This is a genomic window from Caulobacter sp. (assembly GCF_017744445.1).
In the GTDB taxonomy this organism is placed as follows: Bacteria; Pseudomonadota; Alphaproteobacteria; order Caulobacterales; family Caulobacteraceae; genus Caulobacter.
Map to the genome: position 1 here is coordinate 17,751 of NZ_JAGIBH010000020.1, position 43,010 is coordinate 60,760.

40 protein-coding genes and 2 pseudogenes (1 of these 42 only partly in view) are annotated in these 43,010 nt (G+C 67.6%); 35 read left to right on the plus strand and 7 right to left on the minus strand.

Annotation, left to right across the window (positions count from 1 at the left end; genetic code table 11):
• Nucleotides 1–1,592, plus strand: a pseudogene (dnaK, locus tag J7528_RS21695) (molecular chaperone DnaK) (it extends 375 nt beyond the left edge of the window).
• Nucleotides 1,593–1,752: 160 nt separating this feature from the next.
• Nucleotides 1,753–2,913 (plus strand): molecular chaperone DnaJ, encoded by a 1,161-nt coding sequence (gene dnaJ, locus J7528_RS21700; RefSeq protein ID WP_291878864.1) that lies wholly within the window; start codon nucleotides 1,753–1,755, stop codon nucleotides 2,911–2,913.
• A gap of 70 nt (nucleotides 2,914–2,983) precedes the next feature.
• On the opposite strand, the gene J7528_RS21705 is transcribed toward dnaJ, so the two are convergent.
• Both J7528_RS21705 and J7528_RS21710 read right to left on the minus strand, forming a co-directional pair.
• A complete protein-coding gene (locus J7528_RS21705; protein ID WP_291878867.1) occupies nucleotides 2,984–3,436 on the minus strand; it encodes a hypothetical protein in 453 nt (150 codons plus the stop codon).
• Nucleotides 3,414–3,848 (minus strand): hypothetical protein, encoded by a 435-nt coding sequence (locus tag J7528_RS21710; protein WP_291878868.1) that lies wholly within the window; start codon nucleotides 3,846–3,848, stop codon nucleotides 3,414–3,416. Before J7528_RS21710 ends, J7528_RS21705 begins: the two co-directional genes overlap by 23 nt.
• Nucleotides 3,849–4,104: 256 nt before the next feature.
• On the opposite strand from J7528_RS21710, the gene mutS reads away from it, so the two are divergent.
• Together mutS and J7528_RS21720 are read left to right on the plus strand one after the other, a co-directional pair.
• A complete protein-coding gene (gene mutS, locus J7528_RS21715) occupies nucleotides 4,105–6,816 on the plus strand; it encodes a DNA mismatch repair protein MutS (RefSeq protein WP_291878871.1) in 2,712 nt (903 codons plus the stop codon).
• Between the two features lie 20 nt (nucleotides 6,817–6,836).
• Entirely contained in the window at nucleotides 6,837–9,659 is a 2,823-nt protein-coding gene (locus J7528_RS21720; RefSeq protein WP_291878874.1) for a [protein-PII] uridylyltransferase, read from the plus strand.
• Between the two features lie 299 nt (nucleotides 9,660–9,958).
• Here the strand turns inward: J7528_RS21720 and J7528_RS21725 are convergent, their stop codons facing one another.
• A complete protein-coding gene (locus J7528_RS21725; protein WP_291878877.1) occupies nucleotides 9,959–12,388 on the minus strand; it encodes a glycoside hydrolase family 9 protein in 2,430 nt (809 codons plus the stop codon).
• A 150-nt stretch (nucleotides 12,389–12,538) separates the two neighbouring features.
• Here J7528_RS21725 and murJ point away from each other — a divergent pair, with 150 nt between their 5' ends.
• The 3 genes from murJ to J7528_RS21740 all read left to right on the plus strand — a co-directional run bounded on the left by murJ (nucleotide 12,539) and on the right by J7528_RS21740 (nucleotide 15,888).
• Complete coding sequence (gene murJ, locus J7528_RS21730; RefSeq protein WP_291878880.1) at nucleotides 12,539–14,173, plus strand: murein biosynthesis integral membrane protein MurJ; 1,635 nt, start codon at nucleotides 12,539–12,541, stop codon at nucleotides 14,171–14,173.
• Nucleotides 14,174–14,333: 160 nt separating this feature from the next.
• Nucleotides 14,334–15,368 carry a tryptophan--tRNA ligase gene (gene trpS, locus J7528_RS21735; protein ID WP_291878882.1) on the plus strand — a complete coding sequence of 345 codons (1,035 nt, stop codon included), beginning with the start codon at nucleotides 14,334–14,336 and terminating at the stop codon, nucleotides 15,366–15,368.
• Between the two features lie 31 nt (nucleotides 15,369–15,399).
• Nucleotides 15,400–15,888: a universal stress protein gene (locus J7528_RS21740; protein ID WP_291878884.1), complete on the plus strand. Its 489-nt coding sequence runs from the start codon at nucleotides 15,400–15,402 to the stop codon at nucleotides 15,886–15,888.
• A gap of 121 nt (nucleotides 15,889–16,009) precedes the next feature.
• Here J7528_RS21740 and J7528_RS21745 read toward each other — a convergent pair whose 3' ends face one another.
• A complete protein-coding gene (locus tag J7528_RS21745) occupies nucleotides 16,010–17,278 on the minus strand; it encodes a cytochrome P450 (RefSeq protein ID WP_291878887.1) in 1,269 nt (422 codons plus the stop codon).
• A gap of 124 nt (nucleotides 17,279–17,402) precedes the next feature.
• Between J7528_RS21745 and J7528_RS21750 the strand changes: the two genes are divergently transcribed.
• Both J7528_RS21750 and J7528_RS21755 read left to right on the plus strand, forming a co-directional pair.
• Entirely contained in the window at nucleotides 17,403–17,978 is a 576-nt protein-coding gene (locus J7528_RS21750; RefSeq protein WP_291878889.1) for a NifU family protein, read from the plus strand.
• 82 nt (nucleotides 17,979–18,060) lie between these two features.
• Entirely contained in the window at nucleotides 18,061–18,648 is a 588-nt protein-coding gene (locus J7528_RS21755) for a malonic semialdehyde reductase (RefSeq protein ID WP_291878892.1), read from the plus strand.
• A 39-nt stretch (nucleotides 18,649–18,687) separates the two neighbouring features.
• Here J7528_RS21755 and J7528_RS21760 read toward each other — a convergent pair.
• A pseudogene (locus J7528_RS21760) lies at nucleotides 18,688–18,786 on the minus strand (hypothetical protein); the annotation flags it as partial.
• A 19-nt stretch (nucleotides 18,787–18,805) separates the two neighbouring features.
• On the opposite strand from J7528_RS21760, the gene J7528_RS21765 reads away from it, so the two are divergent.
• The 13 genes from J7528_RS21765 to J7528_RS21825 all read left to right on the plus strand — a co-directional run bounded on the left by J7528_RS21765 (nucleotide 18,806) and on the right by J7528_RS21825 (nucleotide 30,018).
• Complete coding sequence (locus J7528_RS21765) at nucleotides 18,806–19,444, plus strand: DUF1131 family protein (RefSeq protein ID WP_291878894.1); 639 nt, start codon at nucleotides 18,806–18,808, stop codon at nucleotides 19,442–19,444.
• Between the two features lie 3 nt (nucleotides 19,445–19,447).
• The gene (gene tsaB / locus J7528_RS21770) at nucleotides 19,448–20,083 is read left to right on the plus strand and encodes a tRNA (adenosine(37)-N6)-threonylcarbamoyltransferase complex dimerization subunit type 1 TsaB (RefSeq protein WP_291878897.1); all 636 of its coding nucleotides are present in this window, start codon (nucleotides 19,448–19,450) and stop codon (nucleotides 20,081–20,083) included.
• The gene (gene rimI / locus J7528_RS21775) at nucleotides 20,080–20,532 is read left to right on the plus strand and encodes a ribosomal protein S18-alanine N-acetyltransferase (RefSeq protein WP_291878899.1); all 453 of its coding nucleotides are present in this window, start codon (nucleotides 20,080–20,082) and stop codon (nucleotides 20,530–20,532) included. The genes tsaB and rimI overlap by 4 nt, the downstream gene beginning before the upstream one ends.
• A gap of 45 nt (nucleotides 20,533–20,577) precedes the next feature.
• The gene (locus J7528_RS21780) at nucleotides 20,578–20,985 is read left to right on the plus strand and encodes a Fur family transcriptional regulator (protein ID WP_184714897.1); all 408 of its coding nucleotides are present in this window, start codon (nucleotides 20,578–20,580) and stop codon (nucleotides 20,983–20,985) included.
• A gap of 176 nt (nucleotides 20,986–21,161) precedes the next feature.
• Nucleotides 21,162–22,532, plus strand: a complete 1,371-nt coding sequence (miaB, locus tag J7528_RS21785; protein WP_291878904.1) for a tRNA (N6-isopentenyl adenosine(37)-C2)-methylthiotransferase MiaB — start codon at nucleotides 21,162–21,164, stop codon at nucleotides 22,530–22,532.
• Nucleotides 22,529–23,473 carry a PhoH family protein gene (locus tag J7528_RS21790; protein ID WP_291878907.1) on the plus strand — a complete coding sequence of 315 codons (945 nt, stop codon included), beginning with the start codon at nucleotides 22,529–22,531 and terminating at the stop codon, nucleotides 23,471–23,473. Before miaB ends, J7528_RS21790 begins: the two co-directional genes overlap by 4 nt.
• Nucleotides 23,474–23,491: 18 nt before the next feature.
• On the plus strand, nucleotides 23,492–23,947 hold the full coding sequence (ybeY, locus tag J7528_RS21795; protein WP_291878961.1) for an rRNA maturation RNase YbeY: 456 nt from the start codon (nucleotides 23,492–23,494) through the stop codon (nucleotides 23,945–23,947).
• Nucleotides 23,948–23,955: 8 nt separating this feature from the next.
• Nucleotides 23,956–24,882, plus strand: coding sequence for a hemolysin family protein (locus J7528_RS21800; RefSeq protein WP_291878910.1), 927 nt, complete (start codon nucleotides 23,956–23,958; stop codon nucleotides 24,880–24,882).
• Complete coding sequence (lnt, locus tag J7528_RS21805; RefSeq protein WP_291878913.1) at nucleotides 24,879–26,471, plus strand: apolipoprotein N-acyltransferase; 1,593 nt, start codon at nucleotides 24,879–24,881, stop codon at nucleotides 26,469–26,471. Before J7528_RS21800 ends, lnt begins: the two co-directional genes overlap by 4 nt.
• Before the next feature lie 34 nt (nucleotides 26,472–26,505).
• Complete coding sequence (locus J7528_RS21810) at nucleotides 26,506–26,937, plus strand: helix-turn-helix transcriptional regulator (protein WP_291878915.1); 432 nt, start codon at nucleotides 26,506–26,508, stop codon at nucleotides 26,935–26,937.
• 132 nt (nucleotides 26,938–27,069) lie between these two features.
• Nucleotides 27,070–28,293 carry a methionine adenosyltransferase gene (metK, locus tag J7528_RS21815; protein ID WP_291878918.1) on the plus strand — a complete coding sequence of 408 codons (1,224 nt, stop codon included), beginning with the start codon at nucleotides 27,070–27,072 and terminating at the stop codon, nucleotides 28,291–28,293.
• Between the two features lie 203 nt (nucleotides 28,294–28,496).
• Nucleotides 28,497–29,177, plus strand: a complete 681-nt coding sequence (gene trmB, locus J7528_RS21820; protein ID WP_291878921.1) for a tRNA (guanosine(46)-N7)-methyltransferase TrmB — start codon at nucleotides 28,497–28,499, stop codon at nucleotides 29,175–29,177.
• A gap of 262 nt (nucleotides 29,178–29,439) precedes the next feature.
• Nucleotides 29,440–30,018, plus strand: a complete 579-nt coding sequence (locus J7528_RS21825; RefSeq protein WP_291878924.1) for a LytTR family DNA-binding domain-containing protein — start codon at nucleotides 29,440–29,442, stop codon at nucleotides 30,016–30,018.
• On the opposite strand, the gene J7528_RS21830 is transcribed toward J7528_RS21825, so the two are convergent.
• Nucleotides 30,005–30,418, minus strand: coding sequence for a DUF5990 family protein (locus J7528_RS21830; RefSeq protein ID WP_291878926.1), 414 nt, complete (start codon nucleotides 30,416–30,418; stop codon nucleotides 30,005–30,007). The genes J7528_RS21825 and J7528_RS21830 overlap by 14 nt on opposite strands.
• A 65-nt stretch (nucleotides 30,419–30,483) precedes the next feature.
• Nucleotides 30,484–31,017, minus strand: a complete 534-nt coding sequence (gene ppa / locus J7528_RS21835; protein WP_291878929.1) for an inorganic diphosphatase — start codon at nucleotides 31,015–31,017, stop codon at nucleotides 30,484–30,486.
• A gap of 258 nt (nucleotides 31,018–31,275) precedes the next feature.
• Between ppa and rimP the strand changes: the two genes are divergently transcribed.
• From rimP to J7528_RS21900, 13 genes are all read left to right on the plus strand, one after another.
• Entirely contained in the window at nucleotides 31,276–31,857 is a 582-nt protein-coding gene (rimP, locus tag J7528_RS21840) for a ribosome maturation factor RimP (protein ID WP_291878933.1), read from the plus strand.
• 2 nt (nucleotides 31,858–31,859) lie between these two features.
• Entirely contained in the window at nucleotides 31,860–33,524 is a 1,665-nt protein-coding gene (gene nusA / locus J7528_RS21845; RefSeq protein ID WP_291878935.1) for a transcription termination factor NusA, read from the plus strand.
• A 120-nt stretch (nucleotides 33,525–33,644) separates the two neighbouring features.
• Nucleotides 33,645–34,295, plus strand: coding sequence for an RNA-binding protein (locus J7528_RS21850; RefSeq protein WP_291878938.1), 651 nt, complete (start codon nucleotides 33,645–33,647; stop codon nucleotides 34,293–34,295).
• A gap of 289 nt (nucleotides 34,296–34,584) precedes the next feature.
• Nucleotides 34,585–37,623 (plus strand): translation initiation factor IF-2, encoded by a 3,039-nt coding sequence (gene infB / locus J7528_RS21855; RefSeq protein ID WP_291878940.1) that lies wholly within the window; start codon nucleotides 34,585–34,587, stop codon nucleotides 37,621–37,623.
• 131 nt (nucleotides 37,624–37,754) lie between these two features.
• On the plus strand, nucleotides 37,755–37,943 hold the full coding sequence (locus J7528_RS21860; RefSeq protein ID WP_291878941.1) for a hypothetical protein: 189 nt from the start codon (nucleotides 37,755–37,757) through the stop codon (nucleotides 37,941–37,943).
• Nucleotides 37,944–38,241: 298 nt separating this feature from the next.
• Nucleotides 38,242–38,757 carry a DUF2939 domain-containing protein gene (locus tag J7528_RS21865; RefSeq protein ID WP_291878944.1) on the plus strand — a complete coding sequence of 172 codons (516 nt, stop codon included), beginning with the start codon at nucleotides 38,242–38,244 and terminating at the stop codon, nucleotides 38,755–38,757.
• Entirely contained in the window at nucleotides 38,754–39,317 is a 564-nt protein-coding gene (locus J7528_RS21870; protein WP_291878947.1) for a hypothetical protein, read from the plus strand. Before J7528_RS21865 ends, J7528_RS21870 begins: the two co-directional genes overlap by 4 nt.
• Before the next feature lie 72 nt (nucleotides 39,318–39,389).
• On the plus strand, nucleotides 39,390–39,746 hold the full coding sequence (locus J7528_RS21875) for a YciI family protein (protein ID WP_291878950.1): 357 nt from the start codon (nucleotides 39,390–39,392) through the stop codon (nucleotides 39,744–39,746).
• A gap of 43 nt (nucleotides 39,747–39,789) precedes the next feature.
• Nucleotides 39,790–40,575 (plus strand): dienelactone hydrolase family protein, encoded by a 786-nt coding sequence (locus J7528_RS21880; protein WP_291878952.1) that lies wholly within the window; start codon nucleotides 39,790–39,792, stop codon nucleotides 40,573–40,575.
• A gap of 293 nt (nucleotides 40,576–40,868) precedes the next feature.
• On the plus strand, nucleotides 40,869–41,321 hold the full coding sequence (gene rbfA, locus J7528_RS21885; RefSeq protein ID WP_291878954.1) for a 30S ribosome-binding factor RbfA: 453 nt from the start codon (nucleotides 40,869–40,871) through the stop codon (nucleotides 41,319–41,321).
• A gap of 3 nt (nucleotides 41,322–41,324) precedes the next feature.
• Nucleotides 41,325–42,257 carry a tRNA pseudouridine(55) synthase TruB gene (gene truB, locus J7528_RS21890; protein WP_291878956.1) on the plus strand — a complete coding sequence of 311 codons (933 nt, stop codon included), beginning with the start codon at nucleotides 41,325–41,327 and terminating at the stop codon, nucleotides 42,255–42,257.
• Nucleotides 42,258–42,271: 14 nt separating this feature from the next.
• Nucleotides 42,272–42,541, plus strand: a complete 270-nt coding sequence (gene rpsO, locus J7528_RS21895) for a 30S ribosomal protein S15 (protein WP_291878957.1) — start codon at nucleotides 42,272–42,274, stop codon at nucleotides 42,539–42,541.
• Between the two features lie 263 nt (nucleotides 42,542–42,804).
• On the plus strand, nucleotides 42,805–43,010 hold a 206-nt coding region (locus J7528_RS21900), incomplete at its 3' end, for a hypothetical protein (protein WP_291878959.1).

Here is a 43,010-nt window from a genome sequence, read left to right on the forward strand (position 1 = left end):
GCGCCCACGGCAAGGACTACAGCCCGCAGGAAGTGTCGGCCTTCATTCTGCAGAAGATGAAGGAAGCCGCCGAAGCCCACCTGGGCGAGCCGGTGACCAAGGCGGTCATCACGGTTCCGGCCTACTTCAACGACGCCCAGCGTCAGGCGACCAAGGACGCCGGCAAGATCGCCGGCCTGGAAGTCCTGCGCATCATCAACGAGCCGACCGCCGCCGCGCTGGCCTACGGTCTGGACAAGGACAACAACAAGAAGATCGCCGTCTACGACCTGGGCGGCGGCACCTTCGACGTGTCGATCCTGGAAATCGGCGACGGCGTCTTCGAAGTGAAGTCGACCAACGGCGACACCTTCCTGGGCGGTGAGGACTTCGACCTGCGCGTCGTCGACTATCTGGCCGACGAGTTCAAGAAGGAGCAGGGCGTCGACCTGCGCAAGGACAAGCTGGCCCTCCAGCGCCTGCGTGAAGAGGCCGAAAAGGCCAAGAAAGAACTGAGCTCGGTCGCCCAGTACGAAGTGAACCTGCCGTTCATCAGCATGAACGCCTCGGGTCCGCTGCACCTGAACATCAAGCTGTCGCGCGCCAAGCTGGAAGCCCTGGTCGACGACCTGATCTCGCGCACCATCGGTCCGTGCGAACAGGCTCTGAAGGACGCCGGCCTGAAGAAGAGCGACATCGACGAAGTGATCCTGGTCGGCGGCATGAGCCGCATGCCCAAGGTCCAGCAGGCGGTGCAGGACTTCTTCGGCCGCGAGCCGCACAAGGGCGTGAACCCCGATGAAGTCGTGGCGCTGGGCGCGGCCGTCCAGGCCGGCGTGCTGCAAGGCGACGTCAAGGACGTGCTGCTGCTGGACGTGACCCCGCTGACCCTGGGTATCGAGACCCTGGGCGGTGTGTTCACCCCGCTGATCGAACGCAACACCACCATCCCGACCAAGCGCTCGCAGACCTTCTCGACCGCCGACGACAACCAGTCGGCCGTGACGATCCGCGTGTTCCAGGGCGAACGCCCGATGGCCGTGGACAACAAGATCCTGGGTCAGTTCGACCTGGTCGGCATCCCGCCGGCGCCGCGTGGCGTGCCGCAGATCGAGGTCACCTTCGACATCGACGCCAACGGCATCGTGCAGGTCCACGCCAAGGACAAGGCGACCAACAAGGAGCACTCGATCCGCATCCAGGCCAATGGCGGCCTCTCGGACAGCGACATCGAGCGCATGGTCAAGGAAGCCGAGGCCAACAAGGCCGCCGACGAGACCAAGAAGAAGCTGGTCGAGGCCAAGAACCAGGGCGAGGCGATCCTGCACTCGACCGAGAAGGCTCTGGCCGAGCACGGCGACAAGGTCGGCGCGGCTGAAAAGGGCGCGATCGAGACCGGGATCACCGAGCTGAAGACCGCCCTGGAAGGCGAGGACGTCGAGGCCATCCAGGCCAAGACCCAAGCCCTGATCCAGGCTTCGATGAAGCTGGGCGAGGCCATGTACCAGGCCCAGCAGGGCGCGGGCGAAGGCGCTGACGGCGCTGAAGCCGCGGACGATGGCGTCGTCGACGCCGAGTTCGAAGAAGTCGACGACAACAAGCCGGCGAACTAATCGCCATGCGCGCGCCGCGGAACATGCTCGATAGGTCTGTTCCGCGGCCGCGACCTCTTGCCGCTTTGTCCGTGAACGCCTTGCGCCGGACGGCGTGCTATCCCACCTCTTCCCTTATCAACGCCACTTTCGTGGGCCTTTTGGGCGCCAGACGCTGACGATGCGCGACTATTACGAAATCCTCGGCGTGACCCGGACCATCGACGAAGCTGGCCTGAAGTCCGCGTTCCGCAAACTGGCGATGGAGCACCACCCTGACCGCAATGGCGGCTGCGAGAACGCGGCCGGGCGGTTCAAGGAGATCAACGAGGCCTACAGCGTCCTCTCCGACCCGCAGAAGCGCGCGGCCTATGACCGCTTCGGCCATGCCGGCGTGAACGGTCCGCAAGGCGGCGGCGCGGGCGGCTTCGGCGGCCAGGGCTTCGACGCCAGCGATATCTTCAATGATGTCTTTGGCGACGTGTTCGGCGAAATGTTCGGCGGCGGTCGTCGCCAGCAGAACGGCCCGCAACGCGGCCAGGATCTGCGCTACGACCTGGAGATCTCCCTGGAGCAGGCCTATGCCGGCGCCGAGGTCGAGATCAAGGTGCCCGCCGCCATGACCTGCGAGGTCTGCGAGGGCTCGGGCGCCAAGCCGGGCACAAGCCCTACCGTCTGCGGCACCTGCGGCGGCGCCGGGCGCGTTCGGGCCACCCAAGGCTTCTTCGCGGTCGAGCGCGGCTGCCCGCGCTGCGGCGGCTCGGGCCGCATGGTCCTGGATCCCTGCACCAACTGCCACGGCCATGGCCAGGTGCGCCGCGAGCGCATCCTGTCGGTCCGCATCCCGGCCGGCGTCGACGACGGCGCCCGCATCCGCCTGGCGGGCGAGGGCGACGCGGGCGCGCGCGGCGGTCCGCGCGGCGACCTCTACATCTTCCTGTCGGTGACCCCGCACGAGCTGTTCGAGCGCGATGGTCTGGATCTGCTGTGCACCGTGCCGGTGCCGATGACCACGGCCGCCCTGGGCGGCGAGATCGAAGCCCCCTGCCTGCTGGGCGGCGAGACCTGCGACGGCCAGTGCAAGATCAGCGTCTCGGTGCCCGAAGGCGCCCAGACCGGCAAGACCGTCCGCCTCAAGGGCAAGGGCATGCCGTCCCTGCGTAGCCGCCAGCGCGGCGACCTGGTGGTCGAACTCTTCGTCGAAACCCCGACCCACCTGTCCGCCCGTCAGAAAGAACTGATGCGCGAACTGGCCGGCCTGTGCGGCGAGAAGCAAAACCCCAAGTCCTCCAGCTTCGCCGGCAAGGCCAAGCGGTTCTGGGAAGAGGTCACGGGGAACTAGGAGGCCTCAGATCGGGCCGGAGCTGGGTCCTTAAGCTTGGGCCTCGCCGGCCATCTAGTCCTGCGAAGAGCTAAAAGTACTGCGCATGCAGCTCAGCCTGTTGAGCTGCTTGGAGATCTTTGAGAGCGACTTCCTGTAGCTTGGTCTCGATGGCGTACATCGGTATCTGCCAGTAGCTGTAGACGGTCGCCACGTCCTCTTGGACCGCGTCTTGGCTGACCAATTTCGCTTCAATCAGATCGCCAATGGTCTGCTTGATCAGCGCATCAGATTCCATCGCATGCTCCGGCCCTGTGAACGGCTTTGCCGCCCAAGTGCGGTGGATAATCTCAAGGCCACTAGCGTCGAATGCTCCGAGTTTCTGCAAGGCTCTAACGACCTGCAGTACTGCGGGTTGGAGATTCCAGATCGGATCAATGGAGAACCGCTGCGCTGGGTCGTTCCATTCGAAGCTGCCGTCGTGGTTGCGTGTGAGGTCGGCATAAAGCCGCGCCTCGCGGTCATATAGGCGAGAATTCGGCATAGCCTTCGATGTAGTGAGAGGCGCGTTCGCGATCGACATACGTCCGGAGTTCATTGACATCGGTCGGGCGCCAGCCGCAGGCCGTTGCATAGATCAGCCGTGTTCCATGATCGTAGAACACTCGGAGCATGCGCTGGGCCGGGTCGGATAGGCCGAGTGGGCAACGCACGTAGTCAAGAAGGATGAGGATTTTTGCCGCTTCCTCTGCAGCGTGGCCTTGAAGGATTTCGCGCACCCGGGCGTTCTCGTCATTGACGCGCGAGGCGGCATAGAGAGCTTCGGCGCTGGTGAGGAGAATAGGAAGCCCTTCGGCGATCACGTTCCAACGTTGTTTGGGCGGCATATTCGCGAGCGCACGCAACTGACGCATGCCGATGTCGATGGATTTAGACGGGGCGGCTATCGGATCCATCGTTCCTCCACTGCCGCATGGCTCTGACTAGGTATGTGCTTGACCTCAATGGTTGAGCAACCTTGGTTGGCCAATCAGTTGTCAAGGCTCCCTTGACAACTGGGGCAGTTAGTAAGTGTCGCTTACCAACTGCTACCCAGAAGCTCGGGGCTGTGCGTCAGGGGATAACTTGCAAAAAATGCAATTAATTTTCTCCACAGGCCGCGCGACAAACACCCCTTAACGCCACCCGCGACGCTCTGTAGTTTCGGGCGTCATGAACGCGCACACGACGCCTACGCCTGCAGCCCAGCTTGACCCCACCGGCGCGACGCCGGTGATGCAGCAGTTCTTCGAGATGAAGGCGCGGCAGCCCGATGCGTTGATCTTCTTCCGCATGGGCGATTTCTACGAGCTGTTCTTCGAGGACGCGTACAAGGCCGCCGCCGCGCTGGGCATCAGCCAGACGTTCCGGGGCACGCATGCGGGCCAGCCGATCCCGATGGCGGGCGTGCCGCAGCACGCGGCCGAGGCGTACCTCTCCAAGCTGATCCGCATGGGCTTCAAGGTCGCCGTCTGCGAGCAGATGGAAGACCCGGCCGAGGCCAAGAAGCGCGGCTCCAAGTCGGTGGTCCGTCGCGACATCGTCCGCGTCGTGACGCCGGGCACCCTGACCGAGGACGGCCTGCTGGACGCGCGCGGCGCCAACCGCCTGGCCGCCGTCGCCATCCGTGCCGGCCAGGCCGCCGTGGCCTCGGTCGAGCTGTCGACCGGCGAGGTCGAGGTCTTCGCCCTGGCCAAGGAAGCCGTCGCGCCGATCCTGGCCGCCCTGGCCCCGTCCGAGACCCTGGTCGCCGACCGCCTGCTGTCCGATGACAGCCTCTCCCAGACCCTGAAGATCTGTGGCGGCCTGGTGCAGCCGATGCCTTCGGCCCTGTCCGAGCCGCAGGCTTCGGAAGCGCGGGTCAAGCGCCTCTACGGCGTCGACACCTTGGACGGCTTTGGCGGGCTCACCCCGGCTGAGATCGGCGCCCTGGGCCTGATCGCCGCCCACCTGGAAATGACCCAGGCCGGCAAGCTGCCGGCGCTGCGCGCGCCCCGTCGCGCGGCCGACGCCGACGTCATGGCCATCGATCCGGCCACGCGCGGCAGCCTGGAGATCGACCGCACCCAGACCGGCGACCGCAACGGCTCGCTGCTGGCCTGTATCGACCGCACGGTAACGGCCGGCGGCGCCCGGATGCTGGCCTCGCGCCTGGCCCGGCCGCTGCTGGACGTCGCCGCCATCGACCAGCGTCTGGACGCGGTGGAGTGGTTCGTCGAGCACCGCCAGCTGCGCCAGCGCCTGCGGGAAGTGCTGAAGGGCGCCGGCGACATGGCCCGCGCCCTGTCGCGCTTGGCCCTGGGTCGGGGCGGTCCGCGTGATCTGGGTTGCCTGCGCGACACCCTGAAGGTCGGCGAGCGCCTGGCCGGCATGGCCGGTGGTTCGCCCGATCCGCTGTCGCCGCCGCCGTTCGAGCTGGAGCACGCCTTCAAGGCCCTGACCCCGTCGTTGCACGAGGGCCTGTCGCAGTACCTCAACATCCTGGAGCAGGGTCTGGGCTCGGATCTCCCGGCCCTGGCCCGTGACGGCGGTTTCGTCGCCGCCGGCATCCGTCCGGAGCTGGACCAGGCGCGCGGCCTGCGCGACGATAGCCGAAAGGTCATCGTCGCCCTGGAAGCCCAGCTGACCGTCGAGAGCGGCGTGCCGCTGAAGATCCGCCACAACGGCGTGCTCGGCTATTTCGTCGAGGCCACGGCCGGCAAGGCCGACCCGCTGTTCCAGCCGCCACTGAACGCCACCTTCATCCACCGCCAGACCCTGGCCAACCAGGTGCGCTTCACCACGGTGGAGCTGGCCGATCTGGACGCTCGCATCGCCCAGGCCGCCGAGCGGGCCCTGGCCATGGAAGTCGCCGCTTTCGAGGATTGGCGCGAGCAGGCCCGCCTGCTGGCCGACGCCATCCAGATCGCCGCCGAGGCCCTGGCCCGCCTGGACGTCGCTTCGGCCCTGGCCGAGTGGGCCGAGGACGCTGGCGCGGTCCGTCCGCAGGTCGACGCCTCCTACGCCTTCGACGCCAAGGGCGCCCGTCACCCGGTGGTCGAGGCCGCCGTCAAGCGCGCCGGCGACCCCTACACGCCCAACGACTGCTGCCTGGACGCCTCGGGCGAGACCGGCGCGCGCCTGTCGATCGTCACCGGCCCGAACATGGCCGGTAAGTCGACCTTCCTGCGCCAGAACGCCCTGTTGGCGATCCTGGCCCAGTCGGGCTGCTACGTGCCCGCCGCCAGCTTCCGGCTCGGTGTCGTCGATCGCCTGTTCAGCCGCGTCGGCGCCGGCGACGACCTGGCCCGGGGCCGCTCGACCTTCATGATGGAGATGGTCGAAACCGCCGCCATCCTCACGCAAGCCGGCCCGCGCTCGCTGGTCATCCTGGACGAGATCGGTCGCGGCACCGCCACCTATGACGGCCTGGCCATCGCCTGGGCCTGCGCCGAGGCCCTGCACGACACCAACAAGAGCCGCGCACTGTTCGCCACGCACTATCACGAGCTGGCGACGCTGGAAGAGCGGATGAGCTTCGTCTCCAACCTGTCCTTGCGGGCCAAGGAGTGGAACGGCGACCTCGTGTTCCTGCACGAGGCCGCGCCGGGTCCGGCCGATCGCTCGTACGGCGTGCAGGTGGCCAAGTTGGCCGGTGTACCCGGCCCCGTGGTCGTCCGCGCTCGCGAGGTGCTGGATCGCCTGGAGAGCAAGGACCAGTCACCGGCCAAGCTGGACGACCTGCCGCTGTTCGCCGTCAGCCAGGCCGCCGCCGTCGCCCAGGCGCCCGCCAAAGCGGCGCCGAGCGTTGTCGAGGACACCTTGTCGGATCTGGACGTTGACGGCATGAGCCCGCGCGAGGCTCTGGAGGCCCTCTATCGTCTTAAGGGTCTGCTCAAGACCTAGCGCGTAACCATATAGATCACATGCCCCGTCGCCTCCGCCCCACCCGCCTGGAACACGTCGTCGACGGTCACGCCCTTCGGGCCCGCCTGTCGGCCGCCGCCCTGGATTCCATTGGCAACGAGGCCGAGCAGCGCTCACGGGCCATTGAGATCCTGAAGCAGGCGCTGTTTCGCGGCCGAATGATCGCCAAGGAGCGGCTGGAGAACGGCGCCAGCGGCGTCGAGACCGCTCGCCTGCTGTCGGGTGTCACCGACGAGGTGATCACCGCCCTCTACGACTTCACCACGGTCCACGTGTTCCGGGCCCGCAACCCTACCGAGGGCGAGCGCCTGTGTCTGCTGGCGGTGGGCGGCTACGGCCGGCGGACCCTGGCCCCGTTCAGCGACATCGATCTGCTGTTCCTGCGGCCCTACAAGCAGACGCCGCACGCCGAGAGCGTGATCGAGTACATGCTGTATGCGCTGTGGGACCTGGGCTTCAAGGTCGGCCACGCCTCGCGGACGATCGAGGAGTGCGTGCGCCTCTCGAAGGAAGACTTCACGATCCGCACCTCGATCCTGGAGGCCCGCCGCCTGACCGGCGACGAGCGCCTGGCCGAGGACCTGAAGAAGCGCTTCCGCGACGACGTCATGAAGGGCACTGGCGCCCAGTTCGTGGCCGCCAAGCTGAAGGAGCGCGACGATCGCCAGGCCCGCGCCGGGACCAGCCGCTACATGGTCGAGCCCAACGTCAAGGAAGGGAAGGGTGGCCTCCGCGACCTGCACACCCTGATGTGGATCGCCGAATATCTGCACCCGGTCGACAAGCCCGAGGACGTCTTCAAGATGGACGTCTTCTCCGGTCGCGAGACCAAGGCCTTCATCCGCGCCTTCGACTTCCTGCACGCTGTGCGCGCCCACCTGCACTTCACGACGGGTCGGCCCGAAGAGCGCCTGACCTTCGACCTGCAGCCCGAGATCGCCCGCCGCATGGGCTATGGCGACCGGGGTGACGCGCCGGCGGTCGAGCGCTTCATGCGCCGCTACTTCCTGATCGCCAAGGAGGTCGGGGCCCTGACCCGCGCCTTCTCGGCCAAGCTGGAAGCCGAGCACTTCAAGAACGAGCCCAAGGGGATTTCCCGGTTCCTGCCGGGCGCCCGGCCCAAGCGCAAAGCGCTGGAGATCGAGGGTTTCTTCGAGGACAACGGCCGCCTGAACATCGAGGGCCAGGAGGTCTTCGAGGCCGATCCGGTCAATCTGATCCGGCTGTTCAAGATCGCCGACGAGCGCGACCTGGATTTGCATCCGGACGCCTTCACGGCGGTGACCCGGTCGCTGAGCCTGATCACCTCGCGGGTGCGCCGCGATCCCGACGCCTGCCGGACGTTCCTGGACCTCTTGGCGCGCGGCAAGCGCAGCTATCGCACCCTGACCCTGATGAACGACGCCGGGGTGCTGGGCCGCTTCGTGCCGGAGTTCGGCCGGGTCGTGGCCCAGATGCAGTTCAACATGTACCACTCGTACACGGTGGACGAGCACACCCTGCGGGCCGTGGGCGTCATCGGTGACATGGCCGCGGGGCGCCTGGTCGAAGACCACCCGCTGGCGGTGTCGATCATGCCGCTGATCGAGGACCGCGAGGCCCTGTTCCTGGCCATGCTGCTGCACGACACCGGCAAGGGCGGGGTGGGCGGCCAGGAAAAGGCCGGGGCCCGCTCAGCCCGCAGCGCCTGTGAGCGCCTGGGCGTCGACCGCAGCAAGGTCGAGCTGGTCGCCTGGCTGGTCGAGAACCACCTCGTCATGAGCGACTTCGCCCAGAAGCGCGACGTCTCTGACCCAGGCACGGTCGCGGCCTTCGCGCGGATCGTCGAGAACCCCGAGCGTCTTCGCCTCTTGCTGGTCATCACCGTCGCCGACATCCGCGCCGTGGGGCCGGGCGTGTGGAACGGCTGGAAGGGCCAGCTGCTGCGCGAGCTCTACAATGCCACCGAGGCGGTGTTCCGAGGCGGACGCGGCAGCGACGCCGCCGCCAATGTCCAGCGCCACCAGGAGATCGCCGCCGAGACCGCGCGCGCCGCCCTGCTGGAGACCGATCCGGCCGCTATGGGCTGGGCGACGGCGATGGAGAACGCCTACTTCTCGGCCTTCAGCCAGGAGGACCTGTTCGAGCACGCCGCTCTGGCCCGCCGCGCGGCCATCCAGGGCGGAGCCGCCGCCGAGGGCCGGGTGCGCTCGGGCCAGAACGCCGCCGAGATCGTGGTCGCCGCCAAGGACCGTCGTGGCCTGTTCGCCGACCTGGCGCTGGCCATCTCGTCCCTGGGCGGCAATGTGGTCGGGGCGCGGGTCTTCACCTCCCGCCAGGGCCAGGCCCTGGACGTGTTCTATGTGCAGGACGTGACCGGCGCGCCGTTCGGCTGCGAGAACCCGCGGGCCCTGCGCCGCCTAGCCGACGCCCTTGAGGCCGCCGGTCGTGGCGAGCCGCTCTCCGTGGAACCGCGTCGGGGCGCCGAGCAGAGCCGCGCCGCCGCCTTCGCCATCGCGCCGGCCGTGGTGGTCGACAACGAAGCCTCCAACGACGCCACCGTGGTCGAGGCCTCGGGCCGCGACCGCCCGGGCCTGCTGCACGCTTTGGCCAAGACCCTGGCCGAGAGCGGCCTCTCGATCCAGTCGGCCCATATCGACGGCTATGGCGAGCGGGCGGTCGACGCCTTCTACGTCCAGACGGCCGAGGGCGGGAAGGTGACGGAGACCCGCAAGGTCAACGCCCTGAAGGCCGACCTGCTGGCGGCTTTGGAGCAGAACGAGGCGACGGCCCCGGCGGCCCGCGCCGGCTTGCGCAAGGCCCGGGCCAGCGTCGCGCGGTAGGGCCGGTCGACATTCAAGTCTGAGCCATCCCCCTACCCGCTCATCCCCGCGAAAGCGGGGACCCAAGCGGCCTTTGCCTGTCCGCCCCCACCCAACCTCCGTCATTCCCGCCCTTGTGGAGGGAACCCTTGGTTCAGCTGACACACGAAGGGCAAGCGGACTGCTCAGCAGCCCGTCCCCTACTGCACTTGCGTGCGGATAGAGGGGTTCCCGCCACAAGGGCGGGAATGACGGGATGTATTGTTGGGCTCGGCTTGGGTCCCCGCTTTCGCGGGGATGAGCGGCGTTCTGGGAAAGCCTCACTGCCCCTGGGCGATCGCGTCCGCCGTCAGGGCCAGCAGCATGTAACCGGACGCGACGTTTACGACATACTCGTTCTCGCCCCACAGGAAGGGCCAGTCTTCCTTGTTTTCGGGCAGGTCGGGCTTGATGATCAGCACGCCCGGCACGACGCCGCCGGCGATGAAGCTGAAGTCGGCGCGGTTGTTGCCGTAGGCCACTTCCTTGGACTGGGTCCCGACGCCGGAGACCAGCGACAGGTTCGAGCCCGGATGGGTCCCGAAGAGATAGTCGAGGGCGCGATAGACGCCGTCGGCGGGGACGATGGCGGGGAAGGCCTTGCGCAGGGCCGCGTGGGTCAGGCCCGCCTCGACCACCTGGCCGCTGCCGGCCCAGCCGGCGGTCCCGATGAAGACCCCGAACGGATTGGCCGTCGCCAGCTTGGCGTCCTCGGCCAGCCAGGCGCGCACGGCCGGCTCCATCCGGGTCTTGTAGGCGGCGGGCATGAACGGGATCGCCTGGACGGCGGTGCGGGCGTTGAACGCGAAGCGCCTTTCGACCTCGGGCCACATCGCGTCGATGCGGGCGGCGTATTTCGGGTCCTTGGTCGTGGCCAGCAGCTCGACCGTGGCGTCGAACTCCTCGTCGACCAGGTGGCCGCCGGTGGTGTTGCCATGGCGGAAGTCATTGGGGGCGTGGGTGTGCTCCTCGTCCCAGACGCGTTTGGCGATGGCCAGGCTTTCGTCGGCCAGGGCGTCGTCGGCGCCGCGCAGGGCCCGGCTGGCGGCGGCGAGGGCGGCGATCGAGCCGTAGTTCAGGGCCGTGGACTTGCTGGTGAAGGCCCAGCGGTCGTCCTTGTTGCCGGGGATGCCGTCGGTCTTGGTCACCGCGTCGCCCAGGTGGGTGTACTGCTCGACGTCGGGCTCGACGATGCCGTTGGTGGCGTGGCCGACGGCCTTGTGCTGGGCGACCAGCTGCAGGACGCCGTGGCGGATCTGCTGAACGAGGTCGGGCTTGCCGTCGGGGATGTGCATCTCGACCCGGCGCGCAGCGTCGTCGACGCTGGTCTGATCGCGGGTGGGACGGAAGGTCTCCCAGGTCTCGACCATGTTGCGCACGACCGCGTACTGGGTCTGGGTGCGGATGTCGAAGTCGCCGGCGTCGAACCAGCCGCCGATGTTCAGGCCGGGGATGTGCTCGCCCGGCTTGAACGCCGTGTCGGTGGTCGGGCCCTGGGCGTAGAGGTCCAGGTGCTCGTGGTTCACCGGCGCCTGCAGGGCGTCGTCCTTGTGCGCCTCGCCGTGCCAGACGCGGTAGGCCTCGTTGACGAACATGTGGTCCATGGCGACCGGGAAATAGACGTCCAGGGTCGGATGCCAGGCGTCGGCATAGACGTCCGGCCCGATGCGGAACGGCGCGCTGCGGGTCCCGCCGTACTCGACCACATAGGCGCCGGGCTGCTTGACGCTGGTGAAGTCGAAGCGGCCGTAGTTGTAGCGCAGGTAGCGGCCCCAGGGCTTGACCGGCGCCTCGAGAGCGGTGGTGAAGGCGCCGGCATCGGAGATCCGCAAGAGCCTCGCGGTGGCCTTGGCCTTGTCGGCCGCATCGAGCTCGATCACCGCCGTCTTGGTCTGGCTCGGGGCGTAGCCGACCTGCGAGTGGGCGATCATCGGCGGCCGCACCCAGGCGGCGTCGGCCTGGGGCGTCAGGGTCCATTCCAGCACCTTGCCGGTCTGGCCCGAGGGCAGCAGGCCGCGCGCCACGAACCAGCCGTTCTGGGCCTGGTTGCGGCCGTCATAGAGGGCGATCGGCGTTGCGGAGGTCAGGGTCACGCGGTGGCCGGCGTCTTCCGGCGAGAGCACCAAGCGCTTGCCTTGGGCGAGAGGCAGGGGCTCGGCCCGACCATCGCCCGGTCCCATGTCGCTGGCCGGATACAGCGGGAAGACGCCCGCCTTGCCGTCGGCCATGAAGGTCTTGCGGAAATAAGCCGACGGCAGGAATTCCAGGTTGAAGCCGGCCTTGCCTTCCAGCGCCTTGGGCAGGGGCTTGTCGATCACGATGCTGACCACGACGCTGGCGCCGCGCGGCTCGGACCGGATCACGTAGCGAAAGCCGTGCTCGGCATACTCCAGCGTCGCCTCGACCACGCCGGTCTTGGGATCGACCTTGCGGTCCACGAGCTTGCCGATCGGGTCCCACTGGCCGGGCGTGGGCGAGAGGCGGACATCGCCGTTGGTAGCCGTGCGCACGCCGCGCTGAACGAGCTCGACCCCGCTGATCTTGGCGTCGCTGAACAGGCTGTCGTACCAGTTGCTGAACACCAGCACCTCGGCGCCGGGCGCGGCGTAGTAGCCGGCCTCGTTCAGCTTCATCGGCGGCGCGGCCGTCTGGGCCAGGGCCGTCGTCGACAGCAGGCAGGCGAGCGACAGGGCGAGCGGAAGTCTGCGCATCAAGTTTCCTCCGGGCCCGTCGGACGCGAGCCTTTCCATCGAAGGTTGCGGGCCGAAGCGTCGCCGTCAATGAAAATTTGGTACCGGTCACATTTGTCGTATCAGCGGCGTGCTCTTGACGCTTCCTCGGCGCCGTCACAGAAGCCGGGAGTGACCGACACCGCGCCCCCCGCCGCCCCCGCTGAAGCTCCCGCGCCCAAGAAGGGTGGAGGTCTTCTCAAGTCGTCGGCGATCTATTCGGGCCTGACCCTGGTCAGCCGGTTCATGGGCTTCGCGCGGGACTTGGCGGTCTCGTACCGGATGGGGGCCAGCGCCACCCCGGCGGCCGACGCCTACAACGCCGCCCTGGCCTTCCCGAACCTGTTCCGCCGGTTCTTCGCCGAGGGCGCTTTCGCCGCGGCCTTCGTGCCGGCCTACGCCAAGTCGCTGCAGCGCGACGGCGAGGAGAAGGCCGACATCCTGGCGGCCGACGCCATGGCCACCCTGGCGGCCTCGACCATCATTATCACCGTCATCTGCCAGCTGGCCATGCCGTGGCTGATGATGCTGATCAGCCCGGGCTTTGGCTGGGGCACCGAGAAGTACAAGCTGGCGGTGCTGCTGACCCAGATCACCATGCCATACCTGCCGTGCATGGCCATCGTCGCCCACCTGTCGGGCGTCTTGAACGCCCGCGACCGCTTCATCCTGTCGGCCGGCGCGCCGATCCTGCTGAACATCAGCACCTTGATCTTCATCCTGCCCCAGACCTCGGCGGTGGGCGCGGCGACCTGGGGTTCGATCGGCGTGGTCGTGGCCGGCGTGGCGCAGGCCGCCCTGCTGACCTGGGGCGTCAACAAGTCCGGGGCCAAGGTCCACTGGCGGCTGCCGCGCCTGACCCCCGAAGTGCGCGAGCTGATCGGCAAGGCCATCCCCGGCGCCCTGGCGGCCAGCGCCACCCAGGTCAACATCTTCATCTCGGGCAACCTGGCCAGCCACGTCCCGGGCGGCCGCACCTGGCTGGCCACCGCCGACCGTCTCTACCAGTTGCCGCTAGGCCTAGTGGGCGTCGCCATCGGGGTCGCCCTGCTGCCGCGCCTGTCGCGCGCCGTGCACTCGGGCGACCGCGAGGACGCCCAGAGCGCCATGGACCAGGGCGTCACGCTCGCCATGGCCCTGACCCTGCCGGCCGCCGCGGCCCTGGTCGCCATGCCGGGCTTCCTGTCGGACGGCCTCTACACCCGGGGCCAGTTCACCGCCTTCGACGCCAGCCAGACGGCGGCGGCGCTGTTCTTCTATGGCCTGGGCACGCCGGCCTTCGTGCTGCAGCAGCTCTATTCGCGCGCCTTCTTCGCGCGCGGCGACACCAAGAGCCCGATGCGGTTCGCCCTGATCTCGGTGGCGGTGAACATCGCCTTCGGCGTCGTCCTGTTCCAGCTGGTCGGGGTCAAGGGCATCGCGGCCGCGACCGCCATCGCCTCGTGGATCAATGTCGGCCAGATGGCCTTCGGCCTGTCGCGCAAGAAGGACTACAGCCCGACCGGCCAGACCTGGTCGCGCCTAACCCGCATCCTGCTGGCCAGCCTGGGCATGGGCCTCTTGATGGCCGCCGCCTCGCACTATCGCGACCTGATCGAGGCCCCGCTGCGCGGCATCGGCCTGACCGGCCACGCGCTGGGCGCCAAGGAGTTCGCCCTGGCGCTCACCTGCCTGGCCGGCGCCCTGGTCTATCCGCCGCTGCTGTTCCTGTTCGGCGGGGTCAAGCCGTCCGAGCTGAAGGCGGCGCTGCGCCGGGGCAAGGCTTGATCCGTGGGGCTGAGGAGGCTAACCAGCGGGGCATGGCTCCGATCGGTCTCTTCTCGCCGCGATGGCGCGGCTCTCTCTGACTTCGATCCTCGCGTTTCGACGCGATGCGCGCACCTGCGCCTAGCCAATCCCTTCGAATACGACAGCCAAGGCTGAACTCATGACCGATCAAGCCCCCGTCGCCTATACGGGCCCCGCCCGCGTGCTCTCGGGCGTCCAACCCTCGGGCGCCCTGCACCTGGGCAACTATCTCGGCGCGCTGGTGAAGTTCACCCGCCTGCAGCACGAGATCGACACCTTCATCTTCGTGGCCGACCTGCACGCCATCACCGTGTGGCAGGATCCGGCCGCCCTGGCCCAGCAGACCCGCGAGATCGCGGCCGCCTACATCGCCTCGGGCCTGGACCCGGACAAGGCGACGATCTTCCCGCAATCGGCCGTGCGCGAGCACGCCGAGCTGTCCTGGATCTTCAACTGCGTCGCCCGCCTCGGCTGGCTGGACCGCATGACCCAGTTCAAGGAGAAGAGCGGCAAGCACAAGGAGCGCAGCTCGGTGGGTCTCTACACCTATCCGGTGCTGCAGGCGGCCGACATCCTGGTCTACAAGGCCACCCACGTGCCGGTGGGCGAGGACCAGAAGCAGCACTTGGAACTGACTCGCGACATCGCCGGCAAGTTCAACCACGACTTCAACGCCCCGGGCTTCTTCCCCATCCCCGATCCGCTGATCCAGGGACCGGGCGCGCGGGTCATGAGCCTGCGTGACGGTTCGGCCAAGATGAGCAAGTCCGATCCGTCGGACTATTCGCGCATCAACCTGACCGACACGGCCGACGACATCGCCGCCAAGGTCAAGAAGGCCCGCACCGACCCGGAACCGCTGCCGGAAACGATCGAGGAACTGGCGACCCGCGCCGAGGCCGACAACCTGGTCGGCATCTTCGCGGCCCTGGCCGGCAAGACCAAGGCCGAGGTGCTGGCCGAATACGCCGGCAAGGGCTTTGGCACGTTCAAGCCGGCCCTGGCCGAGCTGGCGGTCGAGAGCCTGGCCCCGGTGGGCGAGCGCATGCGCGGCCTGCTGGGCGATCCGGCGGTGCTGGACGCCATCCTGGCCAAGGGCGCGGAGAAGGCTCGCGAAGCCGCCGCCCCGACCCTGGCCGAGGTCAAGAAGCTGGTCGGCTTCTGGGGGGCTTGAGGTTCGGCTGGAAGCGGCGTCATCTCGCGCGATGACTGACGCCGCTTATAGCCGCCGCAAGTTCCTGGTCGTCGCCGACGACACGCCGGAGTTCACGGCGGCGCTGAAATACGCCTGCCGCCGCGCCCGCTCGACCGGCGGTCACGTGGCCCTGCTGAAGGTGATCTCGCCCGCCGAGTTCGAGCACTGGAGCGGCGTGCGCGAAGAGATCGAGCGCCAGGAACGCGAGGAGGCCGAGGTCCTGCTCCAGAGCCTGGCCGGCCAGGTCGTGGCCGAGACCGGCCTGCCGCCCGAGTTCATCATCAAGCACGCCGACAGCGTCCGCACGGCGCTCAAGGCGGTGGTGGCGGCTGACCCGAGCATCAAGATCCTGATCCTGGCGACGTCGACGGCGGGCAGGGGGCCGGGACCGCTGATCGCGGCGATCGCCAAGGAGGGCGTCGGCTTCGGCGGCCGCAAGCTGCCCGTCACCGTGGTGCCGGGGGATCTGACGGACGAAGAGATCGACGCGTTGGCCTAGGAGATGGCTCCCCCCACCTGACCTCGCTTTGCGAGGTCGTCCGCCCCCAAAGGCGGGCGGAAGATGCGCGTCGCCCTTCTGCCCCCTCCGGGGGAGGAGCGCGCAGCGCGGAGGGGGCGAGTTAGACCCGCTCCGGGATCCGCACCATCATCCGCTCATAACCCTTCACGAAGGTCGAGTAGACGCGCTTGGGCTCTTCCAGCACCTCGATCCTGGGGAAGCGTTTCAGCACCTCTTCCCAGACGATCTTCAGCTGCATCTCGGCCAGGCGATTACCGACGCAGCGGTGGATGCCGAAGCCGAACGACAGGTGGCGGCGGGCCTGCGGGCGGTCGATGATGAAGGCGTCGGCGTTCTCGATGACCGTGTCGTCGCGGTTGCCCGAGACGTACCACATCACGACCTTGTCGCCCTTCTTGATGGTCTTGCCGGCCAGCTCGAAGTCCTCCAGCGCCGTGCGGCGCATGTGGGCTAGCGGGGTCTGCCAGCGGATGATCTCCGAGACCATGTTCGGGATCAGCGACGGATCGGCGCGCAGCTTGGCCTCTTCCTGTGGGTTCTGCGACAGGGCGTAGAGGCCGCCGGTGATCGAGTTGCGGGTGGTGTCGTTGCCGCCGACGATCAGCAGGATGACATTGCCGAGGTATTCGAAGGGCGGCATGTCGCGGGTGGCCTCGCCGTGGGCCAGCATCGAGATCAGGTCGCTGCCCGGCTCGGTCTGGTTGACCCGCTCGTTCCACAGATTGGTGAAGTAGCCCAGGCATTCCAGCAGCTCGGCGCGGCGGGCGTCCTCGCTCTCGACGATGCCGCTCTCGGGCGAGGCGGTGGCGACGTCCGACCAGCGGGTCAGCTTGCGACGCTCTTCCCAGGGGAAGTTGAACAAGGTGGCCAGCATCTGGGTGGTCAGCTCGATCGAGACGCGGTCGACCCAGTCGAACGGCTCCTCGATCGGCAGCGTGTCCAGGATCTGGCAGACCCGCTCGCGGATGATGCCCTCCAGCTTGGCCAGGTTCGGCGGCGAGACAATTGGACTAACTGTCTTGCGCTGGATGTCGTGCTTGGGCTGGTCCATGGCGATGAACATCGGCAGGACGAAGTCCTCGTCGAAGTCGCGGATGGTGATGCCGCCCAGGTGGGCGTCCGACGAGAAGATCTGGTGGGTCGTATCGACGGTCATGATGTCGTTGTAGCGGGTGATCGACCAATAGGGCCCGATCTCCTCGTCGCCCTTCGAGTAGTGGACGGGGTCTTCCTTCCGCATCCGCTCGAAATAGGGCCACATGGCGTCGGCCTGGAACAGGGCCGGATCGGCGATGTGATAGTCCTCGAGGGGAATGGAATAGGCCCTCGCTCGGGCGTCAGCCTTCAGGTCGACAGAACCATCGCTCATCGTGGATCCTCCCGCGGATCGGTGTTTTGCGAGCATACCGCCAGAAAATGACGCCTGTGTCACTTTTAAAATGCGCGGTTCGGTCACCCTTGCGTCAGGCGGCCGCGAGGTCCATCTGTCGGCCATGTTCATTCAGACCGAGACCACCCCGAACCCCGAGGTCCTGAAGTTCCTGCCCGGCCGTGAAGTGCTGGGCGAGGGCGCTCGTGAGTTCCGCACCCCGGAAGAGGGCGACGCCTCGCCGCTGGCCAAGGCCCTGTTCGACCTGGGCGACGTGACGCGGGTGTTCTTCGGTCCCGACTTCCTGACCGTGACCAAGGGCGAGGACGCCCAGTGGCCGCACCTGAAGGCCCCGATCCTGGCGGCCATCATGGACCACTTCACCAGCGGCCGCCCGGTGCTGCTGGATGCGACCCAGGACGGCGGCCACGACGATGACGGCGTCTATGACGAGGAAGCCTCGCAGATCGTCGCCGAGATCAAGGAACTGCTCGACACCCGCATCCGTCCGGCCGTGGCCCAGGACGGCGGCGACATCGTCTTCTCGCGTTTCGAGCCGCAGACCGGCGTGGTCTGGCTGCACATGCGCGGCGCCTGCTCGGGCTGCCCGTCCTCGTCGGCGACCCTGAAGTCGGGCGTCGAGAACATGCTCAAGCACTATGTGCCGGAAGTGACGCGGGTCGAGCAGACGCTGGGCTAAGGCCCGCGCCAGCCTTGCGCGATGCGGCGGAAGTCCTTATTGTAACTATTCTAGTTGCAAATAGCTTCCTCAAGGATCGCTCATGGCCAAGCTCGAAGACGCCACGCTCGCCCAGCTGTTCACCGAAGCCCGGACCCGCAACGGCTGGGATCCGACGCCGCTGCCGGAAAGCGTCCTGCGCGAGCTCTATGAGCTGACCAAGTTCGGCCCGACCGCGGCCAACTCGACCCCGGCCCGCTTTTATTTCCTGACTTCGCAAGAGGCCAAGGAACGCCTGGCCAAGCATTCGTCGGGCTCGAACGCGCCGAAGATCCTGCAGGCGCCGGTGACGGTGATCGTCGGCTACGACCTCGATTTCCCGGAAACCCTGCCGAAGCTGTTCCCGCACGCCCCGGGCGCCAAGGACTGGTTCAACGACATGACGGCCCGTGAGTGGGGCGCGCTGCGCAACAGCTCGCTGCAGGGCGGCTATTTCATCCTGGCGGCGCGGGCCCTGGGCCTGGACGTCGGTCCGATGTCGGGCTTCGACAATGCCGGCGTGGATGCGGAGTTCTTCGCGGGCACCAACATCAAGAGCAACTTCATCGCCTCGATCGGCTACGGCACCGAAGAGGGCCTGTTCCCGCGCAACCCGCGCCTGGGCTTCGACGAAGCCGCGAAGATTCTTTAGGCAAATAACATCGTCATCCCGGAAGCCTCGTAGAGGCTATCCGGGACCCAGGGGCAACCGCACTGCATTGGCCCCTGGGTCCCGGCTCTCCGCTTCGCTGCGGCCGGGATGACGAGGATTTTTGTGAATCTGATGCACATTGGGCTACAAAGCCCGCATGACCCTCCGTCACACCCTCATCGCCCTGCCGCTTCTCGTCCTCGCCGCCTGCGGGCCGGCCAAGAAGGACGAGGCGGCCGCTCCCGCGCCCGAAGCTGGCGCGAAAACTCCGGTCCAGGTCGCCATCGCGCCCTATGCCGGCGGCCCGCTGAAGGTCAGCAAGGACGGCGTTGGGCCGATCAACGCCACGGTCGCCTTCGACTTGGCCACGCTCAAGGTGCTGTTCCCGAAGGCCAAGGTCGAGCAGGCTTTCCTGCACTTTGGCGAAGGCCCGGCCCAGCCGATCATCAATGTCGAGCAGGACAACGTCCCGCTGGCCGAGATCGGCAAGACCGACGAGGGCGAGATCGCCTATGTCCGAGTCAATGCCGGCGACGCGCGCGGTCCCAAGGACGAGCAGCTGCTGGCCAAGTGGGCCGATCTTGGCTTCACCGTCGACCAGTGCCGCGCCGGCGAGGGCCGCGAGGTCAACATGACGATCTGCGTGCGCCCCGAGGCCCCGACCGTGTCGTACGTGTTCGGCGTGCCCGGCTACACCGGCAAGGCCGTGCCGCCCGAGGCGACCCTGAAGGCCAAGGGCCAGCTGAACGAGTTCGTCTGGCGTCCGGCCGAAGGCGCCGTCGTCGGCGCCGGCTGATCCATGATCCTGTCGATCGACACCTGCCTCGGCGCCAGCTCGGTCGCCGTGCTGGACGGCGAGCGCGTGCTGGCCGTGCGCAGCGAGCCCATGACCCGCGGCCACCAGGAGCGCATCGGCATCCTGGCCCGTGAAGCGGCCGCCGAGGCGGGCGTCGCCTTCACTGACCTCTCCCGCATCGGCGTCACGGTCGGTCCGGGCTCGTTCACCGGCCTGCGGGTGGGCCTGGCCTTCGCCAAGGGCCTGGCCACGGCGCTGTCGATCCCGTGCGTGGGCGTCAACACGCTGGAGAGCCTGGCGTTCGGTCACAAGGGCTTCGTCGCCGCCGTGCTCGATGCGCGGATGGACCAGGTCTATATCCAGGTCTTCGCCGACGGCGTCTCGCTGATGGCCCCGGACGCCCTGGGGCTGGGCGAGGCCGCCGCGCGGCTGGCCGAGCTCTATTCGGGCGGTCCGGCGACCCTGGTCGGCTCGGGCGCGCCGCTGCTGGCCGATACGTTGAGCGTCGCCACCGTGCTGACCCCGGTCGCGCCCGATCCCGTCGCCGTCGCCCGTTTGGCCGCCAAGAAGCCCACGCCCGCCCATTCGCCCCGGCCGCTATACCTGCGCGCGCCCTACGCCACGCTGCCCGCCGCATGAACCTGCGTCCCGTCGGCTCGGAAGCCGCCTTCGATCTCGCCGACCTGCATGACAAGGCCTTTCCCCGGCCCTGGACGGCGCTGGAGTTCGACGAGCTGCTGAAATCCCCCGGCGCCTTCGCGGTGCTGGGCGAGGCGGGGGAGCCCGCCGAATCCAAGGGCTTCATCCTGTGCCGCTCGATCGCCGGCGAGGCCGAGATCCTGACGATCGCCGTCGACCCCGTGGCCCGCCGGCGCGGCTGGGGCGCGGCGCTTGTGGAAATCGCCGCCGGCATCGCCGCCGAGACCAGGGCCGAGGCCATGTTCCTGGAGGTCGCCGCTGACAATCTGGCGGCCATTGCGCTGTATCAAGCGACCGGTTTCGCCAAGGTCGGGGTCAGGAAGGGATATTATCCCCATCCCGATGGCCCCAAGGATGCGCTTGTCATGCGCCGGGCGCTTAACACTTAAGGCGCGACCGCCTATCTTCCGGGCGACTCAGACGGAGGTTCCGCCGTGGATCGACTCGAAAAGGCCTGTATCGAAAAAGGCATGCGCATGACGGACCAGCGCCGCGTGATCGCGCGCGTGCTGTCGTCGGCCGAGGACCATCCGGACGTCGAGGAGCTGCACCGCCGCGCCCACGCCATCGATCCGCACATCTCGATCGCCACGGTCTACCGCACCGTCCGCCTGTTCGAGGAAAGCGGCATCATCGAGCGCCACGACTTCCGTGACGGCCGTTCGCGCTACGAAGAGACGCCCGATCACCACCACGACCACCTGATCGACATGAAGACCGGCAAGGTCGTCGAGTTCGTGGACGAGGAGATCGAAGCCCTGCAGCACGCCATCGCCCGCAAGCTGGGCTACAAGCTGGTGGATCACCGGCTCGAACTCTACGGCATGCCGCTGGAGGAGTAGGGTTGGGGCTACTTGCCCCCACCTGACCGCTTCGCGGTCGTCCGCCCCCGGAGGGGGCGGAAGGTGCGCCGCGATTCTTCTTCCCCCTCTGGGGGAGGAGCGCCGCAGGCGCGGAGGGGGCAAGTGTGTCCTCCGCGACCTTGCGCCGAGCCCGCCCCGCCCCCATAACCTCGCGGATGAGCGAGACCCCGCAAAAGCGCCTCTTTATCAAGACCTACGGCTGTCAGATGAACGTCTATGACAGCGAGCGCATGGCCGATGTCCTGCGTCCGCTGGGCTATGGCGTCGTGGATGACCCCGAAGGCGCGGACCTGGTGGTGCTGAACACCTGCCACATCCGCGAGAAGGCCACCGAGAAGGTCTATTCCGAGCTCGGCTACATCAAGCAGATGAAGGACCGCAAAGCCCAGGACGGCGGTCGCATGACCATCGCCGTGGCCGGCTGCGTGGCCCAGGCCGAGGGCAAGGAGATCATGCATCGCCAGAAGGCGGTGGATCTGGTCGTTGGGCCTCAAGCCTATCACCAGCTGCCCGAGCTGATCGCCCGCGCCCACCGGGCGACCGGCGAGCGCCTGGCCGCCGACTTCGCCGCCGACGAGAAGTTCGACGCCCTGCCGGCCGAGCGCCACGTGACCGGGGTCACCGCGTTCCTGACCGTGCAGGAGGGCTGTGACAAGTTCTGCACCTTCTGCGTGGTGCCCTATACCCGCGGCGGCGAGTGGTCGCGGCCGGTCAATGACATCGTGGAAGAAGCCAAGCGCCTTGCCGGCGCCGGCGTGCGCGAGGTCACCCTGCTGGGCCAGAACGTCAACGCCTATGACGGTGACGGTTCGACCCTGGCCAAGCTGGTGCGCCAGCTGGCCAAGATCGATGGCCTGGACCGCATCCGCTACACGACCAGCCACCCGCGCGACATGGGCGAGGACCTGATCGAGGCCCACGGCGAGCTGCCGGAGCTGATGCCGTATCTCCACCTGCCGGTGCAGGCGGGCAGCGACAAGATCCTGAAGGCCATGAACCGCGACCACACGGCCGAGAGCTATGTGAAGCTGATCGAGAAGATCCGCGCGGCCCGTCCGGACATCGCCATGAGCGGCGATTTCATCGTCGGCTTCCCCGGCGAGCGCGATGGCGATTTCGACAAGACCTTGGAGCTGGTGCGCGAGGTCGGCTTCGCCAGCGCCTTCTCGTTCAAGTATTCGCGGCGTCCTGGGACGCCGGCTTCGGCCATGCCCGGTCAGGTCGACGAAGCGGTCAAGGCCGAGCGCCTGGAGCGCCTGAACCAGCTGCTGGACGAGCAGCAGCGCGCCTTCAACGCTAGCCAGGTCGGCAAGGTCATGCCGGTGCTGTTCGAGAAAGCGGGCCGCCACCCTGGCCAGGTCGTGGGTCGCAGCCCATATCTGCAGGCCGTGCATGCTGAAGGCCCCGAAAGCCTGATCGGTACGATCGTGCCTGTCCGTATCGAGAGCGCCGCCAAGATGAGCCTGGGGGGTGTTCTGGAAACCTATCCCGCCCCACCCTCCTTGCTTAATTTGGAGACCGCTTGAGCCGTACGCCTGAATTCCTGCCGCTGTCCGACGACGCCGTCGTCGCCGTTACCGGTCCGTCGGGCCGCCACGCCGCCCTGATCGAGGACGCCTTCAAGGTGCTCATCGAAACTCCCGGCGGCGGCGTCACCATCACCGGCGACGCCCGCGGCCGCACCGGCGCGAAACGTGTTCTGCAGACCCTGGCCGCTCGCGCCGACGACGGCGAGGAGGTGGTCGAGGCCGATGTCCGTATCGCCATCGGCAGCGCCCACGAGACCGGCGGCCAGGCCTCGCCCCGCGCGGTGCGCAAGGGCAATGTCTCGCCCAAGACCAAGAGCCAGGCCCAGTACCTGGAGCGGATGGCCACCCATCCGCTGGTCTTCGGCCTGGGCCCCGCCGGCACCGGCAAGACCTTCCTGGCCGTGGCCCATGGGGCTGGCATGCTGATGCGCGGCGAGGTCGATCGCCTGATCGTCACCCGTCCCGCCGTCGAGGCCGGCGAGAAGCTGGGCTTCCTGCCGGGCGACCTGAACGAGAAGGTCGACCCCTACATGGCTCCGGTCTGGGAAGCCCTGACCGACATCATGGGCGCCGACCAATTGCGTCGCCGCCGTGAGAAGCTGGAGATCGAGGTCGCCCCGATCGCCTTCATGCGCGGCCGCACGCTGGCGCATGCGTTCGTCATCGTCGACGAGGCGCAGAACTGCTCGCGCCTGCAGATGAAGATGGTCCTGACCCGCATCGGCGAGGGCGCCCGCATGGTCGTCACCGGCGACCCGACCCAGGTCGATTTGATGAACCCGCGCGACTCCGGCCTGGCCCATGCCGTCTCGATCCTGGATGGCGTCGAGGGGGTGGCAGTGTCGCGCTTTACGTCTTCGGACGTGGTGCGCCACCCGCTCGTCGAGCGTATCGTTAAGGCCTATGACGCGGACGCGGCGCAGAGTACTCCCCGCTAAATGACCATTACCGTAGACATCGAGATCGAGGACGAGGCCTGGACGACGGCGGAAGCCGAAACCGAGGCCCTGGTCTGGCGCGCCGCCCAGGCCGTGCTGGACGCGCATGAGGACATCGAAGGGCAGGGGATCGTGATCCTGCTGACCGACGACGACAGCGTCCAGGCCCTCAATCGCGACTTCCGCCAGAAGGACAAGCCGACCAACGTCCTGTCCTTCCCCTCGCCGCCCAATCCGGAAGGCCAGATCGGCGATATCGCCCTGGCCTATGGCGTCTGCGCCCGGGAAGCGGCCGAGCAGGGCAAGCCCCTGGGGCACCACCTGCAACATCTGGTGGCGCATGGCGTGCTTCATCTCCTAGGATACGACCACGAGGGCGACGACGAGGCGGAAGCCATGGAGGCGCTCGAACGCGAAATCCTGGCGGGTCTGGACGTTCCGGATCCCTATGCCGGTGATGAAGAGGGGCGCTGACACGGGCCATGCCCAGCGACGAGCCTAGTCAACAGCCCGCCGTTCCGGTTCGACGAAGCCGGGGCGTGCGGGCGTTTCTCCGACGTATGCGCCGGCAGCTGACCGGCGGCGGCGAGCCCGTTCGGCCGCCCGAAGCGCCGCCCGCGACCGGCGCGGTCGACATCGTCGACCAGGCCGAGGCCTTCCAGACCCTGCGGGTGGCCGACGTGATGACCCCACGCGCCGACATCGTGTCCGTCGAGCTTTCCGCGCCGTTCGAGGCGGTGGTGGCCCAGTTCACCGAGGCCGAGCACTCGCGGATGCCGATCTATCGCGAGACCCTCGACGACCCCGTCGGCGTGGTCCACGTCAAGGACATCTTCCGTCTGCTCTCAAACGATGAGAAGCGGCCGGCCCCAGGTGACGTCGTGCTGCACAAGCTGCGCCGCGACGCGCTGTACGTGCCCGCTTCGATGAAGGCCGCCGACCTGCTGCTTCGCATGCGCACCAGCCGGATCCACATGGCCCTGGTCATCGACGAGTTCGGCGGCACCGACGGCCTGGTCTCGATGGAAGACCTGATCGAGGCGGTGGTCGGCGAGATCGACGACGAGCACGATGACGCCGCCGCCGTCGCCATCGTCGCCCGCCCCGGCGGGATCTTCGAGGCCGAGGCCCGCGCGCCGCTGGAAGAGCTGGAAGCCGCCGTCGGCGCCAGCCTGGCCCCCTCCGACATGGAAGAGGACATCGACACGGTCGCCGGCCTGGTCGTGGCCCTGGCCGGCCGCGTGCCGCAGCGGGGCGAGGTGATCGCCCATCCCGACGGCTACGAGTTCGAGGTGGTCGAGGCCGATCCGCGCCGGGTGCGCCGGGTGCGGATGCGCGGCGGCCCGTCGCCGGAGGCCGCGCGCGAACCGGCGGCTGAGTCGGCTTTTGGGGACGTCGCGGCTTCGTGACGGCCTGGACCAGCTTCCGCGCGAAGGCCTGGAGCGGGCCCTTGCTGGCGCTGCTCGCCGGCCTGGCCGCCGCCCTGGCCCATCCGCCGTTCGGCGTGCTGCCGGGCCTGCTGGGCTATGCCGGCCTGCTCTATCTGCTCGACGACGTCCATGCCCAGAAGCCGCTGCGCTCTGCCTTCTGGCGCGGGTGGCTGGCGGGTGTCGGCTACTTTGGTCTCGGCACCTGGTGGATCGGCGAGGCCTTCATGGTCGACGCCGCCAACCAGGGCTGGATGGCGCCGTTCGCCGTCTCGGCCATGGCCGCGGGCCTGGCGCTGTTCTGGGGTCTGGCGGGTCTGCTCTATCGCCTTGTGCGGCCGGCCAGTGCCTGGCGCGTCCTGACCTTCGCCGCCGCCTTCGGCGCGCTGGAGTGGCTGCGCGGTCATGTGCTGACCGGCTTTCCCTGGAACCTGCCGGGCGAGACCTGGCGGGCGGGCTCGTGGCCGTCGCAGTTCGCGGCGGTGGTCGGCGCCTATGGCTTGACCTGGATCACCCTGGCCATCGCCGCCGCGCCGGCGGTGTGGCGCGAGGGCAGGGCGGGGAAGATCGCCCTGGGTTCGGCGGTCGCCGGCCTTGTCGCTATTTCTAGCTACGGGGCTTTCGCGGTGTCGCGGCCGCTGGTCGAGGGGGCGCCCGTCACGGTGCGCATCGTCCAGGCCGATATCCAGCAGGACGCCAAGTGGGACGCCGCCCGCTTCGCCCAGATCGTCCAGGCCTATGTCTCGCTGACGGCCAAGCCCTATGCTGGCAAGCCCGCCGACCTGGTGGTCTGGCCCGAGGGCGCCCTGCCGGCGGCGATCAACGACTACATGGCGCCTGGAACCTGGGTGCGGCAGGCGATCCTCGACAGCCTGCAGCCGGGCCAGACCCTGCTGATCGGCGGTTATCGCTATGAGGGGCCCGTCCAGAGCCCGACCTACTACAACAGCCTGATCGCCCTGAAGCGCACGGCGACGGATCTCGAGGTCGTGGGCGTCTACGACAAGCACCGCCTGGTGCCATTCGGCGAATACCTGCCGGCCGACAAGTTCCTGACCGCCATCGGCTTCAAGAGCCTGGCCCATCTCGGGGACGGTTTCGCCACCGGCCCGCGCCCTATCCCGCTGAAGGTCGGCGACGGCCTGCTGACCCAGCCGCTGATCTGCTACGAGAGCCTGTTTCCGGGCCTGGCCAAGCCCAACAAAGACGTCCGGGTGCTGATCAATGTCTCGAACGACGCCTGGTTCGGCGTCACGTCGGGCCCGCTGCAGCACCTCAATCTGGCCAGCTACCGCGCCATCGAAAGCGCCAAGCCGATCCTGCGGGCGACGCCCACGGGAGTCAGCGCTGTCATCGACGCCCACGGTCGAATCGTCCCGGGAACGCGCCTGGATCTAGGCAAAAGTGGAGTGATCGACACCGCTATACCAGGTAAGGGTGGGGTTACACCCTTCGACAACTTCGGTGATTCTGCGTTTTTCGCGCTTCTACTGATATCTGCGGTTGCGTCAGTTCGCCGGCCGAGGGGTAAGTCCTTTTCTTCTATTGCAAGCGTGCAAGACTTAGGCTGAATTAAAACCGCAATTTCAGCTATCAAGCGTAGGCATGAGCGAGTCGTCCGACGCCGAGCGTCACCCCAATCCCGTCGACCTGCATGTGGGCGCCCGCATCCGCATGCGCCGCAAGATCCTGGGCGTCAGCCAGGAGCGGCTGGCCGAGGACCTGGGGCTGACCTTCCAGCAGATCCAGAAGTACGAGCGCGGAGCCAACCGGGTCAGCGCCAGCAAGCTGTACGAGATCGCCAAGAGCCTGCAGTCCTCGGTCGGCTACTTCTTCGAGGGCCTGGCCGATCCGGCCGGTGACGGCGTGGCCGACGCCGGCGAGCCGTTCGTGCACGACTTCCTGATGACCTCGGAAGGCCTGGAACTGGCCGCCCTGTTCCCCAAGATCAGCCGGTCCAAGGTGCGTCGCCGGATCCTGGAGCTGGTCCGCTCGATGGCCGAGGAAGAGGCCGCCGCCGGCGCCGACGAGGACTAAACGGCGCTAAAGACGGGCGCAGGTTCTCTCGCCTTGATCGCATAAACATATCTTTATATGGTTCTGGTCTAACTGGACGCCACACTGGGCGCCCGCACGCCTGCGCGCATCCTGCCTGACCGGAGCTGTCTCTTGAGCCGTTCGTCCTACATCTTCACCAGCGAGAGCGTTTCCGAAGGCCATCCCGACAAGGTCGCCGACCGCATCAGCGACACCGTCGTCGACGCGTTCCTGTCGGTCGATCCCGAAGCCCGGGTGGCCTGCGAAACCCTGGTCACCACCAACCGCATCGTGCTGGCCGGCGAAGTCCGCGCCGGCAAGCCGGACGGTGACAAGAAGGCCAACAAGCAGCTGACCAAGGACATCCTGGCCTCGCTCGAGCCCAAGGTCCGCGCCGCGGTCAAGGACATCGGCTACGAGCAGAAGGGCTTCCACTGGCAGAAGGCGAAGTACTCGAACTTCCTGCACGGCCAGTCGGCGCACATCGCCCAGGGCGTGGACGCCACCGAGAAGAAGGACGAGGGCGCCGGCGACCAGGGCATCATGTTCGGCTACGCCAGCACCGAGACCCCGGAGCTGATGCCGGCCACGCTGCAGTACAGCCACAATATCCTCAAGCGCCTGGCCGAGCTGCGTCACAGCGGCGAGCTGAAGGAGCTGGAGCCCGACGCCAAGAGCCAGGTGACCCTGGAGTATGACGGCAACGGCCGCCCGACGCGCGTCGTGTCGATCGTCGTCAGCCACCAGCACGCCAAGAAGATCGACGGCAAGGCCGCGACCTCCAAGCGCGTGCTGGACCTGATCAAGCCGCACATCCTGCCGATCTTCCCGGACGGCCTGATCACCAAGAAGACCCAGTGGCTGGTCAATCCGACCGGTCGCTTCGAGATCGGCGGTCCGGACGGCGACGCTGGCGTGACCGGCCGCAAGATCATCGTCGACACCTACGGCGGCGCGGCCCCGCACGGCGGCGGCGCGTTCTCGGGTAAGGATCCGACCAAGGTCGACCGCTCGGCCGCCTATGCCTGCCGCTACCTGGCCAAGAACGTCGTGGCCTCGGGCCTGGCCGATCGCTGCACCATCCAGATCGCCTATGCGATCGGCGTGGCCCAGCCGGTCTCGTTCCACGTCGACCTGCACGGCACCGGCAAGGTCGATCCGGCCGTGCTGGAAAAGATCCTGCCGCAGCTGATCGGCGGCGCCACCCCGCGCGCCATCCGTGAGCACCTGCAGCTGAACCGTCCGATCTACGCCCGCACCGCCGCCTACGGCCACTTCGGCCGCACGCCGGACAACGAAGGCGGCTTCTCGTGGGAGAAGACCGACCTTGTGAGCGAGCTGAAGGGCCTGGCGTAACGGTCCGTTCCGTTATTCCAAACCTGCCTTCCTAGGCCTGGTGCCTAGGATCCATCTTTCCGCCGGCGTTGCGCTCGACAGAGATCCGCAACGCCGGCGGTTTGCTTTCTGGACCGCTCAACCTGGCGCGACCATGGGTCCTAGGCACAAGGCCTAGGAAGGCGGATTTTGTTTTTCCCGATGACGGTTCTAAACAGCGCCCCATGACCAATCCGACCCAACCCCATGGCCCGCTGCGCTCGTTCGGCCGTCTGAAGTCGCGCCCGGTGAAGCCGCGCCAGCAGGCCCTGCTCGACACCCTGCTGCCCGAGATCGCCGTGCCGCAGGGCCCGTTCCAGCCGCTGGACCTGATGCCGGCCGCCAAGGCCGTGTGGCTGGAGATCGGTTTCGGCGGCGGCGAGCACATGGCGACCCAGGCCGGCCGCCATCCCGAGACCCTGGTGATCGGCGCCGAGCCCTTCGTGAACGGCGTCGCTTCGGCCGTGCGTCACGTCGAGGAGCAGGCCCTCAAGAACGTCCGCGTCCACGAGGGCGACGCCCGCGATGTGGTCGACTGGCTGCCCGACGCCTGCCTGGACCGGGTGTTCATCATGTTCCCCGACCCCTGGCACAAGGCCCGTCACAACAAGCGCCGCCTGATCCAGCCGGAATTCGTCGCTCGCCTGGCCCGCGTCATGAAGCCGGGCGCGGCCCTGCGCTTCGCGACCGACTGGGCCGACTATGGCGAGTGGACCACCGAGCGGGTGCTGGCCGACCCGAACTTCCGCTTCGCCGAGGCTGACGCCGACCGCAACGCGATCCCGGCCGACCACGTCACGACGCGTTACGAGGAAAAGAAACTGGGCGACTGCGCGCCGGTGTTCCTGGACTTCGTTCGGATCTGAAGACCCTCGGTCTGTCGAATTTGTAATGGAATCGGGCACATTTTGTGCCTGATTTCGATTGACACATTTTGTGCCAACTAGCATTCAGCGTCTCATCACTGAGGGGTTGAGTAGACACCGACTGCCGTTTCGTACGCCGTCATCGGCGTTTCATCAGGCAATCATCGGCTCGACATCCTGTCCATCAGCGGGGGTCGCGGCGAAATCCGTGGCTCCAACAACCACCGTCGGCGCCCTGAGGCGGACGCCGAGAGGAGAGCCTATGTCTGCCGCGCCTTTCATCAACCGGGCTGTCGCCCACGACCCGTGGGATCCGGCCTATCGCGACCTGCGCCAGGCGCTGTCGCGCGTCATGACGGGCCTGGGCCTGACGGATCTGGCCGAGCAGGGCGGGATCGCCATCCTGCTGGCCGATCCCCGCGCGCCGATGATCCTGACCATGAACGCCCAGGCGCCAGCGCCCATGCCGGAGCCCGAGCCCAGCGATGAACTCGAAGGCCTGTGGGTGCCCGGCCGTCACGGCCAGGTGCGCGTGGCGATCAGCGAGATCGACTGGATCGAGGCGGCCAAGGACTATGTCCTGCTGCACACGGCCACGCGCCGGCACATCCATCGCATCACCATGAACACGCTGGAGCAGCAGCTGAACCCGCGCCGGATGATGCGGGTGCACCGCTCGGCCTTCGTCAATCCCGAGCGGGTCAAGGCGGTCAATCGCGCCGGGCGGGGCCTGATCTCGCTGGTGCTGCGCGACGGCGCGGCGGTGCCGGTGGGGCCCAGCTACGTCGGGGCGGTGCAGGAGCGCCTGAACTTGCGCGGGCCAGCGCTCATGGCGGCGTGACGCGGGTCCAGCCCTGGAGCAGCGGCACGGTCGCGCAGGCCGGGCCGCCGTCCTTGGCGCGGCCGGCAATGGTCGCCGCCAGCACCTCGCCGCCGACCAGGTCTGCCGGCAGGTCGTTCAGATAGATCTTGATGCGCCGCGACCACTCGGTCCGGCAATCGCCCGCCTGTCCGCCCGAGGCGATGTAGACGAACCGTCCCCGACTGTCGTTGCGCACGAAGCCGCCGCCGGGACGCGGGCCCTGGGGCGTCGGGGTCAGGGTGATCGGGATGTCGAAGGAGAGGTCGCCTTCTGAACGCACCGGATCGACCGGGTGGTTCTTGGCGTCCTGCTTGGAAAAGACCACGCCGGGCGGTGGGTCGGCCAGGATGATCCGCAGTGTGAGATCGATCCTGGCCACCGGAAGCCTTTCCAATCTGATCGGCTCGATCAGATTGGATAAAAAGGCTGACCAAGAAAAGAGACTTAGTAGGTCTCGTTGTAGCGCTTGATCGCCGCGCGGATGATGTCGGCGGTCTCTTCGATGTCGGCCCAGCCGGTGATCTTGGTCGACTTGCCCTTTTCCAGATCCTTGTAGTGCTGGAAGAAGTGGGCGATCTGCTCGGTCAGGATGGTCGGCAGGTCGCGCCAGCTGGACACGCCCGTGTAGAACGGGTGCAGCTTGTCGACCGGCACGGCCAGGATCTTTTCGTCCGAGCCGGCTTCGTCGACCATCATCAGGGTGCCGATCGGGCGGCAGCGGATGATCGCGCCCGGCACCACCGGGGTCGGGCCCACGACCATGATGTCGGCCGGGTCGCCGTCATCGGCCAGGGTGTGGGGGATGAAGCCGTAGTTGGCCGGATAGAACATGGCCGTATGCAGGAAGCGGTCGACCATCAGGGCGCCGCTTTCCTTGTCGATCTCGTACTTCACCGGCTCGCCGCCCTGCGGGATCTCGATGATGGCGTTCAGATCGTAAGGCGGGTTGGCCCCGGTCGGAATCTTGGAGAGGTCCATTGTGACTCTTCGTCTTGTTGAGGACCGCGGGGAGGCGGCCTGCGCGGGCTGGCTTATAGGCGATTAGTGCTGCGGTGCGAAAGCCGGATCGGGAGATTTCCGTCTCCGCGAGTCGACAGCGCCCAACTGTTCGCCTATAAAGCGTCCTACATCGTCCGTTAGCGCTAGATGGCGCTTTCGAGCGGCGGCCGAAAGGCTGCCGCTTTTTGTTTGGCCGATCGGCAGCAAAGCCTGACGGCCCTGAGAATTGAGAGAACCGTGCGCGGCAAGACGCAGGAAGACCGTGATCTGATCGAGCTGCTCGATCCCGTCGCCGAGAGCCTCGGCTACGAGATCGTTCGCCTTCGCCTGATGGGCGGGGCCGAGCAGCGCCGCCTGCAGATCATGGCCGAACATCCGCTACAGGAAGACGGCAGCGGCGGCGACATGAACGTCGAGGACTGCGCCCGCCTGTCGCGCGGCCTGTCCGAGGTGCTGGATCCCGCCGATCCGATCGCCGGCGAATATACGCTGGAAGTCTCGAGCCCCGGCATCGACCGCCCGCTGACCCGCCTGAAGGACTTCGACGACTACGCCGGCCTGGAGGCTCGCATCGAGCTGGACCGCGTGGCCGAGGGCCGCAAGCGCTTCAAGGGCGAACTGGCCGGCGTCGAGGACGACCAGGTTGGTTTGAACATCGAGGGCGAGGACGACGTTACCGTCTACTTCCCCTTCGCGTGGATCATCGACGCCAAGCTCGTTATGACCGACGCCCTGATGGATCGGGGGGCCAAGCAACGGGCCGCCCGTCTGAAATCTGAATCCGACAACGAAGACCTGTCCGAAAGTGAAGAGGACTGACCATGGCCATCGGCATCGCCGCCAACCGGCTTGAACTCCTGCAGATCGCCGACGCGGTCGCCCGTGAAAAGGGCATCGAGAAGGAAGTCGTCATCGAGGCCATCGAGGACGCTCTGCAGAAGGCCGCCCGCGCCCGCTACGGCGCCGAGCACGACATTCGCGTCAAGATCGACCCGCGTACGGGCGAGACGACGCAGAAGCGCGTGATCGAAGTCGTCGCCGACGAGACCGACCTGGAAGGCGAGATCGGCAAGATGCCGTTCTCGATCGCCAAGCGCACCTGGCGCGACGCCGAGATCGGCAAGGTCTACGAAGAGGCCCTGCCGCCGTTCGAGATCGGCCGCGTCCAGACCCAGATGGCCCGCCAGGTCGTCATGCATAAGGTCCGTGAAGCCGAGCGCGAGCGTCAGTTCGACGAGTACAAGGATCGCGTCGGCGAGATCGTCAACGGCAGCGTCAAGCGGGTCGAATACGGCAACGTCATCGTCGACCTGGGCCGTGGCGAAGGCATCATGCGCCGCGACCAGTCGATCCCGCGCGAGAACTTCAATGTCGGCGACCGCATCCGCGCCTACATCTACGACGTCCGTCGCGAGACCAAGGGCCCGCAGATCATGCTGAGCCGCGCGCACGGCGGCTTCATGGCCAAGCTGTTCGCGCAGGAAGTGCCGGAAGTCTATGACGGCGTCATCGAGATCCGCGCCGTGGCCCGCGACCCGGGTTCGCGCGCCAAGATGGCCGTCATCTCGAACGACAGCTCGATCGACCCCGTCGGCGCCTGCGTCGGTATGCGTGGTTCGCGCGTGCAGGCCGTCGTGGCCGAGCTGCAGGGCGAAAAGATCGACATCATCCAGTGGTCGGAAGATGAAGCCACCTTCATCGTCAACGGCCTGGCCCCCGCCGAAGTCTCCAAGGTCGTCATGGACGAGGAAGACGAGCGCGTAGAGGTCGTGGTGCCGGACGAGCAGCTGTCGCTGGCCATCGGCCGTCGCGGCCAGAACGTCCGCCTGGCCTCGCAGCTGACCGGCTGGCAGATCGACATCATGACCGAAAGCCAGGAGAGCGAGCGCCGTCAGCGCGAGTTCACCGAGCGCACGGCCCTGTTCCAGGAAGCCCTGGACGTCGACGAGGTTATCGCCCAGCTGCTGGTCACCGAAGGCTTCGCCGCGGTGGAAGACGTGGCGTTCGTCGAAGCGCACGAAGTCGCCTCGATCGAAGGCTTCGACGAGGAAACCGCCGAGGAACTGCAGGCCCGCGCCCGCGAGTTCCTGGAAAAGGAAGCCGCCGCCCTGGACGCCAAGCGCGTCGAGCTGGGCGTGCAGGACGAGGTCCTGGCCATCGAGGGCGTGACCCTGGCCATGGCCGTGGCCCTGGGCGAAGGCGATGTGAAGACCGTCGAGGACTTCGCCGGCCTGGTGCCCGACGACATGCGCGGCTGGTTCGAGAACAAGGGCGGCGAGCGCGTGCGCGAGCCGGGTATCCTGGAAAGCTTCAACCTGTCGCCGGAAGACGCCGAGGCCCTGATCATGCGCGCCCGCATCATCATGGGCTGGGTCGAGGCCCCGCCGGAGCCGGAATACGAGCCGGAAGCCGAGGCTGGCGACTTCGAAGGCGAGGCCGAGGAGGCCGTCGCCGAGGAAGCCCCGGCCGAAGGCGAAGAGGCCTAAGGCCCTTCGCCCCAATTCCGTTTCCCCGGCGAAAGCCGGGGCCCAGATGAAGCCCTGCTGACGCTCAGGATGAACCTGGGTCCCGGCTTTCGCCGGGAAGACGGGGAATATTTGAGCGTCATGACCACGGATCAGGCCCCCAAGACCCACGCCGAAGCCAACCGCCTGCGCAAGGACATCGTCCTGGGCGAGGCGACGGACGAGGCGCGCCTGGTCCGCTTCGTGGCGGGACCGGACGGGGTGGTGGTTCCGGACGTGGCCCGCAAGCTGCCTGGTCGCGGGATCTGGGTCGGCGCCGACCGGGACTCGATCGCGACGGCGGCCAAGAAGGGCCTGTTCTCGCGGGCCGCCAAGACCAAGCTCACGGTCCCCGCGGACCTGGCCGACCAGGTCGAGGCCCTGCTGGCCAAGCGCGTGCTGGACAGCCTGGGTCTTGCGCGGAAGGCCGGGACCATTATCTCAGGCTACGAAAAGGTGGTCGCGGCCCTGGGGACGGGCAACGTCGCCTGGCTGATCGAGGCCTCGGATAGCGCCGAGGACGGTCGCCGAAAGATCCTTTCCGCCGCGCGCAAGGCCCCCAGAGCCCCCCGTTTGCTGGGCGCATTCAATTCGGATGAATTGGGTTTGGCCTTGGGCGGGGAGAATGTGATACACACCGCTCTCCTTGCCGGGCGCGGCGTTGATCGTTGGACACAGGATGTCGAGCGATTGTCAGGTTTCCGCCCGCTTTTGCCTCCCGAATGGTCGGCGAACGGACGTGAGGACGGCTAGAGGCCTCCCGCTCTCGGGCGATGGGGTCTTTATGGAAAAGGGCGAGCCTGTTCGCCCGGGTTGGCCAGCCGATCGTAGCAGGCCTAGGGTTTTTGCATCCCACCGGGGAACCGCCGGTGCGATGGAAAAGCTCTAGAATCTTTGACGTTGGGCGCGGCTATTCGGGTCGCGTTCGTGGGTAAGGGTCGGGAAACGCGCTTCCTTCTTGGAGGTACGTCCAGGCCCCTTTCTCACATGGAAACATCGGTTTTTTAGCCAGGTACCGCCTGGCGGAAGTACAAGCGAGCGCATGAGCGACGATAACGAAAACGGCCGTAACGGCAATCGACCCCCGATGACGCTGAAGCCCCGCCAGGGCTCGGTGAGCGCAGGTGTCGTGAAGCAGAGCTTCAGCCACGGCCGGACCAAGACGGTGGTTGTGGAAACCAAGCGGACGCGTCCTCACGCCCCCGCGACCGGCAATCTTGCCGCGCCGTCTTCGGCTGAACGTCGCCATGGTGACGCCCCGGCTCCCCGTCCGCAGCAGCAGCCGCAATCGAGCGGCGGCGGCGGCGGTGGTTCGGCCGGCGGCCTGTCGCAGGAAGAACTGCGCGCCCGTCAGCGCGTCGTCGACGCGGCTCGCGAGAACCAAGCCCGTCAGGCGGCCGACCAGGCCGCCGCCGAGGCGCGCGCCCGCGCCGCCCAGGAAGCCGCTCAGCGCGAAGCCGCCGCCAAGGCCGCGGCCGAACGCGCCGCGGCCGCCGCTGCCGCCGCCCCGGCTCAAGCGCCGAGCGCGCCCGCCGCGCCGGTGACCCCGGCTCCGGCCGCGCCGCGTCCGGTCGCCCAGGCTCCGGCCCCCGCGCCGCGCGCCGAGGCTCCGCGCCAGGACGCCCGTCCCGCCGCGCCGGGCCAGACCCGCACCTACGAGCCCAGCCGCGAACGCCGCGACGATCGTCCCAGCACGACGACCTATCGTCCGGCCCCGCAAGGCGACCGCCCGTTCAACCAACGCGCCCCGCGTCCCGACGCCGGCGCCAATTTCGGCCAGCGCGCGCCGCGTCCCGAGGGCGACCGTCCTCGGGGTCCGCGTCCCGACGGTGATCGTCCGCAGGGCGATCGCGGCGGCTATCGTGGCGACCGCCCGCAGGGTGATCGTGGCGATCGTCCGCAAGGCGACCGTCCGCAGCAGACCGTTCGTTATTCGGCCCTGGCCCCGCGCCCGGCGCCGGGCGGTCCCCGTGGCCCGGGCGGCCCCGGTGGTCCGCGCGGTCCGCGTCCGGGCGTCCCGGCCTCGGCTCCGGCCACTCCGGAAATCCAGCGCGCCATGCGTTCGGCTCCGCGTCCCGGCGGCGAAGTCCGCCGTCCGGATGAGGATGACGATCGCCGCAAGGCCGCCAACGCCCCCAACAAGGCCGTGTCGCGCGTCAAGGGCGCGCCGCAACGCCGTGAGGGCCGTCTGACCATCCAGGCCGTGGCCGGTGATGGGGACTCCGCCGATCGCATGCGTTCGCTGGCCTCGGTTCGCCGGGCCCGAGAGCGTGAAAAGGAAAAGCGCCGCGGCGGCGTGGCCGAACAGGCCCGTGTCGCGCGTGAAGTCGTCATTCCCGACGTCATCACCGTGCAGGAACTGTCCAACCGGATGGCCGTGCGCGGCGTCGACATCATCAAGTTCCTGATGCGTCAGGGCGTGATGCTGAAGATCAACGACGTCATCGACAACGACACCGCCGAGCTGGTGGCGACCGAGTTCGGTCACACGGTGAAGCGCGTGTCGGAAGCCGACGTCGAAGAAGGCTTCATCGGCGCGGACGACCACGACGATCACATGGAAGCGCGGCCTCCGGTCGTGACGATCATGGGTCACGTCGACCACGGCAAGACCAGCCTGCTCGACGCCCTGCGCTCCACGGACGTGGCGGCGGGCGAAGCGGGCGGCATCACCCAGCACATCGGCGCCTATCAGGTTCGCCTGAAGGACGGCCAGCGCGTGACGTTCCTCGACACGCCCGGCCACGCCGCGTTCTCGTCGATGCGCGCCCGCGGCGCCAACATCACCGACATCGTGGTGCTGGTGGTGGCCGGTGACGACGGCGTCATGCCGCAGACGATCGAGGCGATCAAACACGCCAAGGCCGCCGACGTGCCGATCATCGTCGCCGTCAACAAGATGGACAAGCCGGGCTCGGATCCGACCCGCGTGGTCAACGAGCTGCTGCAGCACGAGATCGTCGTCGAAAGCCTGGGTGGCGACACCCAGATCATCGAGGTCTCGGCCAAGGCCCGCACGGGCCTGGACGACCTGCTCGACGCCATCCTGCTGCAAGCCGAAGTGCTGGACCTGAAGGCCAACCCCGACCGCACCGCCGACGGCGTGGTGATCGAGGCCAAGCTGGACAAGGGTCGCGGCGCCGTCTCGACGGTGCTGGTCAACCGCGGCACGCTGAAGCGCGGCGACATCGTCGTCGCCGGCAGCCAGTGGGGCAAGGTCCGCGCGCTGCTCAACGAGCGCAACGAACAGCTGACCGAAGCCGGTCCGGCCACTCCGGTCGAGATCCTCGGCCTGGACGGCGTGCCCTCGCCGGGCGACGCCATCGCCGTGGTCGAGAACGAAGCCCGCGCTCGCGAGCTGACCGAGTACCGCATCCGCGTGAAGCGCGAGAAGACGCTGGCCCCGGTGGGCGCCGGCGCTTCGATGGCCGACATGATGGCCAAGCTGCAGGACAAGAAGCTGAAAGAGCTTCCGCTGATCATCAAGGCCGACGTGCAAGGTTCGGCCGAGGCGATCATCGGCTCGCTGGACAAGATGGCCACCGACGAGGTTCGCGCGCGGATCATCCTGTCGGGCGCCGGCGCGATCAGCGAGAGCGACGTCATGCTGGCCAAGGGCGCCGGCGCGCCGGTCATCGGCTTCAACGTCCGCGCCTCGGCGCAGGCGCGGGCCCTGGCCGAACGCGAAGGGGTCGAGATCCGCTACTACGCGATCATCTACGACCTGCTGGACGACATCAAAGGCGTGCTCTCGGGCATGCTGGCCCCGATCCAGCGCGAAACCTTCCTCGGCAACGCCGAGGTCCTGCAGGCCTTCGACATCTCGAAGATCGGCAAGGTCGCCGGCTGTAAGGTCACCGAAGGCGTGGTCCGCAAGGGCGCCAAGGTCCGGATCATCCGCCAGGACATCGTCGTCCTGGAACTGGGCACCCTGCAGACGCTCAAGCGCTTCAAGGACGAGGTCAACGAAGTCCCCGTCGGTCAGGAGTGCGGCATGATGTTCGCGGGCTTCCAGGACATCAAGGTCGGCGACACCATCGAGTGCTTCACCGTCGAGGAGATCAAGCGCCAGCTCGACTAAGAGCCGGTCGCACAGATCGAAAGTTAGAGGGCGCGGATCGCAAGGTCCGCGCCCTTTGTTTTTGGGAGCTTGACGTTTCGCCTATCTGGAAGACGCTGGGACCATCTGCATTGCTGAGCGGGTGGTTTGTGATGGTTCTGCTGAACGTCGAACCTGATGGGACGGTTCTGATCCCAGATGAAATGCTCAGAGAGGTCGGCGCTTCCGAAGGCGATGAGTTCGAAGTCGAGATCGGAGACGGCGAAGTCTTCCTGCGTCTGATCGTTCGAGGGTCTGAACCCCAGGCCGCCTGTGCCCGCGAAAGCGAGGATACAAGCTGACTTACCTTTCTCTCTCGTCATTCCCGCCCTTCTGGCGGGAACCTCCGGTTCAGCTGACACGTGAGACGCAAGCGGACTGCTTAGCAGTCCGCCCCTCCTGCACCTGCGGCGGATAGAGGGATTCCCGCCACAAGGGCGGGAATGACGAGATGTATTTTAGCGAAGAGGTTTCTGACGCTCTGTTTGGGTCCCGCTTTCGTGGGCATGAGCGGATAAGGGGTTTGGTGTTGTGCAGAGGCGCCCAAGGCCTCTCCAACCCAGACTGGAAATCGCCCCATTCCGGGGCTACCCATTCCCCATGCGCATCAAGGTTCTTCTTGCCCTGACCGCCGTCGCCGCCTCGCTCGGGGCCTGCGCGACCGCGACCCGTTACGACGCCGCCGGCGACGTGCACGCTCTGCTGATCGCCATCCGCGACAACGACCGGGCGACCTTCGACGCCCATGTCGACCGCCGGGCGCTGAAGCACCAGATCGAGTCCCGGTTGATGGAAGAGGCCCGTCAGCGCGGCGGGCAGAGCAACGGCGTCATGGCCCTGGCCGCCCTGGCGGCGGGGCCGCTGGCCGATGTCGCGGGCGAGGCCCTGATCCGGCCCGAGACCTTCCACGCCGCCGCCAACTATTACGGCTACACGCCCGACCGTCCGATCCCGGGCCGCATCGCCATCGCCAGCACCCTGCGTCCCGTCGGCGACGGCCGGGTCTGCGCGGCCAAGAAGGACGGCCCCTGCATGATGACCTTCAGCCTGGAAGGCGACCGCTGGCGCCTGTCGGGCTTCGATCCGCAAGCCGCGAACCTGCACGCCAGACGATGAAGCCAGCCATCTGGGGGGGCGTGGCCCTGGCCTTGCTGGCGGCGAGTTCCGCCGGGGCCGAGACGCGGATGTTCTCGTACGACCCGATCTCGCCGGACGCCAAGCGGCTGACCGGCGCGGGCGTGACGATCCTGTTCAACCAGGGCCTGCTGGGCGGCGGTCGGCCGATCAAGGTGCTGGCCACCGGCGTGCCGGCCGAGGCGCGGCTCAAGGACGGCCGCCAGAGAGATCTCGGCCCTGGCGGCCTCTCGGCCATGAGCGGCGTCGACGCCGACGCCATGCTGTTCGAGGTCGACGCCAAGGCCGCCCAGGGCAAGGTCTATGTCCGCGCCTTCTGCCCGGGCTCGACCCGGCTGTGGCTGTCGTTCAGCACCATCGTCGTCCGCCGCGACCTGCGCATCCAGGCGTTTGGCGACGATCCGAAAGCCGAGGGAAAGGCGCGCCTGTGCGGCACGCTGGACTTCTCGTATCGCGGCGAATGGCGGCTGCCCAAGAACCGCGTGCCCGATCCGATGGAGAACTGGACCGACAATCCGCAGCACCCGGACACGTCGAACTAAAAGAATTTTTCTCCGGTCGTGTCGCATCCGACCGGCCTCCCGCGTCTTTGAAGAGAGGAACGGGAGATGCGCATGCGCTTCATGGTGCTTCTGAAGGTCGAGGCCGAGCCAGGTCCGGAACTGAACCAGGCCATGCGGGCCTATGACGCCGAGCTCGAGCGCGCCGGCGTGGCCGACCACACCAAGCTGTCGGCCCGCGGCGCCCGGACCGCGCCCGATGTGAGTGGTGACGGCCGCACGGTCGCCGGCTTCTGGGTCTTCGATGTCGACAATCGTGAGGACGCCGCCGCCTGGGTGCGCCGCTGTCCCGCGCCGGCCGATGGTTCGGCTGAGATCGAGATCCGCCTCCTGCTCGAGCCCGGCGACCTCTCGGAGCGCCCGGCGCCCGGTAAGTCCAAGCCGGTCTGGGAGCGGGCGATGGCGTTCTAGGGAACGCCGGTCTAGCCTCCTCGAAACAAAGAGGGGCGGGCGCATGGCTGACGATGTCCTGGCGGGGTTCGAGCGTTTCGACTTCGACGACGGGCGGTGGAGCCGCGAGGTCTACAGGATCGGCTCGGGGCCGGCGGTGATCGTCATTCACGAGGTTCCGGGCCTGCATCCGGGCGTCCTGGCCTTCGCCCGCGACTTGGCGCAGGCCGGTCTCACCGCCTATTGCCCCAGCCTGTTCGGCAAGCCGGCCAAGCCGGTGACGCGCGCCTATGCCATCGGGGTGATCCTCAAGAACATCTGCGTGCGGCGCGAATTCAGCGTCTGGAAGGACGGCCGTTCCAGCCCGATCGTCGACTGGCTGCGGGCCCTGGCCCGCAAGGCCCACGAGGACTGCGGCGGCAAGGGCGTCGGCGCGGTCGGCATGTGCTTCACCGGCGGTTTCGCCCTGGCGATGATGACCGAGCCCTCGGTGGTCGCGCCGGTGTTGTCCCAGCCCTCCTTGCCGCTGAAGGACAAGGGCGGCCTTGACTGCTCGGCCTCGGAACTGGCCTGCGCCAAGCGGCGGTTCAAGGACGAGGACCTGTCGCTGCTGGCCCTGCGCTTCACCTCCGACAAGCTGGTCCCGAACGCCCGCATCGAACGGCTCAAGGCCGAGTTCGGCGACAAGGTCGAGGTGGTCGAGCTGGCCGACGAGGACGCCGCGCCCGGCGTGCCGATGGAACCGCACTCGGTGCTGACCTTGCACCTGCACCGTTCGGTTCCGGACAGTGGGACGATGAAGGCGCGGGATAAGGTGATCGGGTTCTTCAGGGAGAGAGTGGGGGCTTAGCCTTTGGCGCTCCCACGACCCGTCTCCCCGGCGAAAGCCGGGGCCCAGATCCAGCCTGAGCATCCTGGGATGATGCGCCTGCGGAGCTTGCCAATCCGGCAGGCGCCCTGGGTCCGATCTGGGTCCCGGCTTTCGCCGGGAAGACGGATGTATTTGGGGGAGGCGTCTTGGGCTAGGGTGTCGACGCCCTGCGCACTGGACTTTCCGTCCTCAGGAGCCTAGACACCCCGCCTTCCGATTTTCCCCGCGCACCGGCGTTCGATCCGCCGGCCGGGCCGCAAGGACATCGCGCCATGAAGCGCCACGCCGACAACAAGAAGGGCGCCCTGACGGGGCCCTCGCAACGCCAGCTCCGCGCCGGCGAACTGATCCGCCACGCCCTGGTCGAGATCCTCCGCGAGGAAGAACTGGCCGACGAGGCCCTGACCGGCGTCTCGGTCACCGTTTCCGAAGTGCGGATGAGCCCGGACCTGAAGCACGCCATCTGCTTCGTCGAGCCGCTGGGCGCCGGCCTGACCGGCGAGGACACCACCGAGGTCATCAAGGGCCTGAACCGCGTGGCCAAGTTCCTGCGCGGCCGCCTGGGCCGCAGCATCGACATGAAGTTCACGCCGGACCTGAAGTTCATCCACGACGAGAGCTTCGGCACGGCCGCCTATATGGACAAGCTGTTCCTGGACCCGCGCGTCCAGCAGGACACCCGCACCCTGGCCGACGTCCTCGGTGACGATGAGGACGAGAACTAGTCCATGGCCCGCCGCAAGAAGGGCGACGCCATTTCGGGCTGGCTGTGCCTGGACAAGCCCTACGACCTGACCTCGACCACGGCCGTGTCGCGCGTTCGCCGCGCGTTCAACGCCCAGAAGGGCGGCCACGCCGGCACGCTGGATCCGCTGGCGACGGGGATCCTGCCCATCGCGCTCGGCGAGGCGACCAAGACTGTCCCGTTCCTGATGGACGCCGACAAGGCCTATCGCTTCACCATCGCCTGGGGTCGCGACACCACGACCCTGGACCGCGAGGGCGAGACCACCGGGACCTCGGACGTGCGTCCGACCCGCGAGCAGGTGGAAGCCGCGCTGCCGGCCTTCATCGGCGAGGTCGACCAGATCCCGCCGAACTTCTCGGCCATCAAGGTCGACGGCGAGCGCGCCTATGACCTGGCCCGCGATGGCGTCGAGTTCGAGCTGGCGACCCGCAAGGTCAACATCTTCGACCTCAAGGTCGTGGAGCAAGCCGACGCCGACCACGTCACCCTGGAAATGGAATGCGGCAAGGGCACCTATGTCCGCGCCGTGGTCCGCGACCTGGCCAAGGCGCTGGGAACCTGCGGTCACGTCGCCGAGCTTCGCCGCACCCGGGTCGGCGGGTTTACCGAGCGTTCCTCGATATCGCTGGAAACTCTCGAGAATTTGAGCTATGAGGCCCGGCTGTCGGAGGCATTGCTTCCGGTCGAGACCGCGCTGGACGACATCCCGGCGTTGGCCGTGACCGACGAAGACGCCTTCCGGCTTGCACAGGGACGCGCCATCGTCCTGCTCCCGAGGCAGGTGGAAACGCTGAAAACCGAGCTCGCGCCCGGTGATCGCACCGTTTCCGCAATGTCCGGCGACAGGTTGGTGGCCCTGTGCGAGATGCGCGCCGGGAAGCTCAATCCGGTGCGGGTCTTCCAACTCACCTGAGCGGAGACAACCCGATGTCGATCACCATCGAGCGCAAGAGCGCGCTCATCGCCGAACACGCCCGCACGCAAGGCGACACCGGCAGCGCTGAAGTCCAGGTCGCGATCCTCTCGGAACGCATCTCGAACCTGACCGAGCACTTCAAGACGCACAAGAAGGACAACCACAGCCGTCGTGGCCTGCTGAAGCTGGTTTCCCAGCGTCGCCGGCTCCTCGACCACCTGAAGAAGTCCGACGCCGCTCGCTACCAGTCCCTGATCGAAAAGCTGGGTCTGCGTCGCTAAGGCACTAGGTCCGCCGCCCCGCTCACGCAGGGCGGCGGATCGCGTATTTGGAGCCCGGCGGTCGAGACAGGCCGTTCGTCGGGGTCCCAAGGCGGTTCGCTCTATCCTTTCGGGGAACTAGGCCAGAACCGTTCGTCCGTCCGAGGGTTCACGTCCTCAAACCCGCCTGTCGAATGGATGAGGATTATCGGGCCGGCTTCCGTAAGCCGTCCGCCCCTGTCCGCCCCGACGAGAATCCGCTCGCGGGAACCGAAAGAAACGAAATGTTCGATATCAAGCGCAAGACGATCGAGTGGGGCGGCAAGACGCTGGTCCTCGAAACCGGTCGTATCGCCCGTCAAGCCGACGGCGCCGTTCTGGCCACCATGGGCGAAACCGTCGTCCTGGCCACCGCCGTGTTCGCCAAGACCCAGAAGCCGGGCGGTTCAGCTTGGCGTCCGGGGCCTCGGGGCTGGGAACCTCGGTCCAC

Excerpts from the sequence above, each read along its gene's own strand:
- miaB (WP_291878904.1), top strand. The coding sequence starts at position 21,162 with ATGAGCGAGACCCCGCAAAAGCGCCTCTTTATCAAGACCTACGGCTGT.
- J7528_RS21825 (WP_291878924.1), top strand. The coding sequence starts at position 29,440 with ATGTCTGCCGCGCCTTTCATCAACCGGGCTGTCGCCCACGACCCGTGG.
- ppa (WP_291878929.1), bottom strand. The coding sequence starts at position 31,017 with ATGGACCTCTCCAAGATTCCGACCGGGGCCAACCCGCCTTACGATCTG.
- J7528_RS21880 (WP_291878952.1), top strand. The coding sequence starts at position 39,790 with ATGGCTGACGATGTCCTGGCGGGGTTCGAGCGTTTCGACTTCGACGAC.
- J7528_RS21850 (WP_291878938.1), top strand. The coding sequence starts at position 33,645 with ATGACCACGGATCAGGCCCCCAAGACCCACGCCGAAGCCAACCGCCTG.
- rimI (WP_291878899.1), top strand. The coding sequence starts at position 20,080 with ATGAACCTGCGTCCCGTCGGCTCGGAAGCCGCCTTCGATCTCGCCGAC.
- trpS (WP_291878882.1), top strand. The coding sequence starts at position 14,334 with ATGACCGATCAAGCCCCCGTCGCCTATACGGGCCCCGCCCGCGTGCTC.
- J7528_RS21745 (WP_291878887.1), bottom strand. The coding sequence starts at position 17,278 with ATGAGCGATGGTTCTGTCGACCTGAAGGCTGACGCCCGAGCGAGGGCC.
- tsaB (WP_291878897.1), top strand. The coding sequence starts at position 19,448 with ATGATCCTGTCGATCGACACCTGCCTCGGCGCCAGCTCGGTCGCCGTG.
- truB (WP_291878956.1), top strand. The coding sequence starts at position 41,325 with ATGGCCCGCCGCAAGAAGGGCGACGCCATTTCGGGCTGGCTGTGCCTG.
- J7528_RS21740 (WP_291878884.1), top strand. The coding sequence starts at position 15,400 with ATGACTGACGCCGCTTATAGCCGCCGCAAGTTCCTGGTCGTCGCCGAC.
- rpsO (WP_291878957.1), top strand. The coding sequence starts at position 42,272 with ATGTCGATCACCATCGAGCGCAAGAGCGCGCTCATCGCCGAACACGCC.
- J7528_RS21710 (WP_291878868.1), bottom strand. The coding sequence starts at position 3,848 with ATGGATCCGATAGCCGCCCCGTCTAAATCCATCGACATCGGCATGCGT.
- J7528_RS21765 (WP_291878894.1), top strand. The coding sequence starts at position 18,806 with ATGACCCTCCGTCACACCCTCATCGCCCTGCCGCTTCTCGTCCTCGCC.
- rbfA (WP_291878954.1), top strand. The coding sequence starts at position 40,869 with ATGAAGCGCCACGCCGACAACAAGAAGGGCGCCCTGACGGGGCCCTCG.
- J7528_RS21755 (WP_291878892.1), top strand. The coding sequence starts at position 18,061 with ATGGCCAAGCTCGAAGACGCCACGCTCGCCCAGCTGTTCACCGAAGCC.
- trmB (WP_291878921.1), top strand. The coding sequence starts at position 28,497 with ATGACCAATCCGACCCAACCCCATGGCCCGCTGCGCTCGTTCGGCCGT.
- J7528_RS21705 (WP_291878867.1), bottom strand. The coding sequence starts at position 3,436 with ATGCCGAATTCTCGCCTATATGACCGCGAGGCGCGGCTTTATGCCGAC.
- nusA (WP_291878935.1), top strand. The coding sequence starts at position 31,860 with ATGGCCATCGGCATCGCCGCCAACCGGCTTGAACTCCTGCAGATCGCC.
- J7528_RS21860 (WP_291878941.1), top strand. The coding sequence starts at position 37,755 with ATGGTTCTGCTGAACGTCGAACCTGATGGGACGGTTCTGATCCCAGAT.
- J7528_RS21720 (WP_291878874.1), top strand. The coding sequence starts at position 6,837 with ATGCCCCGTCGCCTCCGCCCCACCCGCCTGGAACACGTCGTCGACGGT.
- J7528_RS21810 (WP_291878915.1), top strand. The coding sequence starts at position 26,506 with ATGAGCGAGTCGTCCGACGCCGAGCGTCACCCCAATCCCGTCGACCTG.
- J7528_RS21725 (WP_291878877.1), bottom strand. The coding sequence starts at position 12,388 with ATGCGCAGACTTCCGCTCGCCCTGTCGCTCGCCTGCCTGCTGTCGACG.
- J7528_RS21800 (WP_291878910.1), top strand. The coding sequence starts at position 23,956 with ATGCCCAGCGACGAGCCTAGTCAACAGCCCGCCGTTCCGGTTCGACGA.
- J7528_RS21750 (WP_291878889.1), top strand. The coding sequence starts at position 17,403 with ATGTTCATTCAGACCGAGACCACCCCGAACCCCGAGGTCCTGAAGTTC.
- dnaJ (WP_291878864.1), top strand. The coding sequence starts at position 1,753 with ATGCGCGACTATTACGAAATCCTCGGCGTGACCCGGACCATCGACGAA.
- infB (WP_291878940.1), top strand. The coding sequence starts at position 34,585 with ATGAGCGACGATAACGAAAACGGCCGTAACGGCAATCGACCCCCGATG.
- mutS (WP_291878871.1), top strand. The coding sequence starts at position 4,105 with ATGAACGCGCACACGACGCCTACGCCTGCAGCCCAGCTTGACCCCACC.
- J7528_RS21875 (WP_291878950.1), top strand. The coding sequence starts at position 39,390 with ATGCGCTTCATGGTGCTTCTGAAGGTCGAGGCCGAGCCAGGTCCGGAA.
- J7528_RS21870 (WP_291878947.1), top strand. The coding sequence starts at position 38,754 with ATGAAGCCAGCCATCTGGGGGGGCGTGGCCCTGGCCTTGCTGGCGGCG.
- J7528_RS21865 (WP_291878944.1), top strand. The coding sequence starts at position 38,242 with ATGCGCATCAAGGTTCTTCTTGCCCTGACCGCCGTCGCCGCCTCGCTC.